Genomic DNA, 55,245 nt, shown 5'->3' with positions numbered 1-55,245 from the left:
GATCACCGACTGACGGATCTTCCGCAGCCCCAGGGTCCGCAGGCTCTCACGCTGCTTCCAGCGGGCACCGATGACGCCGCGCACCTGGGTGATCTTCAGTTCTGCCATGGCTTAAGCGCTTCCTTCACGCGCGGCCGCGACGGCCAGCGCTTCGCTCTCACGGCGCGCCTTGAGCATGCCCGCCGGCGCGACGTCCTCGATCGGCAGACCGCGACGGGCCGCCACCTCCTCGGGGCGCTGCAGCAGCTTGAGGGCGGCCACCGTGGCATGGACCACGTTGATCGCATTGTCGCTGCCCAGCGACTTGGCCAGGATGTCGTGCACGCCCGCGCACTCCAGCACGGCGCGGGCGGCACCGCCGGCGATCACACCGGTACCCGGGCTGGCCGGGCGCAGCAGCACCACACCCGCGGCGGCCTCACCCTGCACCGGATGGGTGATCGTCGAGCCGATCAGCGGAACCCGGAAGAAGCCCTTGCGCGCTTCCTCGACGCCCTTGGCGATGGCGGCGGGTACTTCCTTGGCCTTGCCGTAGCCGACGCCGACCATGCCGTTGCCGTCGCCAACGATGACCAATGCGGTGAAGCTGAACCGCCGGCCACCCTTGACCACCTTGGACACGCGGTTGATCGCGACAACCCGCTCCAGGTAATTGCTCTTGTCACCACCACCGTCGCGGCCCCTGCCGCCACGGTCTCCGCGGTCGTCACGACGGCCGCGGCCCTCGCGGCGACCGTCATTCGACGTCGCAGCTGCCTGCTCGGCCATCATGCAGTCCTTTCAGTCTTCGTCACGTCGTTCATCATCAGAACTTGAGCCCACCCTCGCGGGCGGCGTCGGCCAGCGCGGCGATGCGCCCGCCGTAGGTGTACCCACCGCGGTCGAACACGATGGTCTCCACACCCGCCGCCTTGGCGCGCTCGGCGATCAGCTGTCCCACGCGTACGCTGTGGGCCTTCTTGTCCCCATCGACCGCGCGCACATCGGCCTCGATCGAGGATGCGGCCGCCAGCGTGGTGCCGGTCAGGTCGTCGACCAGCTGCACATGGATGTGGCGCGACGACCGATTGACCACCAGACGCGGAATCGTGGCGGTGCCGGCCACCTTCTTGCGCAGCCGGGCGTGCCTGCGCAACCGGGAGCGACGACGGGTCTCGGAGATGTTCTGCCCCACCGGCTTACGTTCGGTGGCGGCGTCTGTCTTTGCGGCCATTACTACTTACCTGTCTTTCCGACCTTGCGGCGGATCTGCTCACCCTCGTAGCGGATGCCCTTGCCCTTGTACGGGTCGTTCTTCCGCAGCCGACGGATGATCGCCGAGATCTGACCGACCTTCTGCTTGTCGATTCCGGTGACGGAGAACTTGGTGGGCGTCTCCACCGCGAACGAGATGCCCTCGGGGGGCTCGATCAGCACGGGGTGGCTGTAGCCGAGCGCGAACTCCAGGTTGGAACCCTTGAGCTGGACGCGGTAGCCCACTCCGTAGATCTCCATCTTCGTGGTGTAGCCCTGCGTGACACCGGTGACCAGGTTGGCCACCAGCGTGCGGGACAGTCCGTGCAGCGAGCGGTTGCGACGCTCGTCGTCCGGGCGGGTGACCACGATGGCGCCGTCGTCGTTGCGCGCCACGCTGATCGGCTCGGCGATCGCCAGCGCCAGGCTGCCCTTGGGCCCCTTGACGGACACGTTCTGTCCGTCGATCGTGACGTCGACCCCGGCGGGCACCAGGACCGGCTGCTTACCAATACGCGACATAGTCTTTCAGGCTCCTATCCCGCTACCACACGTACGCGAGGACTTCGCCGCCCACGCCCTGACGTGCCGCCTGACGGTCGGTGAGCAGACCCGACGACGTGGAGATGATCGCCACGCCGAGGCCGCCCAGCACCCGCGGCAGGTTGGTCGATTTCGCGTACACCCGCAGACCGGGCTTGGACACCCGGCGCAGGCCCGCGATGCTGCGCTCACGGCTGGGGCCGTACTTCAGTTGCACCACAAGCGACTTGCCCACCCGGGCATCCTCGGTGCGGTAGTCGAAGATGTAGCCCTCGCTCTTGAGGATCTGGGCGATGTTCGCCTTGATCTTCGAGTGCGGCAGAACCACCTCGTCGTGATATGCCGAATTGGCATTGCGCAGACGTGTCAAGAAGTCTGCGATCGGGTCCGTCATGGTCATGACAGCCGGCTCACCTTCCTCGCGCCGGTTCCTCGCTGATCGTCAGCGGGGCCTACCGCGGTACCTGTTTCTGGGATTGATGTGTTGTCTGGGTCGTGCGCCGCTGTTACCAGCTGGACTTCTGCACACCGGGCAGTTCGCCGGCGTGAGCCATCTCGCGCAGGCAGATGCGGCACAGCCCGAACTTGCGGTAAACCGCATGCGGGCGACCGCACTTGCTGCACCGGGTGTAGCCGCGCACCTTGAACTTGGGCTTCTTGTTGGCCTTGTTGACCAGTGCCTTCTTTGCCATCTGTTCAGTTCTCCTTGAACGGGAAGCCGAGGGCCCGCAACAGCGCCCGTCCTTCGTCGTCGGTCGTCGCCGAGGTGACGACGGTGATGTCCATGCCGCGGGGCCGGTCGATGGAGTCCACGTCGATCTCGTGGAACATCGACTGCTCGTTCAGCCCGAACGTGTAGTTGCCGGTGCCGTCGAACTGCTTGGGGCTCAGGCCGCGGAAGTCGCGGATACGCGGCAGCGCGATGGAGATGAGCCGGTCGAGGAACTCCCACATCCGGTCGCCGCGCAGCGTCACGCGCGCACCGATGGGCATCCCCTCACGGAGCTTGAACTGCGCGATCGACTTGCGGGCCTTGCGGATCTCGGGCTTCTGACCGGTGATCAGCGCCAGGTCGTTGACCGCACCGTTGATCAGCTTGGCGTCACGGGCGGCGTCGCCGACACCCATATTCACGACGACCTTCACCACGCCGGGGATCTGCATCACGTTGGCGTAGTTGAATTCGCTGTTCAGCGCGCCCTTGATTTCCTCGCGGTAGCGCTGCTTCAGCCTGGGCTGCACCTTCGCAGCGTTTTCGGTGCCTTCCACAGTGGTCATCAGATGTCCTTGCCGTTGCGCTTGGAGATGCGCACCTTCTTGCCGGTTTCCTCATCGACGCGGTAACCGATGCGGGTGGGGTTGCCGTCGGAGTCGACCACCATCACGTTGGAGACGTCGATCGGCGCCTCCTGGGTGACGATGCCGCCGGACTGAGCGCCGCGCTCGTTGCGCGAGATCGCGGTGTGCTTCTTGATCCGGTTGACGCCCTCGACGAGCACCTTGTTACGCGCGGGGAAGGCCTGGATCACCTTGCCCTTGGCACCCTTGTCCTTACCGGAGATCACGAGCACCGTGTCGCCCTTGTGGACCTTCATCTACAACACCTCCGGGGCGAGCGAGACGATCTTCATGAACTTCTTCTCACGCAGTTCACGACCGACGGGCCCGAAGATGCGGGTGCCGCGGGGGTCGTTGTCGTTCTTGATGATCACTGCGGCGTTCTCGTCGAACTTGATGTAGCTGCCGTCGGCGCGGCGGCGCTCCTTGACGGTGCGCACCACAACGGCCTTGACCACATCGCCACGCTTGACATTGCCACCGGGGATGGCGTCCTTGACGGTCGCCACGATGATGTCGCCGATGCCGGCGTAGCGTCGCGACGAGCCGCCGAGCACCCGGATGCACAAGATCTCCTTGGCACCCGTGTTGTCGGCGACCTTCAACCGCGATTCCTGCTGAATCACTAGATCTCCTGACCTGGTTTGGTATGCACGGCAGATACCGACCTGACGTGCGCGGTCTTGTTGCTAATTCCAGTCACCCAAAGGCACGCAGGGTCTTCGTCCGATGACACAACGCGACGAGGACCGAGGTCTGCCCAAGGCAACCGTTGAATTCTAGGCGACGGCTTGCACAGAACCAAATCGCCGCTGGTCACTCGCGATTTGTGCGCGCGTTGTCGCGGCGCGTTGTCGTGGCGCGCGCAACTCGATGTGCACAGATCGCGCCATGTCAGGAATTCACGCAGCGGAAGCCGATGTGGGTGGTGGCGCTGTCCTGCGACTGCGGCGACCGTGCCGCCGGACGATAGCGATGGCAGTACTCCGGCGCACACAGGTGCGAGCCGCCCTTGAGGGTCTGGTTGACGGCCGGGTCGGGCTGTGCGGGCACCGGGGCGCAACACGATGCACCCCCGGAATCGGGGCGGTGATGGGCCGAGTACCGGGTCGTCGTCCACTCCCACACGTTGCCGATCATGTCGAGCAGCCCGAAGCCGTTCGGGGGGAAGGTGCCCACCGGCGACGTGCCCACCCAGCCCAGCGCACCGTCATTGCGGTAGGGAAACCGACCCTGCCAGGTGTTGGCCATCAGCAGCCCGCCGGGCGACGGTTCATCCCCCCAGGCGTAGGTGGTCGTGGCGCCGGCTCGCGCGGCGTACTCCCATTCGGCTTCGGTCGGTAACCTTCGCCCCGCCCAGTGCGCGTAGGCGGCGGCGTCGGGATAGGCGACCTGCACCACCGGGTGATCGGCGCGGTCGGTCCACGACGACCGCGGGCCGAACGGGTGGCGCCAGCATGCGCCGGGTATCCAGTCCCACCACTGCCGCCAGTCGCGCAGATTGACCGGGCCGCCGGTCGGCCGGAACACCAGCGCGCCCGGCAGCAGGTCAGCCTCGGCGACCCCGGGATACAGCGCGGGGTCCAGCGGGCGTTCGGCGACGGTGACGTACCCGGTGTCGTCGACGAAGTCGGCGAACTGGGCGTTGGTCACCGGGTGCCTCTCGACCGCGAAGGCCGCGACGGACACCGTGTGTACCGGCGCCTCTTCGGGATAGAACGCCGTAGCGCCCATGCGGAACCGCCCGCCGGGCAGTTCGATGAGTTCGGTCGGCATGCGCTTCAGGGTAGGCGGTGGTCAATCCTTCGAGAAGGCAAGGGCCAGACCGGATTCGAGATCAGGGTAGGGGGCTCCGGACAGATCGACGGTGACCTGCGTGATGGTGCCGCCGGTGAATGCGAACGGCGCCTTGTACGCCCTGGACACCGCCGACCCGCTGTTGCGTCCGACGGCGATGGTGGCGCCTGCCAGCCCGAACGTTCCCGGATGGGCCTTGACATCGGCGCGGGACGCGACGACCTCGTCGTCGACGTACAGCGTCACCTCTCCCAGCGGTGTATGGCTGTTGGCCACGGTTCCGGTCCTGGTGTAGCCGGCTCCGAGAATGTGCCGGCCGAGGGGAACCGCCGCAGGCGAGGACAGCCACTGCTCCTCCTCGCCCAGGAAGTTGTACACATAGTGCAACCGGCCGTCCTGGATGAACAGCACGTGGCCGCCGTGCGCACCACCCTGCTTGAACAGCACCCCTTCGGCGCCGCCGGTGTCGACGGTGACCTCGGCGAGCACGGCGAAGGACTGCCCGCGCAGTTCGGCGGCGGCGCCGATGCCGACCTCGGCACTGTTCGGGTAGTAGGTGTAGGTGCTTCGCTGCCCCGACAGATACGGTCGCCAGCGCATCAACGTCTCCAGGATGTTCAGGTCGGCCAGCGGCAACCCGTTGTACTTCGCGGCCTCGGCGAACCAGAGCGCTTTGAGCTCCTCGAGTTTGTCGGGGTGCTCAGCGGCCAGATCTCGGCACTGGCTGCGGTCGGACTCGATGTGGAACAGTTCCCAGCGGTCGGCCTCGAAATGCGACCAGCCCGCGGGTGTCGCGGCGTGGATGGTGTTGGCGAACCAGCCCCTGTGCCAGATCCCGCGGGTGCCCAGCATCGCGTAGAACTGGGTCTCCTTGCCGGTCGGGGCGCCCGGATCGCTCAGGGCCACCTTGAAACTCACACCGTCGAGCGGCTTCTGCGGAATTCCGCGGACGGTCGCGGGCGGGGTGATGTCGAGCAGGTCGTACACGGTCGGCGTGATGTCACACACGTTGACGTAGTTGTCGCGCACCTCGCCGTGCGCGGCAATGCCGTTGGGCCAGGAGATGATTGCGGTGTCCGCGATCCCACCCTCGTGGGAGGCGTAGCGCTTGAACAGCTTGTAGGGGGTGTTGAACGCCATCGCCCACCCTATCGGGTAGTGCGGGTAGGTCTCCGGACCGCCGAGCCGATCGAAGAACTTGAGACTTTCCTGCGGGGTGTCCAGATAGCCGTTGAAGAACTTGGTCTCGTTCACCGAGCCGTTCGGACCGCCCTCACCGCTGGCGCCGTTGTCGGAGATCACCACGATGACGGTGTTGTCGAGCTGTCCGGTCTCGGCCAGATAGTCCAGGATGCGCCCGATCTGGGCGTCGGTGTAGGACAGGAAGCCGGCGAACACCTCGGCCATCCGGCAGAACAACCGCTTCTCGTCATCGCCGAGTGAGTCCCACGGCCGCACGGTGTCCTGCACCGGCCACGGCTCACCGTCGGGCCCCGTCACGTCGAGGTAGGGGTTGACGGGCGACAATTCGGTGTCGGGCGGCACGATGCCCAGCCGCTTCTGGTTCTCCAGCACGATTTCGCGGTAACGCTCGTAGCCCATGTCGAAACGGCCCGAATACTTCTCGACCCATTCGGAGAACACGTGGTGGGGCGCATGTCCCGCGCCTGGACACAGGTAGCTGAACCAGGGCTTGTCCGGTGCGATCACCTTGGCGTCGCGGATGAACTCGATCGTCTTGTCCGCCAGGTCTTTCGACAGGTGATACCCGTCCTCCGGTGCCGCGGGCGGAGAGACGGGGTGATTGTCGTACACCAGATCCGGGTACCACTGGTCGGTTTCACCACCCATGAATCCGTAGAACCGCTCGAACCCGCGCGACAGCGGCCAATGCCGTTTGGAGGCGGCCAGGTTGGACTCCTCGAGGGGGGTCAGATGCCACTTGCCGATGCAGTACGTGTTGTAGCCCTGCTCGACGAGAACCTCGGAAAGCAATGCGGTGTCGAACGGTATCCGCCCGTTGCAGTTGGGGAATCCGTCGGTGAACTCCTCGATGGTGGCCATGCCGACCGTCGTGGCGTTGCGACCGGTGAGCAGCGAGGCGCGGGTGGGCGAGCACAGCGCGGTGGTGTGGAACTGCGACAGGCGCACACCCCGCTCGGCGATCCGGCTCATCGCAGGCATTTCGACCAGACCGCCGAAGCAGTCCCAGGTAGCGATCCCAGTGTCGTCCCACACCAGGTACAGCACGTTGGGCGCATCCTCGACGGCCGTCGGCGCCGCGTACGGAACCCAATCCGGCTCGGAATCGCGGATGTCCAGCTCGATCTTTCCCCTGAATTCCGTTGCCATAGCCAGCCTCTCCGGGATGATCGTCGCGATCCCCTGACCGCCCGGACAATACACCGGCCACCTAACCGGCAGCCGCGAAATAGACGGTGCTGGGCCCATCTCGCAGGCAATCAGGTGGTCCCATCACCCTGGCAAACGACAGCAACCGGGCCCACTCATCGGGGGCTTGACTGCGCTGCACATGCGCCCCACGTTGGCGAGGTGTGCCGGGGGTTCATCGAGTCTTACCGGACTGGCGTCCACCGCTGTCGTCAGCGGCCTTTCAGAGAGTTGTCTGGTCGGGCAATGCGTCGAGCTGGATCAGGACACCGAGGAGGTTGGCGACGCCCCAATGGTCGGTGAGCTGTCCGTTGTGGACGCGGAATACGTCGACCGTGTCGAAGGAGACGGGTCGGCCGGTAGGGGCGATGCCGAGGAATTCTCCTTCGTGGGTTCCGTGGTAGGTCTTGAAGGTGGTGACTTTGTCGTCATCGACTGTCTGCCAGTGGATCTCAGCTCCAAGGTCCGGGAACGCCGCGCGCAGTCCGGTGTAGAGAATACGAACTCCGTCCTTGTCGGGGGTGATGCCGGGTTGGGGCGTGTGGTCGGTGAAGTCGTCGGCGAACAGTTCGTCGAAGACGGTGAAGTCGCCCCCGGCTTGCACTTGTTCGGTGTTGCGCCGGACAAGTTCTTTGAGTGCGTTCGGAGTGGCGGTCATCGTGGTCGACGTCCTCTACGCGGTAGGGATGTACTCGACGAAGGTTCGCGCCGGCAGTGGGCCGCCGGGGAATTCATGGAGTGCTCCGCCGCCGGCGAGGGTGCCGAGGTTGATCGGTGTGTAGTCGAGGGATTCGATGAGTGCGGCGATGACGATGTGGGCGTCGGGGTGGTCACTGGAGTGAAAGAGCAGTTTGCGGCCTCCGGAGACGATAGGGCCTTCGGCATAGCTCTCGGGCGTCATGTGGTTGAACGCCTTGATCACCTGCGCGGCGGGGGCGAGGTTGGCGATGACTTCGCTGGAGGTCAGCCCGCCGAGATCCGCCTTGGTGAAGGTGGGGGCTTCCAGGGGGTTGGTGGTGTCGACGAGGATGCGGTCGGTGAGATCACCTGCCGCGTTCAGAGCGGCGGGCACTTTGCTCCACGGCACGGCGAGGAAAACCACCTCGTGGTCGGCAGCTTCGGCCACGGTCCCGGCGGTTAGGCCGAGCGGTGTGGCGAGTGCGGCCAGGGTGTCGGTGCCGCGACGGTTGCTGATGGTGACGTCGTGGCCGATAGCGGCCAGTTGTGTTCCGACGGCTTGGGCGATGTTGCCGGCGCCGATGAATCCGATCTTCATGTGTGAGGTCTACTTTCCGGTGATGTTGTGAGAGGCCAACCAGGCCAGGGTGGTGTCGGCGACGTCGCGCCAGCCGCGGTCGATGGTCAGGGAATGGCCGCGGCCGTCGAACTCGTGAAATTCGGTGACGGCCGTCGATTTCGCGTACTGCTTGAAGGAAGCTTTGGCGCTGACGTAGGGCACCGTGTGGTCGGAGGTGCCTGCGGTGATCAGCAGTGGACCCCGGGTGGCGTTGGCGGTGTCGACCTTCGCCGGTGAGTGAGGGGTGAAGTTGGCCAGTCCGGCCTCGAACAGGGGCTTACCTGGTGAGGGGATGGCCCACTGCTCCCACAGTTGATCGGATTCGGCTGCGGTGAGGGCGTTTCCGAAGCCGTAGCGGAACTGGCTTGCGCTGAGCGCTTTGGCGCGCCCACGATTGAGCGGGTTGCCCAAGACGGGAAACGCCGAGCGCAGCTGCGCGAGCGGGAGGGGTTTGACTCCTTTGATGGGGGCGGGATCGATCGCCACCGCGGCGGCCACCAGGTTCTGTCCGAGCAGCTTCTGGGCGATCAGGCCGCCGAAGGAATGTCCGATGACCACTGGTGGGGCGTCGAATTGCTTGACGATTCCGGCGAAGTGCTCGGTGAGCGCATCGATGCCGAATCCTGCCTGCGCCGCGGGGTTTTCCCGGGTCGCGGCGACGGTGTCGGCTTCGCCCGGCCATGCGGGTGCGACGGCGTTGTGGCCGTGTTCGGCGAAGTGGTCGATCCAGGGTTGCCAGGCGGTGTGGGCAATCCACAGGCCGTGGATGAATACGGTGTCGGTCATGACGAGCCGGAGTCCTCTCGGGGCTGGTGCGTGAGGCGGTGGGTTTTGGATCGGTCAGAGCGTGTAGCCGCCGTCGATGTTCCAGGTGACGCCGGTGACGAATGCAGCTTCGGGGAGCGCGAGATAGGCCACGGCACTGGCGATATCGGCGGGCTGGCCGTAGCGTCCGAGCGCGGTCAGGCTGCGCATATGGTCGGCGAACTCGCCTTCGTCGGGGTTCATGTCGGTGGCGGTCGGGCCAGGCTGGATGTTGTTGACGGTGATGCCGCGTGGTCCGAGTTCGCGGGCCAGGCCGCGGGTCAGGCCCGCAACCGCGGCTTTCGTCGTGGAGTAGATGGAGATGCCGGGCACCGGAACGCGGTCGGCGTTGACGCTGCCGATGGTGATGATGCGCCCGCCCGAACCCAGGTGCGGCACGGTGGCGCGGACAGCGGCGAACACACCCCGCACGTTGACGGCGATGAGGCGGTCGAACTCCGCAAGCGGGAACTCCTCAATCGGCGCGCCGTGCGCCACACCGGCGTTGTTGACCAGGATGTCGACCCCACCGAGCGCGGTCACGGTCTGCTCCACCGCGGAGGTGATCGCCTCCACGTTGCCGCTGTCGGCGCGGATCGCCGCTACCTGCGACCCGGAGGCCGAGGCTTCAGCGACGAGTTTGTCGGCCTGCTCGGGTGAGGAGTGGTAGGTGAATGCGACGGCCGCGCCGTCGGCGGCGAGGCGACGTACGATAGCCGCGCCGATCCCGCGGGATCCGCCGGTGACTAGGGCTCGTCGCCCTGCCAGCGGCCGCTCGGTGTCGGTAGTGGCGGTGGTTGTGGTGGTCATCGATGGCTCTCTTTCATCCGGATCAGCACTTTCGAACCGATCGGTTACTAAGTATGATCAGGTAAAGCCGCTGATGCACCGTCACATTCCAGAGTGTGGCGCGGATCATAGGAGGTGATCGGATGGCGATGGGAAGGCCGCGCGAGTTCGATCCCGAAGAGGTTCTCGTCAAGGCGATGACGCTGTTCTGGGAGCACGGCTATGACGGGGTGTCGATCAGCGATCTGACGTCAGTCACCGGGGTGAATCGGCGCAGTCTGTATGCGGAGTTCGGTTCCAAGGAGCGACTGTTCTACAAGGTGGTGGACCGCTATCTGGCCGGGCCGGGTGGGTTCGTCGGGGCAGCGATGTCCGAGCCGACAGCGTGGGAGATCGCCAACGCCATGGCACACGGCGCTGCCGACGCCTACACCGATCCCTCCAGTCCCCGTGGTTGCCTACTGGTGCAGGGGGCACTTGCCGCCGGCGAGGACGCGGCACCCATCCAGGCCGACCTAGCCGACCGCCGCGCCGCCGGAGTGAAGCTACTCGCCGAACGCTTCGCCATGGCTCAGCAGGACGGCGAGCTCCCGGGTGTCGATCCGATGATCCTCGCTCGATGGATCCACGCTGTCTGCCAAGGCATTTCGATCCAGGCCTGCAGTGGCGCCACCCGAGAAGAACTGCACGCAGTGGCCGACCAGGCCTTGAAGGCCTGGCCGGCAGCATCACCACGGGGATAGGCGAGCGGATCGAAGTCCCAAGGCTCGCGCAACGCGCTGGGCAGCATGGGTACCGTGCCGTGTGCGTGCCCAGATCGGCCTCTTTGGTGCGTGCTGGCCGGCATTGATTGCCTCGACGCCGGCGCTGTCGCCGGCAATGACCCGCACAGAGCCAGAGCCCCCGTCCACGGGGACACCGTGACGGGGGCTCGGTCGGATCCGGGCGCGGTAGCGCTAGCTCAGCGAGCCTTCTCCAGGATCTCCAGCAGGCGCCAGCGCTTGGTCGCCGACAGCGGGCGGGTCTCCATCAAAGACACACGGTCGCCGATGCCGGCGATGCCGTCCTCGTCGTGAGCCTTGACCTTCTTGGTCGTCCGAATGATCTTGCCGTACAGGGCGTGCTTCACACGGTCCTCGAGCTCGACCACGATCGTCTTCTGCATCTTGTCGGACACGACGTAGCCGATCACCGTCTTGCGACGGCCGCGCGGCTTCTCGGTACGCGGGGTCCGCTTCGGGCCCTTCTCAGTTGTGTTCTCTGACATCACGATTCCTCACCGGTGGGTCCGGAGGCCAGACCCAGTTCACGTTCGCGCAGCACCGTGTAGATGCGTGCGATCTCCTGACGCACCGTGCGGAGCCGACGATTGTTGGCGAGCTGGCCGGTGGCCATCTGGAAGCGCAGGTTGAACAGCTCTTCCTTGGACTCGCGGAGCTTGTCCTTCAGCTCGTCGTCGGTCAGCTCGCGCAGCTCGCCAGGCGTAATTCCCACTGCCATCAGAACTGCTCCTCTCGGGTCACGATGCGTGCCTTGATGGGCAACTTGTGGATCGCGCGGGTCAGTGCCTCCCGTGCGATCTCTTCATTGGGGTAACTCAGCTCGAACAAAACACGTCCGGGCTTGACGTTGGACACCCACCACTCCGGGGAACCCTTACCGGATCCCATCCGGGTTTCGGCGGGCTTCTTGGTCAGCGGGCGGTCGGGGAAGATGTTGATCCACACCTTGCCACCGCGCTTGATATGCCGGTTGATGGCGATACGTGCGGATTCGATCTGCCGGTTGGTGATGTAGGCATGCTCGAGGGCCTGGATGCCGTAATCACCGAAGCTGACGGTGGTGCCGCCGCTCGAGACGCCGCGCTGCCTGGGGTGGTGCTGTTTGCGGTGCTTGACCTTACGCGGAATCAGCATGACTAACTCTCCGTATTCTCTGCGGGCGCAGCCGATTCCTGCGTCTCGGCCGCGGCCGTGTCCTCGGCCCTGCCTGCGTCGTCACCGGAGGCGGCGCGACCCGCTTCCGTGCTCGTGGCGGTGGTGCCCGCCGAGCCGCTGCGGCGCGGCCGGGTGCCCGACGACGGCCGCTCACGGCGCGGCCGGTCGGATCCGGCGGGCGCGGCGGCGGACAGCTCACGCTTGCCACCGACGATGTCGCCCTTGTAGATCCAGACCTTCACGCCGATCCGGCCAAAGGTGGTCTTGGCTTCATAGAGGCCGTAATCGATGTCGGCGCGCAGGGTGTGCAGCGGCACACGGCCCTCGCGGTAGAACTCCGAACGGCTCATCTCGGCCCCGCCGAGGCGACCCGAGCATTGCACCCGGATGCCCTTGACGTTGGGCTGGCGCATGGCCGACTGGATGGCCTTGCGCATCGCGCGGCGGAAAGCCACGCGGTTGCTCAGCTGCTCGGCGACACCCTGGGCCACCAACTGCGCCTGGCTCTCGGGGTTCTTCACCTCGAGGATGTTCAGCTGCACCTGCTTGCCGGTGAGCTTCTCCAGGTCGGCGCGAATGCGGTCGGCCTCGGTGCCGCGACGGCCGATGACGATGCCCGGGCGCGCGGTATGGATATCCACCCGCACCCGGTCACGGGTGCGCTCGATCTCCACGTCGGCGATGCCGGCGCGCTCGAGGCCGGTGGCCAGCAGCTTGCGGATCGCAACGTCTTCCTTGACGTAGTCCTTGTATTGCTTGTCGGCGTACCACCGGGACTTCCAGTCGGTGGTGATGCCGAGCCGGAAGCCGTGGGGGTTGATCTTCTGGCCCACTACTGCGAGCCTCCCTTCGCCTCAGTCGAAGCCTCGGTGGTCGTGGCTGCAGCCTTCTTAGCCGAGGCTGCCTTGCTGGCCGCAGCACGGCGCGACCGCGTGGCGCTGGCCGATGCACCGCCCCGGGAGCCGGCGTCCTTGCGGGGACGGCTCTCGACGATCACGGTGATATGGCTGGTGCGCTTGCGGATCCGGAATGCACGACCCTGGGCGCGCGGCCGGATGCGCTTGGCGGTCGGTCCCTCGTCGGCGTATACCGTGGCGACCACCAGGGTCGCCGGGTCAAGGCCCTCGTTGTTCTGCGCGTTGGCCGCGGCGCTGGCGATCACCTTGGCCACCGGCTCGCTGGCGGCCTGGGGCGCCCAGCGCAGGATGTCGAGCGCCTCGGACACGGACTTTCCACGCACCAGGTCGATCACCCGGCGCGCCTTGGTCGGCGAGACCCGCACGAAACGCGCTTTGGCCGTCGCCGAGGGGTACTCGGTCGTCACGCTCATCGTCTCTTGCTCTTCCGGTCGTCCTTGATGTGACCCTTGAAGGTCCGCGTCGGGGCGAACTCGCCGAGCTTGTGCCCGACCATCGCCTCGGTGACGAACACCGGGACATGCTTGCGACCGTCGTGGACGGCGAAGGTGTGCCCGATGAAGTCGGGGATGATGGTCGACCGACGGGACCAGGTCTTGATGACCTGCTTGGTGTTCTTCTCGTTCTGGACGTCGACCTTCTTGAGCAGATGGTCGTCGACGAACGGGCCCTTCTTCAGGCTGCGTGGCATCGCTGCTTACTCCTCGGCTTCTTACCGGTGCTTCTTGCCGGTGCGCCGGCGTCGGACGATGAGCTTGTCGCTCGGCTTGTTCGGCTTGCGGGTGCGGCCCTCGGGCTTACCCCACGGGCTGACCGGATGGCGGCCGCCGGAGGTCTTGCCCTCGCCACCGCCGTGCGGGTGGTCGACCGGGTTCATCACGACGCCGCGGACGGTGGGGCGCTTGCCCTTCCACCGCATGCGGCCTGCCTTGCCCCAGTTGATGTTGGCCTGTTCGGCGTTGCCGACCTCGCCTACGGTGGCGCGGCAGCGCACGTCGACGCGGCGGATCTCACCGGACGGCATGCGCAGCGAGGCGTAGGCGCCCTCCTTGCCGAGCAGCTGGATGCTGGCACCCGCCGAGCGGGCCAGCTTGGCGCCACCACCGGGCCGCAGTTCCACGGCATGGATCACGGTGCCCGCCGGGATGTTGCGCAGCGGCAGGTTGTTGCCGGGCTTGATGTCGGCGTTGGGCCCCGACTCGACCACGTCGCCCTGCGAAAGTCCCTGCGGCGCCACGATGTAACGCTTCTCGCCGTCGAGAAAGTGCAGCAGCGCGATGTTCGCGGTGCGGTTCGGGTCGTACTCGATGTGTGCGACCTTGGCGTTGACGCCGTCCTTGTCGTTGCGACGGAAGTCGATCACCCGGTAGGCGCGCTTGTGACCGCCGCCCTTGTGCCGAGTGGTGATGCGGCCGTGTGCGTTACGACCGCCGGTGCCGTGCAGCGGACGAACCAGCGACTTCTCCGGAGTCGAGCGAGTGATCTCGGCGAAATCGGAGACGCTGGCACCGCGACGACCGGGGGTCGTCGGCTTGTACTTGCGAATTCCCATGTTTGTCTAGGTCCCTCTAATGCTGTGCCTGCTCGGGCCGCGGCCTAAGCAGGTGCTCCGAACAGGTCGATCGGCTTGCTACCGGGAGCCAGCGTGACGATGGCCCGCTTAGTGTCCTTGCGCTTTCCATAGCCGGCGCGGGTGCGCTTGCGCTTACCCTGCCGGTTGGCCGTGTTCACCGACGCGACCTTGACCTTGAAGATCTTCTCGATCGCGATCTTGATCTGGGTCTTGTTCGAGCCGGGGTGAACGACGAAGGTGTACACGTTGTCCTCGATCAGCCCGTAGGACTTCTCCGAGATGACCGGGGACAGGATGATGTCGCGGGGGTCTGTGACAGTCGCCATCAGGCCTGAACCTCCTGCGTGTCTTTCGTGTTGGCGCTGATGTAGGCATCGAGGGCCTCCACGCTGAACACCACGTCGTCGGCCTTGAGGACGTCGTAGGTGTTGAGCTGGTCGGGCGAGAGCACGTGCACACCGGGCAGGTTGCGCACGCTCTTGGCGCCCGTTTCGTCGGCACGGCCGACGACGATGAGCACCTGCTTGCGCTCGGTCAGACTGGCCAGGAACGACTTCGCATTCTTGGTCGACGGCGTCTGACCCTCGATCAGTTCGGTGACCGCGTGGATGCGTCCGTTGCGGGCCCGATCGGAGAGCGCGCCGCGCAGCGCGGCGGCGATCATCTTCTTCGGGGTCCGCTGGCTGTAGTCACGCGGCTTCGGGCCGTGCACGACGCCGCCGCCGGTGAACTGCGGTGCGCGGGTCGATCCCTGGCGGGCGCGGCCGGTCCCCTTCTGACGGTACGGCTTCTTGCCGCCGCCGGACACCTCGCCACGGGTTTTGGTCGAGTGGGTGCCCTGACGGGCGGCCGCGAGCTGCGCTGTCACCACCTGATGCATCAGGGCGGTGTTGGCCTCGACGTCGAACAGCTCCGCAGGAAGCTCGACCGATCCCTCGGTCGCGCCGCCGGGCGTCTTCACATCAATTGTCAAAGAAGTCATTACTTCTCACCTCGTTTGATGGCGCTGCGAACCACGACCAGCCCGCCGTTGCGGCCCGGGATGGCGCCCTTGATCAACAGCACACCGTTCTCGGCGTCGACCTTGTGCACCAGCAGATTCTGGGTGGTGACGCGATCGTTGCCCATTCGGCCGGACATCCGGGTGCCCTTGAACACCCGGCCCGGGGTGGCGCAGCCGCCGATCGACCCGGGGCGCCGGTGCACTGCCTGGGCGCCGTGGGCCGCACCCTGGCCACGGAAGCCGTGGCGCTTCATGGTGCCTGCGAAACCCTTGCCCTTGCTGGTGCCCGTCACGTCCACGTAGCTGCCGTCCGAGAAGATCTCGGCGGTCAGCTCCTGGCCCACCTCGTACTGCGCCGCCGTCTCGTCGTCGAGCCGCAGCTCGGCCAGGTGCCTGCGCGGGTTGACCCCGGCGGCGGCGTACTGACCGGCGAGCGGCTTGGTGACCTTGCGCGGGCTGATCTCGCCGTAGGCGAGCTGGACGGCGCTGTAGCCATCACGCTCCGCGGTGCGGATGCGGGTGACGACGTTGGGCCCGGCCTTGACGACCGTCACCGGAACGACCTTGTTGTTCTCGTCGAACACCTGTGTCATGCCCAGCTTGGTGCCCAGAATGCCACGGCGCGGAGCGCCGGAATTGCTTGAGCTTGCCATGGTTTCTGGATCTCCTACTGGATGTTCACGTCGACACTGGCCGGCAGATCGATGCGCATCAGGGCGTCAACGGTCTTCGGCGTGGGGTCGAGGATGTCGATCAGGCGCTTGTGAGTGCGCATCTCGAAGTGCTCCCGCGAGTCTTTGTACTTGTGCGGGGACCTGATGACGCAATACACGTTCTTCTCAGTCGGCAGCGGCACTGGGCCAACTACGCTTGCGCCGGTACGGGTGACCGTCTCCACGATCTTGCGTGCCGAGGCGTCAATCGCCTCGTGGTCGTAGGCCTTGAGCCTGATGCGGATCTTCTGTCCCGCCACGCTTCTCCTACCTTCACTGTCATGTCCCACCCGGCGGGTTGCCGGGCGAACGTTGTGCTGGTGCCTCCGGCGCATCTGCGCTCGTCTGCTGCCGCTGTTTACCTGTCTGTGGTTCACCGGCCCCCGCGGTCGGGTGTGTCGCCCGACGCGCCCTGGCCGCGCTGAATAATCTCGTCGCGATCAAGGGGAGGACCGGACGCGCCCGTGCGGACGCCGGTCGTGTGCCGCCGTGCTGGATCCCACTGCGAGAGCGAACCCGGCTCAGGGCAACCCGACTAGTATGCCTTAGATCCGGTCGGGTGCCAAATCCCTGGTCAGCGCCCCGCACATCGCCGCAAGAGCCGTGCCGACGATGCGGCAACCTCGACGCTACCGGCGAGTTAGGGTCAGCGGCTTGTCCGGCCCCACCAAACACGTTCCGCATGTGGCAGCGGCTCGCAGGACGCCCCGGCGGCAGTCGGTTGTTCTCTGCGGCGGCGATGGCGCGCTATCTCGCTCCAGCCGGGATGACGCCCAGATCGCAGTGCCCCGACCCCCGGAGACACAGCTGGCACATATCCCGCTGACAGCATCCCGATAAGCCGTCCGGCAACGATGGCCTCGACACCGATACTGGGGCGCAGGAGGCTTTCATGGATACCCGCCGAGCGATGCCGGCACCGCACGACCACAACCGGGGGCTGGCGTTCGACATCGCGGTGATGTCGCGCCGGCGGGCGCTTGTCGCCCTCGGCGTCGCGGGCGTCTCCACGCTGGCCACGGGGTGTGCCCCACAGCAGTCCGGTTCAGGGTCCCTTGCCGCGACTGATCCAGGGGCCGATCCCGACACCGTTGCCGACACCGCGACGACGGTGGCCAAGGCGCCGCAGGAAACCCAGGGACCGTACCCCGGCGACGGTTCCAACGGGCCGAATGTGCTCATCGAATCCGGTGTGGTTCGCGGCGACATCACCAGTAGCTTCGGCTCCGCCACGGGCGCCGCAGAAGGTGTGCCGACGACGTTGACGATGACGCTGGTGGACCTGGCCGAAGATGGGGCAACAGGTGCGGGCCCGGGTGCAGGAATGGCCGTCTATGTCTGGCACTGCGACCGCGAGGGGCGCTACTCGCTCTACAGCGACGGGGTGACCGACCAGAACTACCTGCGGGGCGTCCAGGTCGCCGGTCCCGACGGCACCGTGACGTTCACGACGGTGTTCCCTGCGTGCTACCCGGGTCGCTGGCCGCACGTCCACTTCGAGGTGTTCGATTCGCTCGAGACCGCGGTGGCCGGTTCGGAGGCCCGGCTCACCTCGCAGATCGCCCTGCCGGAAGAGGCATGTTCGGCCGTCTACGGCGCCGACGACGGCTACTCCGCCAGTGTCTCCAACATGGCGAGGTTGTCGCTGGACACCGACGGCGTCTTCGGCGACGGCTGGACCGCTGAGATGGCCACCGCCACCGGATCGCCGCAGCGCGGGATGAACATCTCGATCACCATCGGCGTCGCGGACAAGGCGGAGAACGTCGCCGCCGATCCCGGTCCAGGCGGACCCCCGCCCGGACCACCGCCGCGCTGACCCCGACCGCGTTCTACCGGCCGCGGCTCAGCGATGCAGCCCGGCCCAGAACAGGCACTGGTGCACCTGTTCGAAGTCACGGGTCACGCGGCTGCCGCCCGGCCCGAACGACATCCGCTCGCCTGCGTCGCGGTCCCGCAGGGCCGGCCACGCAGGCTGCCCGCGGACGTCGGGCGCTCCGGTGCCGACGAACCGGGTCCAATAGGCGATCATCTGGTCGGAGAGGGCCCGTTGCGCCGGATTCAGCGGCGGAGCACCGCCGATGTCGAACAGGTAGCGCAGTTCCAGCGAGTGGCTGGCACCGACCGGGAACGGCAGCTGGCGAAGCGCTGCGGGGGCGGGGGCGTCGCGGTCGTTGAACTCGTAGGCGTAGACGGATTCGATAGAGGCCAGGTCGTCGGCCATCCGATCGGTCTGGCAGGCGAACACGCCGTCGGTGACCGCGGCCGAGTACGCAAGCGGCACGCCACCGAAGCGGTCGATCGGATAACGCTCGCCGACGGCAACCGCGTCGCCGCCGAACGCGTCGGCGAGCAGTTGCGGGTATTCCGAGGCGGGGAACCGGTCGCCGTCGCGTAGATAGCGCAGCGCGGCGAACAACGTGAACTCGTCGCGCGTGGTGCCGATCAGCACCGGCACCCGAGTCGCCTCCCCACCCGCGAACGCATCCACCGGGTTCACCGGCAGCACCGCCGACCCGGTGACCGGCCCGGTCAACTTGTTCGCACCGATGCCGGTGTACCACACCGGGTTTCGCAGCTTGTCCACCGGCAGCGCGCGCAGGCACTGCGCGGCTGCGGCCGGGTCCGCGCAACCGAGTTGGGCCGCATAGTCAAGGCTGCGCCGCTGCGCCGTCGGCAGATCGGCCTGGGCCTGGCAGGGTGCACTCTGGATGATGGCCGCCCGGAACAGACCCACCGAATCCGGCGCGACGAGATGATCACACACCGACATCCCGCCTGCCGATTCCCCGGCGATGGTGACCTTGGCGGGGTCGCCGCCGAAACCGGCGATGTTGTCCCTGACCCAGCGCAGGGCGGCCTGCTGGTCTTCCAGCCCGTAATTGCCGACCCGGCCCGCCGGGCCGAGCGCGGGGTGGGCGAGGAATCCGAGGGTGCCCAGCCGGTAGTTGATCGTCACGACGATGACGTCCCCCCGCGCAGCCAGCCACCGGGCGTCATAGATGCCGCCGCTGCCGTTGACGAATGCGCCGCCGTGGATCCACACCACCACGGGACGGCGTTCGTTCGACCGCGACGGCGTCCACACGTTGAGGGTCAGGCAGTCCTCCGAGGAGTGTCTGCCCCGCTCCATATCGCCGGCGGGGTCCTGAATGCAGCGGGGTCCCGCCCGGCTGGAGTCCCGAACACCCGGCCACACCGGGGCCGGAGCGGGCGGCTGCCACCGCAGCGGACCCACCGGCGGTGCGGCGTAGGGAATGCCTGCGAACATGCGGTGATCGGCCGCGACGACGCCGCGCAGCGATCCCGACGCCGTCTGCACCACCGCCGGATCGCCGGTCGGCACCGGTTCGGCCGCCTCCACGACCCGGTCGCCGCACCCGGCGACGGCCACACTGACCACCACGGCGGCGAGAGCCCCGGCTCGGACCCGCCGGCCGAGCCGTCGAAGCGATGTGGCCGGCACGGATACCGAGCGTACTGAAGGTCGCGGCGGCCCGGCGTCACGCGCAGCCCGCCGTCACGCGGGCAGGAGAATATATCGGCGCGGCAACCGCCCCGAAACCTGTCCCCATTAGGGTGAGGGAGTGACTCAGCGCCGCCATATCCAGGGATGCAAACCCCAGGAAACACCGGAAAACGTTGGCGCCCAATATGTTACCGCCGTCTGGTCGGCTCCGTGCGACTGCTGCTAGTCAACCCGAACACGACGGCCTCGATGACCGCCGCGATCGCGACGAGCGCGGCAGACGCGGCCCGGGCCGGCACGGTGGTCGAGGCGATCAATCCCGCATCGGGGCCGGCCAGCATCGAGAACGACGACGACGAACGCCGGTGTGTGCCCGCCCTGCTCGACGTGCTGCGCACCGCACGGCAGCGACCGCCCGAGACCCGTCCCGACGCGTATGTGATCGCCTGCTTCGGCGATCCCGGCCTGGACCAGGCCAGAGCGGTCCTCGACGCCCCCGTGCTCGGTATCGCGCAGGCCGCGATGCACGCGGCCGCACTAGGGGCCGGCAGTTTCTCCGTGGTCACCTCGATGTCGGCCACGGTGCCCCGGGGTTGGGAACTGGCCAAGACCTACACCCCGACGGCCTGCCGCGGCGTCTACGCCTGCGACATCCCGGTGCTGCGCATCGACTCCGACCCCGCCACGATCGAACCGATCGGCGACCTGTGTGCCGCTGCTCTGCAGCGTGACGGGAGCCGGGCGATCGTCCTGGGCTGCGCGGCGATGGCGCGCTTCGCGGTGCCGCTCAGCCTGCGCCTCGGGGTTCCGGTGATCGACGGCGTGGTGGCCGCGACCCGGCTGGCCGAGGCACTCACCGACCTGGTTGCGTCACGCGGCGATGAACTCGGCGGCGCGGTGGCCGATCATCGCGATGGTGGCGTGCGGACCCCGGCTGGTGGCCTTGGGTAGCACGGATCCGTCCACCACCCAGAGGCGCTCGACACCGCGCACCCGGCAGCGGGGGTCCAGCACGGCGTTCTCATCTCCCTCGGCGCCCATCGGTGCGGTACCGCCCAGATGCTGGGAGGTGGACCACGACGGTGCACCGACCTTCGCTGCCCCGACCTTCGCTGCCCCGCCGAGCAGTTCGCGGACCAGCTCGGCCCCGTCCTGCAGCGCCGCCACGTCGGCGGGCTCGCTGTCGTAACGGTGCTCGATGATCGGGGCGGCACCGGGGTCCGTGGACGCCAGCGTGACACGTCCGCGCGCCAGTGGCCGCATCAGCGTGACACCGATGTGGGGGCGGTCGGCGGGGTCAGGAACCGCACGGCCCGGGCCGTGTACCAGCGCGGCGAACCCGGCCGTGTAGGGCCTGATCTCGATACCGCCCGTCACCAACACGGCCTCCAGCGGCGGAAGGTCGTGGGTCGGCGTCGACGCCACGGGCAGGACCCACTCGGGATGGTCCACCGACAGCTGCCCCACCGGCAGCCCGGCCAGCACCGGTATGCCCAGCGGTTCGAGCACCGCAGCCGGACCAACACCGGACAGCATCAGTAGCTGTGCGGTTCCGATCGCCCCCGCACACAGCACAATCCTGTCGGCGCTCAGATACTCAGGTCCGGCGGGACCGCTGCACTCGACACCTGCCGCCCTTCCGTCGACGATCCGCAGCCGCAGCACGCGGGTGTCGGGAACGAGCGCCAGGTTGGGCCGGTTGCGTGCGGGCCGCAGGAAGGCACCGCCCGGCCCGAGCCGGGTGCCGCGATGGATGTTCAGGGGCACCGCGCCGATCCCGGGGGGCAGCGGGACGCCGGCGTCGCTCCCGTTGAGGTCCTCGATCCACCGATAGCCGGCCTTCAGCGCGGCGGTCACGAAATCGGCTGTGCAGCCGTCGAATTCCCTGACCCGGCGAACGACGATCGGGCCGTCAGAGCCGTGCAGCGGTCCGGCGAAGTCGAGATCGGACTCCATCGCCCGGAAGTGGGGAAGCACATCGGCCCACGTCCAGCCCGGAACACCCCAGCCGTCGAAGTCGGCGGGCAGTCCGCGGCAGAAATAACCACCGTTGACCGCCCCGGAACCGCCGACGACGGCGCCCCGGCTGATTTGGGTTTCCCGCCGCGGGGAATCGGTCAATGTCGTCCGGTAGTGCCGCACGACGGAGCTGGCGGTGCCGATCGGAAGTCGCAGGCCGTCTGTGATCTGCGCACGTACCCGCGGATCGGACGGTGCCGGTCCCGCCTCGACGACCGTGACGTGGCAGGCAGGATCCTCGGACAGCCGCGCTGCCAGGATCGATCCGGCACTTCCGGCGCCGACGATCAGCACATCGCTATGCAAGATGCCGCTTCAGGTGCGGATTTGCGGTTTGAGGGCACCCAGGTGACGCTCGCGCACCACACCGGTCCACAGACCGGTGCCGTACGCGATGTCGTCGAGACGCTTGAGCACCAGGTACGGCAACAACCCGACCGGCTTGGTGTCGTCGTCCACATTGCCGCGCCGGGTCAGCCAGTCCACCACCCCGTCGACCACCGCGGCCACCAGCACCGTTTGCCGACAGCGTTGGGACAACGTCGCGGCGATCAGCGCGACCGGCCAGTAGTGCCTGCAGATGGCAGACGCCAATTGCAACGCCGCCGACCAGAGTCCGAGGCCAGCCACCACAGCGACCTCCACGGGGGCGGTCTGCACGGGACGCAGGGTGTTCGCGATGCGCCGCCCGGTGATCGCCGCGACCCCCACCGAGGCCACGTATCCCAGGCCCGAACCCATCGCGAGCAGCACCCACACCACCAGGGTCCAGCCCGAGATCACCAGCGGGGCGGTCTTGCCGGGATGACGCGTGGCCAGGGGCGCGGCGGACTCCCCGTAGAACGCCTTGCGGGCGAACCAATCCCGCAGCCGGGTGCGATGATCGTGGGCGACAATGGCGATCGGCTCATAACGGAGTCTGGCCCCGACTTCCACGAAACGCCAGCACAGGTCGACATCCTCGCCGCAGTTCATGCTCTCGTCGAACCCGCCGACCCCCTCCAGGGCGCTGCGCCTGCAGATGATCGCGGCACTGGGCACGTAGGACACCGTGCCGTAGGGCACCACCGGCGCCTCGCGCAGTCCGAGGTCGAGCGAGGAGCGAACGGCCTCATAGCGTGCCACCAGGTTGTCGGCCGTCTGCAGACCCACGATCCGCGGCGCCACCAGGGCCACCGCAGGATCGCAGAAGTGCCCGAGCAATGCCTCCAACCAGCCCCGGCGCGGAACGACGTCGGAGTCGAGGAAAGCCACGAAATCGGTGGAACACGCGGCCAGACCGGCGTTTCGCGCCGCTGCCGGACCCTTGCTGATCGGATGTCGCAGCACCTGCACGTGGCCGATTGTCGTGTCGAAGTCGGCTTGGCGCACCGGAACGGCAGAGCCGTCGTCCACCACGATCACCTGCAGCCCGCGCAACGCCGCCACCAGGCGACGAAGTCCAGAAGCATTGTCACGCACCGGGATAACGACGGTGACATCGCGATGCGATGGCCCGCTGGGCGGCCGAGGGTGGGCCACCGTCGCATCGAGCAGGGTGCGCGCGAGCTGCGCGCTTGCGGTGTCGCGTACTTCGAGCCTACCGCCGTTGAGCATGTTCTGCGCCAACGGCGCCAGCCGCAACAACCGGGTCGGCGTGCCACCGAGCAGGGCGGAGCCGTCGCCGAGAACCCTGACCCTGCGATCGACCTGCACCACGAAGCCGTCGGGCAGTCGCGGCCCCGTCACGTCAGCATCCCGCTGCGGTCCGGCTCCCAGCGCAGTATGCGGTCGGCACACCCGTCGACCATATCGGCAAATATCTGCGCGCCGTCATCGGCTGTCGCTGTGGTCGGATCGCCCAGCACGCCCACCTCGCTCACCGCGGCGACTCCGCCGCGACGCAAACTGGGCAGCAGTTCGGAGAGGGGCGCGGTGTTTCCCGTCGCACATTCGTCGGAGCGAACATCGGCCGGTGAAATATGCAGCAGTACGGACGTTTCGGTATGCCCCGCGTGGGCATCCGCATTCCGGACGCCGCACGACGACCACGCGACGTCGCGCCCCTCATATCTAAGCAAAGCCGCTGCCGCCCCCAGTGCCTCCACGTTGCCACCATGCCCGTTAACGAAGACGAGCCGTGACGCCCAATTGGACGCGGACCTACCGTACTCGACCAGCAAAAGGCGCAAGGCGGCGGTGCCGATCGACACGGTGCCTGGGAATCCCTCGTGTTCGCCACTGGCGCCATACCCGATCGGCGGTGCGATGACCCAGTCCGAATCCCCCCGCTGCGCCAGCCGCCGGACCACGGCATCGGCAACGGCCGAGGCGATGCGGGTGTCGGTGTCGAGAGGCAGATGCGGCCCGTGCTGTTCGGTAGAACCGACCGGCACCACCAACCCGGGCGAGATGCCTTGCAGCTGTCTCGACGTCGAGTTCGCTAGCCCGTTGGGGAGAGCCACCCGGAAATGGTAGGCCGAATTCACCTGGTGTGCCGCGGTTGTTGGGGCATCGGTCACCGGAGTTGCTTCGGCGCCGGGAAATTGCCGCGGCACGCGATCACGTGTGCCTCCCCCGCCACCCCCGTCACAGGGATCGCCGGTAAAACTGCCTGGTTTCAAACATCCACCGCGGCCGGGCTGCCGAGCACACGGGCGAAGCCTGGTGGAATCACGACATCGTCCAGTGTCAGATTGTGGATCGACGATTTTCCGATGCCCATCAATGCGGAGTCGATACCGGCCCGCAGGATGTCGAGGACGTTTTCGACGCCGGCCTGGCCGTTGGCCGCCAGCCCCCACAGATATGCGCGTCCGATCATCACCGCCCGTGCCCCGAGCGCGACGGCCTTGACCACGTCGCTGCCGCGGCGAACCCCGCTGTCGAGCAAAACCTCCACCTGGTCACCCACCGCGTCGGCGATCGCGGGCAAACATCGGATCGCCGCAGGCGTGCCGTCCAAATTGTTCCCGCCGTGATTGGACACCGTGATCGCCGAAACACCCGCGTCCACAGCACGTTTCGCGTCGTCGACGCGGACCATACCTTTGAGCATGAACGGCCCGCCCCACTCCTGTCGCAGCCAGGCGATGTCCCGCCAGGTGGGCGGGGGCGTGGCCATCCATTCGCGATAGGCCTGAAAGAACCCGGGGCCGGGATCACCCCGGTTCCCTGCCTCGTTGGGCACCCGCAGATCCGGTGGCCGCAAGAGCCTGCCGAACCGGTAGAGCCAACCCGGCCGCACGAGCACCTCCGGCGACATCCGCACCATGGTGCGCAGATCCACCCGCTCAGGGATTCGCGGGCTACCCCAGTCCCGGCCCTCCGAGAAGCTCCAGTCGGTGGTGGCGATCATGCCGACCGCGCCTGCGTCCTTGGCGCGCTGCACCCGCTGAGCGATCGCATCGCGGTCGCCCGACCAGTAGATCTGGAAAAAGATCTTGTCGTTGACGGCCACCACCTCCTCGACCGGTTTGCTGGCGAAGGAGGACAGGCCCATCGCCGTGCCGCGCGCGGCGGCGGCACGGGCAACCGCCACCTCGCCGTCCGGATCGACCGCCTGCACACCGGTCGGCGAGATGATCACCGGAAGGGAAATTGCCTGACCCATCACGGTTGTCGACAGATCCCGCGTATCGTGCGCCCCGACAACGTGCGGGGCGAAGCCGAGTTCGTCGAACGCTTTGACGTTGTCGGTGACGCTCAGACCCTTCTCACTGGCTGCGATCAGCGACGAGTACACCGACCTGGGCAACCGTTTCTCCGCGCGCTTCTGGGCCGCCGCCACCGTCTCGAACCATCCGCCGCGCGCCACGGCTAGCCCGGCCCTTCCGGCGAGCGGCCATCGGACAAATGCACTGTCGAACAGTGCATTCGCCGCACAGAGCGGTTCGCGAACGGTGTCAGGTCCGTCATGCGTCGCGCACCTGAGGCGGCGCTGCGGGAACGATCATGTTCGAAGTGGCGAGCACGCCGAGCGCGTGCAGGTACGGGCCCTGCCGATCGTCGTCGATGCCCGCCGCCCGGCAGGCGGAACGCGCGTCGGGATGCGCGTCGAGCGACGTGACGACGTCGACGACCGTCCGGTCCTTCAGGAAGGACAGCTTGCGGGTGCCGAAGTGGTACAGCAGCGCGCCGAACGGCTCGGGCCGAACGGCCACCTGCGGATGCAGACGCCAGCTGCTGTCGGGATCGAAGGCGCCGGGCGGCGCGGGGGATGCGCCGGGCATCCGTCAGTAAACCCCGCACATCCCGTCGATCGATACCTCTTCCACCAGTGACTCGGTGACCAGCACGGTTTCGGCTGCCTCCGCGGTGGTGGACTGATCCGGTTCCATGGGCACATCCTCTCGGTTCGAACGCCCCAGACACCTCGACAAATGTGATCGAGATCGCAAGAATATGGCATTGAGTGCCAGAACGGAAGGGAGTGGGCGTCGGTGACCGCGGTGCGAGATGGTTCCGAGACCCGGGTGGGCCGTCGTCGCTCGACCACCCAGGACCGCATCGCAGACACCGCGCTCGACCTTTTCGCCGCTCGCGGGTTCGACGAGGTCAGCGTCGATGACGTGGCCGCGGCCGCGGGGATCGCCCGCCGCACCCTGTTCCGCTACTACCCGTCGAAGAACGCGATTCCGTGGGGCGATTTCGACGCCCATCTGGACCGTATGCGCGACCTGCTCGCCGACGTCGCGTCCGACGTTCCCGTCGACGACGCCCTGCGCAGCGCCCTGCTCGCGTTCAACAACTTCGGCGAGCTGGAGATGGAACGACACCGGCAGCGGATGCGGCTGATTCTGCAAACCGATGCGCTGCAGTCATATTCGATGACGATGTACGCGGGCTGGCGCGCCGTGGTGGCGGCGTTCGTCGCGCGTCGGCTGCACACCGACAGCGCCGACCTGCTGCCCCAGACCGTGGCGTGGACGATGCTGGGCGCTTCGCTGGCGGCCTACGAACGCTGGCTGGCCGACGAATCGGTGTCGCTGACGCAATCCTTGGAGTCCGCATTTGCCGTGGTCAGCCAGGGTTTACAGGCGCTGGAGCGATCCGCGCCCTGAACCAGTTCGTGATCGGGCGTCGGAGTTCGGCCAGCAACGGCGACGATAGGAGCGTGAGCGCCGAAGGTGATCGCCGGGAGGCACCCCGGGCGCTGCTTCGGCTGTACGACGAGGCACTGCCGGTGGTGTACGGATACTTCGTCCGCCGCTGCGGCGATCGCGCGACCGCCGAGGACCTGACCTCGGAGACGTTCCTCGCCGCGATGGACGCCGCCAGAAAGGACGTGCCGCCTCCGATCACCGTGCCCTGGCTGGTCGGGGTGGCGCGCCACAAGCTCGCCGATCACTACCGCCGCAGGCACGACAGGTTCAGTGTGCCGGTCGCCGATCTTCCCGAAGTCGTGGACCCCGTCGACGACTGGGACGCCGCGGTGGACCGCATCGTGGCCGAAAGCGTGCTGGCCAGGCTGTCCGACCAGCACCGGACGGTCCTGGCGCTGCGCTACATGGACGACTGTTCGGTGCCCGAATGTGCCGAACTGATCGGCCGCACCGTGCACGCCACCGAGGCGCTGCTGGTGCGGGCCCGCCGCGCGTTCCGGCAGCAGTACCCCGAACCGGAGGGGGGAGCGTCGTGAACAACAGCAACGATCCGTTGACGGTGCTGCGCGGCAACGAACTTCCGGTCCAGCCCGATCCGGCGTTCGCGGCCCTGCTGCGGTCACGCCTGGAATCGGCGTTGTCCCTGCCAGATCGAACAGGAGAAGTTGTCATGAGTGGTACCGACACCGCCATCGCGGAACTCACCGCACAGTCGCAGGCGGCCTCCGCAAAGCCGGCACCCGCCCCAAGGCCGGCCGCGCTGCCCTACCTCACCGTGGCCGGCGCGCGCGCCGCGATCGCCTGGTACGTCGAGGCCTTGGGCGCCGCCGTGGTGGGCGAACCCATCGTGATGGACGACGGCCGCATCGGCCATGCCGAACTCGCACTCGCAGGCGGCGTTCTCTACCTGGCCGACGAATATCCCGAGATCGGATTGAAAGCCCCAGCGCCGCAGTCGACTTCGGTGAGCCTGATGCTTCACGTCCCGGACACCGACGCGGCGCTGAGTCGGGCATCCGATCTCGGCGCCACCGTCTCGCGCGAGCCCTACGAGAACTACGGCACCCGCAACGCGACGATCGTCGACCCGTTCGGGCACCGCTGGATGCTGTCGGGCCCTGTCACCGGGGCGGCCGTTCCCATTCAGCACGGCGACGTCGGCTACGTGTCGCTGTGGACACCCGACGCCGAGCGGGCGGCGCGCTTCTACGGCCGCGTTCTCGGGTGGAGCTACGACGCGGCCACCCACCGGGTGACCAACACCCGGCAGCGCATCGGAATCGTCAGCGCGCCGGGCCACAGCACGCTGGTCTGCTGCTACGCGGTCGCGGACCTGGCCGGCGCGCGGCAGTCCATCCTTGCCGGCGGCGGCTCGACCGGCGAACCGCAGGCCTTCGACTTCGGCATCGTGGTGGATGCCGTCGATTCACAGGGCACGGCGTTCGCGGTGTTCGAGCCTGCGCCGGGCACACCGCGGCCCGAACTCAACGGCGCCGGGCCCGGCGAGCTGTCCTACCTCACCTACCAGGTCGCCGACTCCGCCGCGGTCAAGGCCTTCTACAGCCGGGTGCTGTTCTGGACCTTCACCCCCGGGCGCATCGACGACGGCTGGGAGGTGGTCGGATCCCACCCGATGGCAGGCATCGCCGGCGGCAGCAGAACACCCGCGACGGTGCCGATGTGGACGGTCGCCGACATCGACGCCGCCGTCGAACAGGTGGTCGCGGCCGGCGGCACCGTCGTGCAGACTCCGGCTCGGCAGTCCTACGGAATGATGGCCGAATGCACCGACGACCAGGGCGGCGGGTTCTATCTGGGCCAGTTCTGAGGTAACGACTCAGCCCAGGGCGTCGCCGATCGGTGCGCCCGCGGCGATCTTCGCCCTGGTCTTCATCACCTTGCCCGGCATCCCGCCGCCGACCACGCCCACCACGATGCCGTCGCGTTCGTAGAACGCCAGGAACCGGCGGCCGTCGTCCTCGACGAGGTGTACGACATCATCGGCCTCGGGCTCGCCCAGGCATTGGATCTTGATGTCGTACTGATCGCTCCAGAAGTACGGCACGGTGACGGCGGCGGGCACCTGGATGCCCAACAACGCCGGGACCAGCACCCGGGCCTGCTCGGCGACGTTGCTCCAATGCTCGACACGCACCTGATCGCCCACGCTGTCGCGCCATGACGCGACATCCCCGATCGCCCAGACGTGTGGGGCGCTGGCGCGGCCGAATTCGTCGCAGACCACTCCGTCGTCCAGTGCGATACCGGAATCCGCCAGCCAATCGGTCGCCGGCGTGGACCCGATGCCGACCACGACCAGATCCGCGTCGATTTCGGTGCCATCGCTGAGCGTCACCGTCTCGACGTGGGTGTATCCGGAAACCTCCGCCACACCGACGCCGCACCGGACGTCGACCCCTTCGGCCCGGTGCAGCCTGGCCACCAGCTCGCCGATCTGCGGGCCGAGCACCGACGCCAGCGGCGTGGGCTGCGGTTCGACGAGCACCACCTCGACGCCGCGCAGCCGCAGGCTGGCGGCCACCTCGCAGCCGATGAAGCCGGCGCCGACGATGATCGCTCGCCCCACCGACGCAGCGTGCTCGCGCAGCGCCAGGCTGTCGTCGAACGACCGCAGCACCCGCACCCCATCCAGGTCTGGGAACGACGTGATTCGCTTGGGCACCAGGCCCGTAGCGATGATCAGCTCGTCGTAGTCCAGTTTCGTGCCGTCGGCGAGGGTCAGCCGGTTGGCGACGGTGTCGACAGTTCGCGCCGCTACACCGAGCAGCAGGGTGATGTCGTTGTCGCGGTAGAACTCCTCGGGTTTGAGCGTCACCACGTGGGTTTCGTCGCGCAGCACCTCCTTGGACAGCGGCGGCCGGTCGTACGGCAGGTGGTGCTCGTCGCTGACGATCGTGATCGCCCCGGTGAACTGCGAGCGCCGCAGCTGCTCGGCTGTGCGCGCCGCGGCCAGGCCGCCGCCGACGATCACAACGCCGTCGTCTGGTGTCACGTGGGTGGTTCTACACGATGCGGCCGACGAGGCGCACGCCACCTCCGGTGCGGCCGGGTCAGGGCAGGAGGTCAGGTCAGGTCAAGTCAGGTCAGGGCAGGTCAGGTCAGGGCAGGGCGCGCTCGATGATGTTCGACAGCACCACGATGCTCTCACTGCGCTCGATGTCGGCGCTGGACCTGATGCGCTCCAGCGCCTCCTCCAGGTGCCGCATGTCGCGCGCCAGCACATGCAGGATGGCGTCTGACGTCCCCGTCACCGTCGCGGCACTGACCACCTCGGGTATGACTACCCAGGCCGCCCGCAGCTGATCGGGAGCGATCGTGCCATGGCAGAACACCTGCACGTAGGCCTCGGTGTTCCAGCCCAGGGCGTTGCGGTCGATGACGGTGGTGAAGCCCCGGATGACGCCGTTGTCCAGCATGCGGTCGACGCGGCGTTTGACCGCGGGAGCAGACAGGTTCACCCGTTGCCCGATCTCGGCGAAGGTGGCCCTGGCGTGCTCGGCCAGCTCGGCCAGAATGCGCTCGTCGATTTCATCCAGACGGTCCATCGTCACCCCTCACGCAACAAACAACCGCCATGCTACGACTTACGCAAGCTATCGAGGGTGTACGCGCAATCTTCGGCGATTGATTGCGAAAACTATCCCCAATATCGTCATTTTCATGACGAGTTCCAATGTCGCCGCGGTCAGCCGTGCCGCCCGTACCCGCCATTACGCCATGACACCCCCGACGTTCTTCGCCGTCGAGTACGCCATCAACCCGTGGATGGACCCGTCGACCGTCGTCGACCCACATATCGCCATGAATCAGTGGGAGACACTGCGACAGACCTATAAAGCGTTGGGCCATAGCGTCGAACTGGTCGAGCCGCTGGCCGGGCTGCCCGACATGGTGTACGCCGCCAACGGCGGGCTGGTGGTCAACGGCAGGGCGGTGATCGCCCGATTCGCCTACCCGCAGCGCGCCGGGGAGGCCGCTGGCTACGCCGAGTGGGTGACCCGCCACGGCTACGAACCGCACCAGACCAGATACACCAACGAGGGTCAGGGCGATCTCCTGGTCGTCGGGTCGATCATCCTGGCCGGCCACGGCTTCCGCACCGATCTGCGCGCGCACGACGAAATCGCCGCGATCGTACGGATGCCCGTCGTCAGCCTGGAACTGGTCGACCCGCGCTTCTACCACCTCGACACCGCGCTGGCGGTTCTCGACGACACCACCGTCGCCTACTATCCGCCGGCGTTCAGCGAGGAGTCGCGGGCCACGCTGCTCCACCTGTTCCCCGACGCCATCGAGGTGGCTGACGCCGACGCCGATGTGCTCGGTCTCAATGTCGTCTCCGACGGGCTGAACGTCGTCCTGCCCGAATCCGCCACCGGCTTCGCCGAACAGCTTCGCGCCGCGGGCTTTCGCCCCATCGGTATCGACCTGTCCGAACTGCTGAAGGGCGGCGGATCCGTCAAATGCTGCACGCTGGAGGTGCATCCGTGACCATCCTTGACGCTGTGGACACCACCGGGGAAACCGCCACCAACGCGACGATCGCGCTCGACGCCAGCCACGTGGCCCACAACTACTCCCCGTTACCGGTGGTCGCGGTCAGCGCGGACGGCGCGTGGATCACCGACCTCGAGGGACGCCGCTATCTGGATTGCCTCGCGGCGTACTCGGCGGTCAACTTCGGGCACCGCAATCCCGAGATCATCGCCACTGCGCACCAGCAGCTGGACCGGGTGACACTGGTCAGCCGGGCTTTTCACTCCGATCAGCTCGCTCCGTTCTGCGCGGCGCTGGCCGAATTGTGTGGCAAGGACATGGTGCTGCCGATGAACAGTGGCGCCGAAGCCGTGGAGAGCGGCATCAAAGTGGCGCGCAAGTGGGGCACCGACGTCAAGGGCGTGCCCGCTGGGCAGGGGACTATCATCGTGGCGCACAACAACTTCCACGGCCGCACCACGACCATCATCAGCTTCTCCGACGACGAGTCGGCTCGGCGCGGCTTCGGCCCGTACACACCGGGATTCCGGTCGGTTCCGTTCGGGGACCTCGCCGCGATGGCCGACGCGATCGACGACGAAACCGTCGCCGTGCTGATCGAACCGATCCAGGGCGAGGCTGGCATCGTCGTCCCACCCGACGACTATCTGCAAGGCGTGCGCACGCTGTGCACCGAACGCCACGTCCTCATGATCGCCGACGAGATCCAGTCCGGGCTCGCCCGCACCGGCCGCACATTCGCCTGCGATCACTGGGGGGTGGTTCCCGACATCTATCTGCTTGGCAAGGCTCTCGGCGGCGGCGTGGTGCCGCTGTCGGCGGTGGTGGCCGATCGCGACATCCTCGGTGTGCTGCATCCCGGTGAACACGGCTCGACCTTCGGAGGCAATCCACTCGCCGCTGCCATCGGCCGCACCGTGGTTGCCATGTTGGGTCGAGGCGAATTCCAGTCCCGTTCAACTGAACTCGGTGCACGCCTGCACTCCGGGCTCCGCACCCTCATCGGTCACGGCGTGCTTGCCGTCCGCGGTAAAGGGCTGTGGGCCGGCGTCGACATCGATCCCCGCATCGGCACCGGAAAGCAGATCAGTTTGCGGTTGGCCGAGCGCGGTGTTCTCGTTAAGGACACCCACGGCTCAACGTTGCGCTTGGCACCACCCCTGATCATCACTGCAGATGAAATCGACTGGGCAGTCAGCCAGCTCGCAGACGTGCTGGCTGTCGCCACGTCATAGCTGTCCGTTCAGCGGACATTCAAGACAGGAAGCATCATGACTGCTCCTTCGTTGACCCTGCCTGCGCAAATGTTGCGCAGGCGCCCGATCGCCGGAGCGCCCGTCGCGCACGGAGCCGCCGATCACCTGCAACGCAGTATCGGCACCTTCCAGTTGACCCTGTTCGGTGTCGGGGCCACGGTCGGCACCGGCATCTTCTTCGTCCTCGCCGACGCGGTACCCGAAGCCGGTCCCGCAGTTCTGATTTCGTTCCTCATCGCCGGCATCGCCGCAGGCCTTTCGGCGATCTGTTACGCCGAACTCGCCTCGTCGGTACCGGTGTCGGGTTCGACGTACTCGTATGCGTACACCACACTCGGCGAGTTCGTCGCCATGGGTGTGGCAGCATGTCTGCTGCTCGAGTATGGCGTGTCCATCTCGGCTGTCGCGGTGGGCTGGAGCGGTTATCTGAACAAGCTGCTGGACAATCTGTTCGGCATCCAGATACCGCAGGCCCTAACGGCGGCGCCGTGGGACGATCCATCGGGCATCGTGAACCTGCCTGCCATCGTCCTGATCGCGATGTGCGCGCTGCTGCTGATCCGCGGCGCCAGCGAGTCGGCGACGGTCAACACCATCATGGTGATCATCAAACTCGGCGTGCTGGCACTGTTTGTCGTCATCGCGCTCACCGCCTACAACGCCGACCATTTCGCCGGCTTCATGGACAAGGGCTGGCACGGTGTCACCGCGGCGGCGGCAACCATCTTCTTCTCATTCATCGGTCTGGACGCGGTGTCGACCGCGGGCGATGAAGTGAAGAACCCGCAAAAAGCCATGCCGCGCGCGATCATCGGCGCGCTGGTGATCGTGACCTCGGTGTACATCCTGGTGGCCTTCGCAGGCATCGGCTCACAGCCGGCCGAACAGTTCGGCTCCGAAGAACAGCAGAGCGCCGGCCTCTCGGTGATCCTGGAGAACATCACCGGCAGCACCTGGGCATCCACCGTGCTTGCTGCCGGCGCGGTCATCTCGATCTTCTCGGTGACGCTGGTGGTGATGTACGGCCAGACCCGGATCCTGTTCGCGATGGGCCGAGACGGGCTGCTGCCCAAGATGTTCGCTCAGGTCAACCCGCGAACCATGACCCCGGTCAACAACACGATCATCGTTGCGGTGGTGACCGGCATCCTGGCGGGCTTCGTCCCACTGGACTACCTGCTGGACATGGTGTCGATCGGCACGCTGGTCGCGTTCATCGTGGTGTCACTGGGCGTGATCATCCTGCGCAAGCGCGAACCGGATCTGCCTCGGGCGTTCAAGGTTCCGCTGTACCCGGTCACCCCGGTGCTCTCGGTCCTCGCGTGCTTGTGGGTGCTGTCGGGTCTGCACTGGACGACCTGGGTGTGGTTCGGCCTGTGGGTCAGCGCCGCGCTGGTGTTCTACCTGGTGTGGAGCCGTCACCACAGCGCACTCAACGACGGTGGTGACGGCGTCATCCCGACCGCCGCTCCCGGGGTCGAGGACGCCTCGTGACCGTAGTCGTGGGGTATCTGGCCGGTAAGGCCGGATGGTCGGCACTTCACCTGGGCGTCGAGGCGGCCAGAACGCTGAAGACCTCACTGACGGTCACCACGGTGGTACCGCGGCCATGGACCACGCCCTCGCCGGCACGCATCGACGCGGAGTACGCGCAGTGGGCCGAGAAACTCGCGGCAGATTCCAGAGCTGAGGCAACGCGATATCTGCCCCCGATCGCCGAAGGGCTGGATATCTCGTTCCACACGGTGGCGCATCGGTCGGTGTCGGGCGGCCTGATGGAGGCTATCGACGAGCTCAAACCCGAAGTGCTGGTGCTGGGTTCGGCGGCTAGCGGGCAATTGGGTCAGGTGGTGATCGGGTCGACGGCCGATCGTCTGCTGCACTCGTCGCCGGTTGCCGTGGCCATCAGCCCACGCGGATATCGGGGCAGCGATTCCGGTCGCCTCAGCCGGATCACCGTCGGATTCCCGGGCACCAAGGACGCGGTGCCCATCGTCCGGCGGGTGGCGGAACTGACCGACCACCTTGATGTTTCGTTGCGGGTGGTCACGTTCGCGGTGCGCGGGCGCACCATGTACCCGCCGGAGGTGGGCCTGCACGCCGAGGACTCCATCCTGGCGACATGGGCGGTCAGTGCACGAGAAGCCTTGGAGCAGCTGAAAATCGACGGCGTCGTCGCCGACGACGTCGAGGTCGAGGCCGTCACTGGCAATGGCTGGGACGAAGCATTGGACGCTGTCGAATGGCTCGACGGCGAGATCCTCACGCTGGGTACGTCGCCGGGCCGGGGGATCATCAGCGTCTTCCTGGGCTCGCGCGGCACCAAGATCATCCGGCACAGCCCGGTCCCGGTTCTGGTGCTCCCCGCCTGAGCTCTCCCGCCATTTCCTGTGCGAGCAGGCGCAAATGGCCCCGAGAACTCCCGGTCCCTCGCGAGCGTGCGAGTCTGCACGCGACACGCCGAGCCTATGTGTGCAACTGCGCACGCTCGCGAGGGTTTACCGCGACACCTCGCCGAGCCCTACAACTGGGCGATGATCTGCTGGCGCTTGACGGTGTACTCGGCCTCGGAGACCGAACCCATCGCTCGAAGTGTCTCCAGCTCCTGCAGGCGCTGCGCGGTCGACGGTGGCGGGGGCACGGCGGGTGGCGGTGGGGTCACCGTCGGCGCGGGCGGTGCCGGCGCGTCGACCGGACGCCGAACAGCACGCCGAACGATCGCCTGCACCTGTTGGCGCGCAGCGGGATTCGCCCGCAGATCGACCATACTGCTCATGGCGATCCCATTGGCCTTGAGTACCTGCAGGATCTCCATCAGCGGGCCCGCCTGGCCGGTGAGGTCGTAGGTGCTGTTGTCGTCGGCGAGAGTGAACGTGGCCGGCATCAATCCGCTCACCAAAGCGCTGCGCCCCCAGTCGATCTGGTACTCACCAGTGGCAGGATCCACCAGCGCCACAAGGCGACGGTTGGTGATCATCGGCAGGCGCGCAACGGACGCTATGACCTTGTCCTGACTGGCGAATGGCGCGATCCCAGGACCAGACAGGTGCAGATCGAGCTTGACGACCGGCTGATCGTTGATACGGGTACTGGTGTCGTGGACTCCGGTGATCTGGGCCAGCGCAAGCACACCCTGCTCTTCGAGCGCCTGAGAGCGCGCCGCCGACTTTGCGCCATAATTGGCAATCGCCAGGGCGATGAGTACGTCGATGGCGGTGACCAGCAGTCCCACCCAAAACAACCATTTGAGCAGATCACTCTGGCCGATCGCGAAGAAGGCGATGAGGAAGACCGGGCCGACGAGCCCGCCGCACAGCAGAACCCAGGCCTGAGCCTTCACGTATCGCCACAACATAACTCAGCTCCTGGATCAGTGCCATTCGCGTGTCAGATTAACCCCGGTCCGGAGGTTGTGGCGGCCCTGTTGTGGGTGCAAAGCCAAAGCGGCGCCCAACCGTTAGGATGGGCGCCGCTTCTCGGTGCGTCTAGATCACTTGAGGATCTTGGTGACCCGGCCGGCGCCGACGGTGCGGCCACCCTCGCGGATCGCGAAGCGCAGGCCCTCGTCCATGGCGACGGGCTGGATCAGCTTGACGGAGATGTCGGTGTTGTCACCGGGCATCACCATCTCGGTGCCCTCGGGCAGGGTCACAACGCCGGTCACGTCCGTGGTGCGGAAGTAGAACTGCGGACGGTAGTTGTTGAAGAACGGCGTGTGGCGGCCACCCTCGTCCTTGGACAGGATGTAGACCTGACCCTCGAACTCGGTGTGCGGGGTGGTGGTGCCGGGCTTGATCACAACCTGGCCACGCTCGACGTCTTCACGCTTGATGCCGCGCAACAGCAGACCGACGTTGTCCCCGGCCTGGCCCTGGTCGAGCAGCTTGCGGAACATCTCGACACCGGTGACGGTGGTCTTGGTGGTGGTGGGACGGATGCCCACGATCTCGACTTCCTCGTTCACGTTGACCACGCCGCGCTCCACACGACCGGTGACCACGGTGCCGCGGCCGGTGATGGTGAAGACGTCCTCGACGGGCATCAGGAACGGCTTGTCGGTCTCGCGAACCGGATCCGGGATCGACTCGTCGACCGCGTCCATCAGATCCTCGACGGACTTGACCCACTCCGGGTCACCCTCGAGCGCCTTGAGCGCCGAGACGCGAACCACGGGGGCGTCCTCGTCGAAGTCCTGGGCGGCCAGCAGCTCGCGAACCTCCAGCTCGACGAGCTCGAGGAGCTCCTCGTCGTCCACGGCGTCGGCCTTGTTCAGGGCGACCAGGATGTAGGGCACACCGACCTGACGGGCCAGCAGCACGTGCTCGCGGGTCTGCGGCATCGGGCCGTCGGTGGCGGCGACCACCAGGATCGCGCCGTCCATCTGGGCGGCACCGGTGATCATGTTCTTGATGTAGTCAGCGTGACCGGGGGCGTCGACGTGCGCGTAGTGACGCTTCTCGGTCTGGTACTCCACGTGGGAGATGTTGATGGTGATGCCGCGCTGACGCTCCTCAGGCGCATTGTCGATCTGGTCGAATGCGCGCGACTCGTTCAGCGTCGGGTACTTGTCATGCAGAACCTTGGTGATAGCCGCGGTCAGCGTGGTCTTGCCGTGGTCAACGTGACCGATGGTCCCGATGTTGACGTGCGGCTTCGTCCGCTCGAACTTCGCCTTCGCCACTTGTGTGTCCTCCTGGACTTGTTGGTGCTTTGTCTTAAAGCAGGTTGTTCTGTTGAGTTGTGGTTACGCCAAGCCGGCGAGCCAGAGGATTACTGACCCGTCGCCTTCGCTGCGCTCGCGGCTCGGCTCCGGATCAGCTCCGCGCCTCGGGCGCCCCGGGGGGCACCCTCGATGCTCACTGACCCGTCGCCTTCGCGATGATCTCCTTCGACACGTTCGCCGGAACCTCGGCGTACGAGTCGAACACCATGGAGTAGTTCGCCCGGCCCTGGGTCTTCGACCGGAGGTCGCCGACGTAGCCGAACATCTCCGAAAGCGGCACATGCGCCTTGACGACGCGGGCACCGCTCCGCTCCTCCATGGCCTGGATCTGGCCACGGCGGGAGTTCAGGTCGCCGATCACATCACCCATGTAGTCCTCGGGTGTGGTGACCTCGACGGCCATGATCGGCTCCAGGATCACCGGCTGCGCCTGTCCGGCCGCCTTCTTCAGCACCTGAGAACCGGCGATCTTGAACGCCATTTCCGACGAGTCGACCTCGTGGTAAGCACCGTCGAGCAGCGTCACCTTCAGATTCACCAGCGGATAGCCGGCCAGCACGCCGTACTGCATGGCGTCCTGCGCACCGGCGTCCACCGACGGGATGTACTCGCGCGGGATGCGGCCGCCGGTGACCTTGTTCTCGAACTCGTAGGTCGCCCCGTCCTCGCCGGCGAACGGCTCGATGTCGATGAGCACCTTCGCGAACTGGCCCGAGCCACCCGTCTGCTTCTTGTGGGTGAACTCGACCTTCTCGACCTTGCGGCGGATGGTCTCTTTGTAGGCGACCTGTGGCTTGCCGACGTTGGCCTCGACCTTGAACTCGCGGCGCATGCGGTCGACCAGGATGTCGAGGTGAAGCTCGCCCATCCCGCCGATCACGGTCTGACCGGTCTCCTGATCCAGGTGCACCTTGAAGGTCGGATCCTCTTCGGCGAGCTTCTGGATCGACAGCGACAGCTTCTCCTGGTCGCTCTTCGTCTTGGGCTCGATGGCCACCTCGATCACCGGGTCGGGGAAGGTCATCGACTCCAGCACGACCTGGTTGTTCGGGTCGCTCAGGGTGTCACCGGTGGTGGTGTCCTTGAGCCCGATCACCGCGTAGATATGACCCGCGGATGCCGTGTCGACCGGGTTCTCCTTGTTGGAGTGCATCTGGAACAGCTTGCCCAGCCGCTCCTTCTTACCCTTGGTGGCGTTGATGACCTGCGCACCGGAGTCCACCTTGCCCGAGTACACCCGGATATAGGTCAGCTTGCCGAAGAACGGATGCGTGGCGACCTTGAACGCCAGCGCCGAGAACGGTTCGGCGGTCGACGGCTTGCGGACGATCTCGTCGTCCTCCTTGCCCGGCGCATGGCCGACGGCAGCCGGCACGTCCAACGGGGACGGCAGGTAGTCGATGACGGCATCGAGCATGGGCTGGACGCCCTTGTTCTTGAACGCGCTACCGCACAGCACCAGGTAGGCCTGCGAGTTGATCGTCAGCTTGCGCAGCGCGCCCTTGATCTCTTCGACGGACAGTTCCTCGCCACCGAAATACTTCTCCAGCAGCGCCTCGTCGGTTTCTGCCACGGCCTCGAGCAGCTTGGTGCGGTACTCGTCGGCCTTCTGCTGCAGATCGTCGGGAAGGCTCGACAACTCCAAGACGTCGTACTTTTCCCCGAGCTTGGTCTCGCCGCGCCAGACCTTGGCCTTCATCTCGACCAGGTCGACGACGCCCTCGAAGCCCCCCTCGGAGCCGATCGGCAGCTGGATCGGAATGACGTTGGCGCCGAGGCGGTCCTCCATCGTCTTGACCGAGAAGTAGAAGTCGGCGCCGATCTTGTCCATCTTGTTGACGAAGCAGATGCGCGGCACGTCGTACTTGTCCGCCTGGCGCCAGACCTGCTCGGACTGCGGCTCCACGCCCTCCTTGCCGTCGAACACGGCCACGGCACCGTCGAGCACCCGAAGGCTGCGCTCCACCTCGACGGTGAAGTCGACGTGCCCGGGGGTATCGATGATGTTGATCTGGTTGCCGTTCCAGAAGCAGGTGGTGGCAGCGGAGGTGATGGTGATCCCCCGCTCCTGCTCCTGCTCCATCCAGTCCATGGTGGCGGCCCCGTCGTGCACCTCACCGATCTTGTAGCTGATACCGGTGTAGTAGAGGATGCGCTCGGTGGTGGTCGTCTTGCCGGCATCGATGTGCGCCATGATGCCGATGTTGCGGACCTTGTTCAGGTCGGTCAGCACGTCCTGTGCCACGGCTGTCTTCCCACTCTTTCGCTTGCTAGTTAGGTGTATTCGTTACGCCCGGCCACCGCATTGATGCCGCCCGGCGGGAAATCACCAGCGGTAGTGCGCGAAGGCCCGGTTCGCCTCGGCCATCTTGTGGGTGTCCTCACGTCGCTTGACGGAGGCGCCCAGGCCGTTGCTGGCGTCGAGGATCTCGTTGGCCAGGCGCTCGACCATCGTTTTCTCCCGGCGCTGCCGCGAGAAGCCGACGAGCCAGCGAAGCGCCAGCGTGGTCGACCTGTCGGGCCGGACCTCGACGGGGACCTGGTAGGTGGCGCCACCGACGCGGCGGCTGCGGACCTCCAGGGCGGGCTTGACGTTGTCCAGGGCCCGCTTGAGAGTGACGACCGGATCGGTGCCGGTCTTGTCGCGGGCCTGCTCGAGCGCACCATAGACAATGCGCTCGGCCAGGGATTTCTTCCCCTGCAGAAGTACTTTGTTCACCAGCTGGGTGACCAGCTGGGACCCGTAGACCGGGTCATTCACCAACGGACGCTTGGGCGCCGGCCCCTTGCGCGGCATCAGCTCTTCTCCTTCTTCGCGCCATAGCGGCTGCGCGCTTGCTTGCGGTTCTTCACGCCCTGGGTGTCGAGCGAGCCGCGAATGATCTTGTAGCGCACACCGGGCAGGTCCTTCACACGACCACCGCGCACCAGCACCATCGAGTGCTCCTGCAGGTTGTGTCCCTCACCCGGGATGTAGGCGGTGACCTCAACCTGGCTGGTCAGCTTGACGCGGGCGACCTTGCGAAGCGCCGAGTTCGGCTTCTTCGGGGTGGTGGTGTACACGCGGGTGCACACGCCGCGACGCTGGGGGCTGCCCTTGAGGGCCGCGGTCTTCACCTTGGCGATCTTGTCGCGGCGACCCTTACGGACCAGCTGCTGGATGGTTGGCATTTACCGGCTTCCTGTGTTGCTTCTTTGTTCGTTGGCGGCTGATAGGTCTGCTGTACTGCGGTTATACCCCGGCCGCTTACCCCGCGATCGGGCGTGTCGCATGGGCCCGCACCGGTGGGTTTCCGATACGCGATAGACATGCAAATTGGCCCGGCGTGCGGGCATGCTTACATAACGACTGCCGCATGCGCCTCATCGGCCAGGCACGAGCAACCACAATACCAGGGCGGCCCGCGCCACTCCAAAACCCGCCGAGGTCGCTTGAGTGCGCACCATCAGCGCAGGTCAGCGGCACTCTTCAGCGCGAGCGCCAGCCACCCTTCATCGCCGCTCCATGCCGGGCGCCAGCCGCACACCATATCGGTGAACACCGCATCGGTGTCGACACCGATCATCACCCCGGTCATCTCCAGCTGTCCACGTGGTCGTAGAGCGACGAGCCCTTGGTGCCCAGTTGCGCGGCAAGGGCATTGATCGTCAGTGCATCCCAGCCCTCACGGACCGGGAAGGTCAGGGCGGCGTTGACGATCGAATCACGGCTCAGCCGCGCCGCCCCGCGGGGCCGGCCCGGCGGTCAGTTCACGCGATCCTGACTGAGCGCGGCGAGTTGCTCCACGACGGTGCACAGATCCGGCAGCATCGCCGGGTTCATGGTCTGGATGGACCAGGTGATCACGTCGCCGCCCTTGGCCACATAGATACTGCACGCGTTGCCGTCGAAGGCCTTGAATCCCTTGTTTCCATCGATGGACAATTCTGTCAGCGTGCGACCGGCCTGCTGTTCGAGTGTCCGCTCGGTATCCATGTCGCTGCCCCGGTACCACCAGGTGGAGATCCCCATCCCGGCGCCGACGGTGCCGAACACCGTGTTCTCCTGCCAGAAACAACCCGCGTCGTTGACCAACACCTTGGTGAACATCACCGACCCGACGGCCTTGTCCACGTCGGCGTCGGTCACTCCGTTGCAGTCGGCACTGTGGAAGCCTTCGGCCGCGGGCTCGGGTGCGGCGGGTGCACTCCTGGAATCGGGCGCGGCACATCCCGTCATCACGGCCATGATCGCCAGACCCGCGATCAGCGCGGGCCGGGGTGCGCCGGCGGAAATGCCTGCCACCGTCACATGTCCGACGACAACGTGGCCGACAACAGCTTCTCCGCATCCGGGCACGCGTCACCGGCGTTCTGTCCGCGGAACTGCACCCACCAGCTCAGCACACCCTGGCCGGCCATCGCGGTCGCCGCGCAGGACGACCCCGTCGGTGCGCGCCGCGCCAGGAATGCCTGGTGCCGTTCGACGACGGTGTCGGTGATCTGCGCCCCCCGCTCCTGCGCCACCGCGCGCTCGCGGTCAAGGCTGCCGGACTCGAACCACGAGAACGTCACATCAAGCAAGGTGGACTGTCGGGACACGACGTACTGACACACCGCGCCGCTGTACGGGCGAACGATGTTGTCGGCGCCGAGAGCCTCCTGGATGGTCTCGTCGAGCAGCAGTCCACAACGGTTGTCGACGTAGCCGTAGCTGCGGTCCGGGTCCGGGACGTCGGGCACCGCCCGCTCCGCAGACCCACTGACGGTGTGCGAGCATCCAGCGGCGGTCGTCGCCGCTACGACCGCCAGAACACCGAGCACCGTGCCACACCAACGCATCGCTCAACACGCTACTCAGCGCGCGATACAAATTCGACTCGTTGACGGCGTCCGATCAGGGAGCGAGCGTGACGAAGCTACCCCGGGTGCGGCAACCGGCAACGTAGTCTGCGAACAGCGGATGGACGATGCGAGCCCTATCTCTGGGACCATGGGCGGGACTTGGGAATGACGAACCGGCTGGATCGGGTACCCGCCTAGCCGACCGGTCCAGCGCCAATGTCGAAAGCGAGGAAAACATGCCCGTGCACCTCCCCCGGCTCATCGGATCCCTCGCCGCCCTGGTGGTGGCGGGCGCGCTGGCCGGTTGCGGGTCGGACAGCCAGGGCGGCAGTTCCCCGACCGTGACGGCGGGCACGTCGGGAGCGAAGGTCGAGATCGGCAACACCATCAACTACGGATCATTCGGGACCACCGCCGAAATCGACTGCGCCGATGGCAAATCCCTCAACGTGGGCGGTTCGAACAACACCCTGACGGTGGTCGGCAACTGCTCCAGTGTCAATATCACCGGCGCAGACAACAAGGTCACCTTCGACCGGGTAGACCAGGGCATCACCGTCATCGGCCTCAACAACACCGTGACCTACCGGGACGGCGACCCCAAGATCGACGATCTCGGATCCGGCAACCGCATATCCAAGAGTTAGCCGCAACACGCGGCGTCAGGCAATCCTTGACGCCGGACCACTGCGTCAGGTAAATCTTGACGCATGGCAGTTCAGTCGATCTCCCTGCACGCGTTTCGAGAAGATCTGCCCGGCCCGCGGTGGCGCGCACTGTACCGCGCGACGTGGCCCGGCTACCGGTCCTGGTACGTGCGTCCAGGAACCGGCCGGCGGCCGACGGTCGACGAAGCAGAGGCCGCCCTGGTCCGGCACATGCCCGAGCTGCATGTCGCCTGGCGGCGCCTGGTGAAGCTCGCGGACGGCGACGACACCACCGCCGCGATGCTCACCCACTGGAACATGCCGGCATTCGCACCCGCCTGCTCCCAGGCCGTCGTCACCACCGGAACTCGCGCACTGATTCGCAACTACGACTACGACCCCGCACTGTTCGAGCAGGTCGTGATGTCCACCCGGCTGACGGGCCGTCGGGTGATAGGTACGAGCGACTGCCTGTGGGGACTGCTCGACGGTATGAACTCCGACGGCCTCGCCGCGTCACTGACCTTCGGCGGCGCGCGGGGTTCGGGCCCGGGGTTCGGTATCCCGCTGGTTGTCCGGTATCTGTTGGAGGTCGCGGAGAACGTCGACGAGGCGTTGGCCGCGCTGCGCCGGTTACCCGTCTCGATGTCCTACAACATCACCCTCACCGACCGGACCGGGCAGTCCGCCACCGCATATGTGGCACCCGGCCGCCCGATGGAGGTCCGCCCGGTCGCGCTGGCCACCAATCACCACTTCGACGGTCCCGACGATGCCGAACACGCCAGGCGCTACCGCAGCGTCGAGCGCCACGACCATCTCACCGGCCTGTTGAGGGACGAGCCCCACCCAGACGAACTCGCCCGGGAGTTCGTCCGGCAACCGCTGCGCAGCGACGACTACACCGCCGGCTTCGGCACGCTCTACACCGCCGACTATCGCCCGGATGCGGGCGAGGTTCACTACCGCTGGCCGGGTACGACCTGGACCCGGACCTTCGAGTCCACCGACGCGGAGATCCGCATCGACGTTCCCGCCGGGCAGTCACCGTAAGATCCCCGCCATGGGCGCGGATTCCGGTGACACGCTCGCCGATCTGAGCGAGCGACAGCTGGCCGAGTTGATCCGTCGGGCGACCTCAGAGCTGAGCGCGCGAGGCACCCGGGAAGCGTTCGCGGAGATGCTCGGGGTGGTCGGATATGTCGGTGAACGCGTCGGTGACGCGGCTCGGCTGATGGCGGCCACATATTCGTGGAGCCAGGTCGCCGAGGTGTCCGGGACCTCGAAACAGGCCGCATGGGAGCGCTGGCGCACCGTCTGAGCGCACCGTCACGCGGGAGCGCCGTGCCTGCCTGCGCCTGCGGAGAAGCGCCCCGCACCCTCGACGGCCTCGTGCCTGACCAGGGAAATGCTGCCGAACTCGAAGGCCATCGCCTCGGTCTCGGTGACGCCCCACTGATGCAGCGCAGACAGACGGTCGGCACGCAGGCACTGCTGCGGGAGCTTGGCCAGCTCCGCGGCCAGGTCCTCGGCGTGACGACGGGCCTGCCCCGGCGGCACGACACGGTCCGCCAGCCCGATCGCGAGCGCCTCCTCGGCCTCGACGGGGCGCCCGGTGAGGATCATGTCCATCGCGCGGCCGTGGCCGATCAGCCGCGGCAACCGGACGGTGCCGCCGTCGATCAGCGGCACTCCCCAGCGGCGGCAGAACACGCCCATGACGGCGCCCTGCTCGACCACCCGGAGATCGCACCACAGCGCAAGCTCCAGCCCACCCGCGACGGCATAGCCGCTCACCGCGGCGATCACCGGCTTGGACAGCACCATCCTGGTCGGCCCCATCGGGCCCGGGCCGTCGCGATGGACGGGGTTGGCCTCCGGCGACCCGAAGGCCTTGAGATCCGCTCCGGCGCAAAAGGTTCCGTTGTCCCCCCAGAGCACCGCAACGGCCGCCGACTCGTCGCGGTCGAACTCTTCGAAGGCGTCACACAGCCCATGCGCCGTCGGACCGTTGACCGCGTTTCGCGCCTCCGGCCGATCGATGATCACCGTCGTCACCGGACCGCGGCGCTCGACCCGAACCGGGGCGGCGTCCTTCTCTGTCATGTCGCCTCCATGAGTTGCACATCATCGCGCCGCGCGACCAGTTCCGCGGCGAAGTCCGTGTAGGCCCTGCGCAGCGCATCGCCCGGCCAGCCCTCGGACAGCAGTTCGTCGGGAAGGACCGGGTCGGTGAGCAGATGGCGCACGATCGCCGCGGCGGTGGCGAACCGATCGGGAATGCCTGTCGCCGAAGACATGTCGTCGAGCAGTCGGCGGCCCGCGCTGGCCCAGTCGTTCAGATCCCACAGCGTGCCTGCCAACCCGTGCGGGTCTCCGTCGCGGGCGTGCAGAATCCGAACCCGCGGGGCCACCTCGCCGGGCACATCGGCGTCGATGTTGTCCGGCCTCAGCCAGACACCTTCCCGTAGTTCACCGAATCGCTTGTGCTGGAGGGTGGTTCGCAGCACAGCACGGTCCCGCGCGTCGACCCCGACGGCGGTGACGACCACGACGATCCATTCGCCGGCCCATGGCCGCATCCGCGGGTTGACGGCGTCGTCCTGACGACGCTGGCGGGCGAGCAGCCGGTCGCTGAGGCGGTATCCGTCCTGCGAGCGCACCAGGTCCCCCGCGCCGACCATCCGGGTGAGCGCTACCCGCACCGTCGACTCCCGCAGGCCGAAATCCGCTGTGAGCCTGATGAGTTCCGCTGCCGTTGCCCACGCGGGGTGCGCGCCGAGCAACACGCTCAACACCACCGAGCGCGCCGTCATCCGGGTGATCCCGGCCATCAGGGCACTCCGGATGCGCGGCGGCCGTGGTCGCCGAAGGGTTCGTCACGGTGCCGCACCGCCTCGCGGAATCCGTGCCGGGCCGCATCCGCGACGAAGGCGTGGCCCTCGGGCGTGTGCCGGGCGACGCCGTCGAACACGGTGCTGACCATTCGGCTCGTGGCGACGCCCTGCTGCAGCAACGCGGCGTTGCACGCCAGCTTGGCCATGATGAGCTGATTGACCGGCATCGCCGCGATGCGTTCGACGAGACGTTCGGCGCGATCGTCGAGGTCGGCAGCGTCGGGTGCCTCGACCGCGAGTCCCCACTCCGCCGCTTGCGCGCCGGTGATGCAATCGCCGGTGAACAAAAGGCGTTTGGCGCGTTGGTCACCGAGCCGATGGGCCCACAAACCTGCCGCCGGCACCCCCCACACCCGCATCGGCGGGTAGCCGATCTTGGCGTCCGACGCCGCAATCACCTGGTCGGCATGCAACGCGATGTCGGTTCCCCCCGCCACGCAGTAGCCGTGGATCTTGACCACCGTCGGCTTGTCGGCGTGCATGAGGCTGGCGAAGCCGCGAACGAACCTGCTCATCATCTGGTAGTCGATCATCGGATCCCACGGCTGGTCGGAACGATGGTTGACGGCCTGGGTCCGGCCGTCCAGCACGGTGCCGCGGTACCGGGCGTTGCCGCCCGCGGACGAGGATCCCTCGGCATACGCGGACAGATCGAAGCCGGCGCAGAAGCCCTCACCGCGCCCGGAGACCAGGATGACGTGCACACCCGGATCGAGGTCGGCCAGCTCGACCAGGGCCGACAGCTCCAGCGGGGTGTCGGCGACGATCGCGTTGCCCTTCTCCGGTCTGTTGAAGGTGATGCGAGCGACCCGACCGGTGACCTCGTAGGTCATCGTCTTGAGGTTGTCGAAATCGACGCCGCCGGACGGCGCGCCACGGGCGGGGCCGGGGTCGGCGCTCATCCCTTGACCATCGCCCGTTCGAGGATCGGCGCCAGGTCAAGGCCGGTGGGCAGCGTGCCGAACGCACCGCCCCATTCGCTGCCCAGCCTGGAAGCCAGGAACGCCTCGGCGACCGCGGGATGACCGTGCCGGACCAGCAGCGACCCCTGCAGCGCCAGGCAGATGTGTTCGGCGACGAGGCGGGCGCGGTACTGGATGGTGTCGAGGTCACCGAGCTGTGGCCGTAGGCGCTGCACGTGGCGATCCAGCCTGCGATCGGCACCGGCGGTCGTCTCAAGTTCGTCGAACAACACGTCGATGCATTCGGGACGTGTTGCCATGGCGCGCAACGTATCCAGAGCGCTGACGTTGCCGGAGCCTTCCCAGATGCCCATCAGTGGCGCTTCCCGGTACAGCCGCGGCATGCCGGAATCCTCGACGTAGCCGTTGCCACCGAGGCACTCCATCGCCTCGGCAGCGTGGGGTGTGGCGCGTTTACACACCCAGTACTTGCTGGCCGCGAGGCCGATGCGGCGCAGCAACTCCTCGGTCCGGTCGCCGCGGACGGCATTGTCGGTGGCACCCGCCATGCGCATCGCGACCATCGTCGCGGCCTCGGCCTCCACCGCGAGGTCGGCGAGGACGTTGCGCATCAGCGGCTGGTCGATCAGGTAGGCGCCGAACGCTTTCCGGTGCTGGGCGTGGTGAATGGCGCGGGTCAGGCCGCTGCGCATACTGGTCGCGCTGCCGAGGGTGCAGTCCAGCCGGGTGAGGTTGACCATCTCGATGATGGTCGGCACGCCCCTGCCTTCCTCGCCGACCAGCCAGGCCGTCGCGCCGTCGTACTCCACCTCGCTGGACGCGTTGGCGCGGTTCCCGAGCTTGTCCTTGAGGCGCTGCAGGAACATCCGGTTGCGGCTGCCGTCGGGCAGGACACGCGGCAGCATAAAGCAGGACAGGCCTCCCGACGATCTCCCGTCGCTTCGCTCGCCCCCGCGTACCTGCGCCAGCACCAGGAAGATGTCGCACATCGGCGCGGAGGTGAACCACTTGTGGCCCGTCAGGCGGTAACTGCCGTCGGCATCGGGGACGGCCCGGGTGGTCCCGGCCCGCACGTCGGATCCGCCCTGCTTCTCGGTCATGGACATCCCGGCGGTGATGCCCGCCTTCTCCGCCGGAACGCCAACCCCGGGGTCGTACGTGCGGCTGGTCAGCAGGGGCTCGTAGACCCTGGCCAGATCGGCGTTGAAGCGCAGTGCCGGAACCACCGCGTACGTCATCGAGATCGGGCAGATGTGCCCGGGTTCCGGAGTCCACACCGAGGTCTTGGCGGCGCGCACCACGTGCGTCCCGGTCCGGTCGTCGGCCCACGGCGCCGCATGCAGCCCGTGACCGACAGCCACCCGCATCAGCTCGTGATAGGCGGGGTCGTACTCGACCTCGTCGACGCGGTGTCCGTAGCGGTCGTGGGTGTGCAGGACCGGCCGGTTGCGGTCGGCGAGTTCGCCCCACCGCTGCGCCTGCGCGCCGCCGGACAGCGCACCGAGTTCGGTGACCTCATCCAGCCCCCACTGACCGCCCTCGCGGATCAGTGCCTCGATGAGCACCGGCGAACTCGCCGGGTTGTGGTTCTCCAGTGGGGGGACCTGATTGGTGACGACGTGCGTGTCCGGCATGCCTCCAGTGTTACACTTTTACGACAGTCGCTCAATGACTGTAACGACTGGGCATCAGACGTCGATCGTCGGATCCGACGGCGCGATGCGCCACAGGGTTCCTTCGTACGTCAACTGGTAGATGCTCCCGTCGGGGCCTTGAAGGAGGCGGGAGGTCCGCCCGGCCTGGGGCAGGAACGTCGTCGCGGCGCCGCACGACGTGTAGCTGTCGTTGCAGTTCACGACCTTGATCCAGCCCTTGTTGAAGTCCGCGAAGAACACCGCGTTCTCGTAGCGGGGCCCGAACGCGTCACCTTCGTAGACCATCACCGACGTGATCGACGACGAGGTGCCGTCGTGGGTGTAGGCATAGATCGGGTTGGTCTTGCCCGCCGAGCCCGGTTGGCAAATCCCCGGGCTGGGGCAGGGTCCCTCGGCGTACGGCCAGCCATAGTTGGCACCGGGCGTCACCAGGTTGATCTCCTCCCATGTGCCCTGCCCGACATCGCCGAGCACCAGCTGCCCGTCGGGAGTGACACCTCCGCGGAACGGGTTGCGGAAGCCCATCGCGTAGATCTCCTGCCGCGCGCCGGGCGTGTTGTAGAACGGATTGTCCGTCGGCACGGAACCGTCCGGATTGATGCGCAGAACCTTGCCGTAGATGGTGGACAGATCCTGCGAGTTGCTGCCGTCGATCGTGCTGCAGCAGACGTTGTCGCCGATGGCCCAGTAGAGCTTTCCGTCGATATAGCGAACCTCGCCGCCGTGGTGGTCGTCCCCTGCGGGCTCGTCACCCATGAGAAGGACCTTCTCGGACGCGGGATTGATGCTCAGCACATCGGCCTTCGGGTCGGTGACGGTGAATCGCGACAGGCGCTCGCGGTTGTCCGTCCCGATATAGGACACGTAGACATAGCCGTTGTCGTAGAACTCCGGATCCACTTCGATCCCGTTGACGCCGCGGGCCCAACGGGTATCGGTCCCCAGCGTGATGGCAGGTTCACTCTGCATTGCGCTGCCGTTGTAGACCTTGATCGCTCCGCCCTTCTCCGCGATGATGATGCGGCCTTCGGGGTCGGTGGGGTCGTCGGGATCATCGGGCAGGAATCGGAAATCGGTCGGCTGTGTCAGGCCGGTGATCACAGGGGTGCGGTTTACATCGGGAGGTGGCACGGCGCCGCTGACGGTGACGGTCTCCGTGTGGGTGTGACCGCTTTCGCCGACCAAGCCGAAGGTCACGAGATTGAGCAGGCCCGAGAGCCCGTGGATGTGGAAGCCGCTGTCGGCGTCGCTGACCGTCACGGTGAACGAGTCCTCGCCGTCGTAATCCGCGTTCGGCGTATAGATGAACCTTCCGTCCTCCGATATCACCACGTCGCCCTCGGCCGGCTTGGTGGCGGTGTAGGTGACGGTGGAGTCGTCGGGGTCGACGCCGACCACTCGACCCGTGATGGCGCCGTTGGCGTTCACGTTGTTGCCCGCGTTGTAGGTGAAGCTGGGACTCTTGTTGTCGAAGAACCGCTCGAGTTCGCGACCGATCAACTCCAGGGCCCCCGCCAGCGGGTCAGGCGACGCCGGGGCCGTCGGGGTGTCGCTGGCGGCCAGCGGACTGTCACCGACGGATGCCAACGCGCGGGTGACCACGGTCGGCGCGGAATCGGCGGGCGGCGTCGCCTGGGCAACCGGAGTGGATTCCGGCACCACCCGGGCCTGCACGACGTCGGGCTTCACATCGGAAGCGGCCGGCTGCATCTGGCCGCTCGACGCGAAAGCCCTTGGGGCGTCTGCGATCTCAGAGACAACCTGGGTGACGGCGTCGGCAAGCTGACCCAGCACCCGCGGCCGCGGCGTGTGTATCGCCAATCGCTGAGGATCCACCGCGGGGACGTCGACATTGCCGAACGGTTCCCAACCCCGAGACGATGACGAACGGGCGGGGTTCGGCGTCGCCGATGCCGGGTCGGATTTGGTGTCATTCCCGGCGGCCGACGTCTGCACCTCGGCACCGGAAACGGCGGTTGGTTCGTCTCGAGTCACCTTCGACCCCGACCCCCACCGCGGACCTTCGGATCGCACCCCGCTGGCGCGCGACCCGTTACCGAAGCGCACCACGGGGCCGTCGGCCCGCGGCCCGCCGAATACGCGCTTGCGGGCGGTGGCCCCGGCGTCCTTCACTCCGGCGTCCTTCACCCCGGCATCCGGCGTCGGATCCGAGGTTTGCGGCGATTGCTGCGAATCCGCGGCCGACCCCTTGGAATCCGCGGCCGACCCGGCGGATTCGGATGCCGACCCGGGCTCGTCCGCCCAGGCGACCCCCTGACCCGTCGCGATCGCTGCGCCGATGCCCAGAGCGACCGCCAGCCCGCCGATCCGCCCCACATACGCTGCCGAGTTCGCCATCATGCTCCCCGAGTTGTGACTTGTCGCAAACTTGATCTGTGACAGAGACCATACACACAAAATTTGCCTTGATTGCACTTTTCGGATAGCAGCGATGCGGAAAATCGTCGGTGTGATCCGACATGATGCCGATATACTGTCACTTTGACAGCACCGTGTGATGTTGCGAGCCAACGCGCAAACCACAACCGCTCTGATAACTATTCGCCAGATCAAACAATCACTGCACAGATGCTTGACTAAGCAAATGACGTTTCCTGGGTGATTGCCGTGCGGCACAGCAGCGGGGGTCGGCGCAATACGCGCAGGCCGGACGGACCAGCCCGTCAAGCCGTGGCGGTGCCCTCGACGACTGTCCGGGCTTTTCCGGCGCGACTCGCGGCCAGCACCGCCGTCGCCAGCGCCCAGCCGAGCAGGACGTCGATCACGTAGTGCTCGGCCGTGTAAACCAACGTGAACGCCATGATGAGCACGTACGCGACCAGCAACGGATGCCACCGGCGCCGGACCCGACTCCACAGGAACGCCGCGACGGCCAGCGACAGGCCAGAATGCAGCGACGGGATCGCCGCCACCAGGTTGACGCTCGCCTGGCCCTGATCGATCAGGGCGCCCGCGGAATGCAGGTTGAGCCTGCCCCAGCCCCTGGTGACAATCCGCTCGATCCAGTCGTTGGCTCCGTCCTGCGTCGACTGCATCGCTCCGAGCAGTCCGCCGTCCGGCACTCCGCGCGCAGGACGGAACATGCAGCGCGGACCCGAGGGCCCTCCGGCAACGTCATCGGCGGTGCATCTGGCGGCGGCCCATGGCGGCGCCGCGGGCAGTACCGCGTAGATGACCAACGCCGCAAAGGACAGACCTACGAACAGCCGGACGAACGCCTTCCACTCCTGGCGGTTGCGCAGCCAAAGCACCGCGGCCACCACATAGGGCAGGATGAAGAACGACATGTAGACCGTGCTGATCACGATTTCCCACCAGGGCGGGCTGGGCAGCTTGAGGCGTTCCTGAAGCCACACCGTGGGCACCGTTCCGAAGAACAGCCATCGGTCGGCGTCGATCTGCCAGTGCCACAGGGTGGGCCTGCCGATCAGGGTGGCCGCTCCCCTGCTGAGGTCGTAGGCGATGAGGACCAGAGCGAATGGCAGCCAGTCCCGGATGACATACAGGACGCGCCTGCCCTGACCGATGCTCGCGGCGGCGAGCCCGGTGCAGATGTAGATGAGCAGCAACTCGCGGTTGAAGGCGAATCCATCGGTGGCGGTGAGGTACACGACGACGGCGGCCCACACCGTGATCGCCGTCCAGCGCGCCATCTTCAGCCAACGCCCGCGCGTCGCCCGCGAATCGCGCGCGTCGACGGCCGCAAGCGACGATTCGTCAATGGCCGACACGGGAGCCTTTCGACATGTCGGCCACACTCGCCGAGCGGGACTTTCCGGACTCTCGGACGAGTTTAGTTCACCTCGGCGTCACCCGAGGTTTGAGCATTAGTCGCCTAGGTGATCTCGTAGGAAGGCGATGTCGTCCTTGCGGCCCTCGTCGGCGGTTTCGCAGATGACGGGGGCGTCGGCGGCCTTCACGACCGCCACCAGTAGCTGCGGATCGATCTGACCGCTACCGAAGTTGGCGTGCCGGTCGGCACCCGAGCCCGCCGCGTCGCGCGAGTCGTTGCAGTGCACCAGGTCGATGCGTCCCGTGATGGCCCTGACGCGGTCGACCGCGTCGATGAGCGTCTCGCCTGCGGCCCAGGCGTGGCAAGTGTCCAGGCAGAAACCGATGCCCTTGTCGCCGATGTGGTCCCACAGCCGGGCGATGACGTCGAAGTGGCGGGCCATGGCGTGGTCGCCGCCCGCGGTGTTCTCCAGGTAGACCGGCACGTCGGTGTTGAGGCTGTCGAGCGCCTTCACCCAGCGCACGAACCCGGCTTCCATATCGTTGTCGTCGGCGTGGCCGCCGTGGACGATGACCGCGGTTGCGCCGACGTCTGCAGCCGCATCGCAGGTGTCCTGCAGGATCTTGCGGGACGGGATACGCACCCGGTTGTTCGCCGAGGCGACGTTGATCAGATACGGCGCGTGGACGTAGATCGGAATGGATGCTGCCTTGAGCACGTCGGCGTCGTCGCGCGGTTTGGGCTTCTTCCAGCTTTGCGGGTTGCCGAGGAAGAACTGCAGCACGTCGGCGCCGTCGTTCTGTGCCGCGGCCAGCGGATCGTCACCGTGAACATGCGAACCAATGAGCACGTCGTCAGTCTAGTTCGGCGCTCCGACGCCATCCGAACCTTCGATCCACCCTTCGACGCGTTCTGTACCGCGCCGAAACCCACGAAATGCAGACACCTTCTCGCGCTTTCCCTGCAAAACGTTGATCTCGCGGCGCAGCGCGGCGAAGCGGATCTCGTGGTGAGCGGGGCGACCAGAATCAAGGGTGGTGCTGGGCGTACCGACAGGAGCCCCCGAGCGCAGGCTCGGGGGCTCCGTGTGGTCGGACTATCCGCACACCTACCGGTAGTCGCTGTAGCCGTAGTCGTCCAGCGGAACCGCGGCACCGGTGGCCTGGCCGAAGTCGGGGCTGTAGTACTGATCCTCGTAGGACGGGATCGTGTACGCGGCGGCCCTGGCCTCCTCGGTCGGCTGCACCTGGATGTTGCGGTACCGGTTGATGCCGGTGCCTGCCGGGATCAGCTTGCCGATGATCACGTTCTCCTTCAGACCCTGCAGCTTGTCGCTGCGGCAGTTGATCGCCGCATCGGTCAGCACGCGGGTGGTCTCCTGGAACGACGCCGCCGACAGCCACGAATCGGTGGCCAGCGACGCCTTCGTGATACCCATCAGCACCGGACGGCCTGCCGCGGGCTCGCCGCCCTCGGCCACCACGCGCCGGTTCTCCGACTCGAACTCACTGCGTTCGGTCAAGGAACCGGGCAGGAACTCCGTCGAGCCCGAATCGATGATCGTCACGCGGCGCAGCATCTGCCGGACGATGACCTCGATGTGCTTGTCGTGGATCGACACGCCCTGGGCCCGGTAGACCTCCTGGACCTCGTGGACCAAGTGGATCTGCACCTCGCGCGGGCCCTGCACACGCAGCACCTCGTGCGGATCGGCCGAACCCTCCATGAGCTGATCACCGACCTCGACGTGGTCGCCCTCCGACAGCACACCCTCGGAGCCATCGGCGTGGGTGATGACCCGCAGCCGCTGACGCTTGGAGAGCTTGTCGTAGACAACTTCCTCGCTGCCGTCGTCGGGCACGATGGTGATCTTGAAGAACTTGTCCGTCTCCTCCAGGCGCACCCGGCCCGCGACGTCGGCGATCGGAGCCCGGTTGCGCGGAACGCGGGCCTCGAACAGCTCCTGGACGCGGGGCAGACCGCCGACGATGTCGGCGCCGCCGGTGACACCACCCTGGTGGAAGGTGCGCATCGTCAGCTGCGTGCCGGGCTCACCGATCGACTGGGCGGCGACGATGCCGACGGCCTCGCCGATGTCGACCAGCTTGCCGGTGGCCATCGAGCGGCCGTAGCACATCGCGCACACGCCGGTGCCGCTGGTGCAGGTGAGCACCGAACGCACCTTGACCGTGGCGATACCGGCGGCCAGCAGCGCGTCGATCGCCGGATCGCCCAGATCGTGACCGCGTTCGACGACGACGTTGCCGTTCGCGTCCACCGCGTCGCTGGCCAGGGTCCGTGCGTACGCCGAGGTCTCGACGTGCGGGTGGCGGATCAGGCTGCCGTCGTGCTGACGCTCGGCCAGCGTGACGTTGATGCCGCGCTCGGTCTCGCAGTCGTGTTCGCGCACGATGACGTCCTGGCTGACGTCCACCAGACGACGGGTCAGGTAGCCCGAGTCGGCGGTGCGAAGTGCGGTGTCCGCCAGGCCCTTCCGGGCGCCGTGGGTGTTGATGAAGTACTCCAGCACCGTCAGGCCCTCGCGGAACGACGACTTGATCGGGCGCGGGATGAACTCACCCTTCGGGTTGGTCACCAGACCCTTCATGCCGGCCAGCGTCCGCGTCTGCGTGAAGTTACCCGTGGCCCCGGAGTCCACGATCGTGATGATCGGGTTGTCGGACGGGTAGTGATCACGCAGCGCCCTGCCGACCTCTTCGGTGGCGTCCTGCCAGATCTTGACCAGCGAATCGTTGCGCTCTTTGTGGTTGAGGGCGCCACGCTGGTACTTGCGCTCGATCCCGTCGGCTTCGTGCTCGTAGCGCTCCAGGATCTCCTGCTTCTCCGGCGGCACGATCACGTCGGCCATCGACACGGTGACACCCGAACGGGTGGCCCAGAAGAAGCCGGCATCCTTGAGCTTGTCGACGGTCTGCGCGACCACGATCATCGGGTAGCGCTCGGCCAGGTCGTTGATGATCCGCGCCTGCACCTTCTTGTGCATCTGCTCGTTGACGAACGGATACGCCTGCGGGAGCAGCTCGTTGAACATCACCCGGCCCAGGGTGGTCTGCGCGGTCCAGGCATCGCCCGGCTTCCAGCCACCGGCGCCGGGCGCCGCGGAGTCGCTGGAGCCGCCGA

At 67.0% G+C, this 55,245-nt stretch carries 64 protein-coding genes and 1 pseudogene (2 of these 65 running past the window's edge); 13 read left to right on the top strand and 52 right to left on the bottom strand.

Features of this window, described 5'->3' with window-relative positions; all coding sequences use genetic code 11:
* From rpmD to ADBZ6K_RS09475, 15 genes are all read right to left on the bottom strand, one after another.
* A protein-coding gene (gene rpmD / locus ADBZ6K_RS09545; RefSeq protein WP_526345825.1) for a 50S ribosomal protein L30 crosses the window boundary here: on the bottom strand, positions 1-108 show its 5' portion. Its footprint begins 84 nt before the window's first position; only the first 108 of its 192 coding nucleotides appear in the window; its start codon is at positions 106-108; its stop codon lies off the left edge, out of view.
* Positions 109-111: 3 nt separating this feature from the next.
* Positions 112-768: a 30S ribosomal protein S5 gene (gene rpsE, locus ADBZ6K_RS09540; RefSeq protein ID WP_526345823.1), complete on the bottom strand. Its 657-nt coding sequence runs from the start codon at positions 766-768 to the stop codon at positions 112-114.
* Positions 769-805: 37 nt separating this feature from the next.
* The gene (rplR, locus tag ADBZ6K_RS09535; RefSeq protein WP_526345821.1) at positions 806-1,213 is read right to left on the bottom strand and encodes a 50S ribosomal protein L18; all 408 of its coding nucleotides are present in this window, start codon (positions 1,211-1,213) and stop codon (positions 806-808) included.
* 2 nt (positions 1,214-1,215) lie between these two features.
* Positions 1,216-1,755 (bottom strand): 50S ribosomal protein L6, encoded by a 540-nt coding sequence (rplF, locus tag ADBZ6K_RS09530; RefSeq protein ID WP_526345819.1) that lies wholly within the window; start codon positions 1,753-1,755, stop codon positions 1,216-1,218.
* 22 nt (positions 1,756-1,777) lie between these two features.
* Entirely contained in the window at positions 1,778-2,176 is a 399-nt protein-coding gene (rpsH, locus tag ADBZ6K_RS09525) for a 30S ribosomal protein S8 (RefSeq protein WP_526345817.1), read from the bottom strand.
* 106 nt (positions 2,177-2,282) lie between these two features.
* Positions 2,283-2,468 carry a type Z 30S ribosomal protein S14 gene (locus ADBZ6K_RS09520; RefSeq protein WP_014209125.1) on the bottom strand — a complete coding sequence of 62 codons (186 nt, stop codon included), beginning with the start codon at positions 2,466-2,468 and terminating at the stop codon, positions 2,283-2,285.
* 4 nt (positions 2,469-2,472) lie between these two features.
* A complete protein-coding gene (rplE, locus tag ADBZ6K_RS09515; RefSeq protein ID WP_526345814.1) occupies positions 2,473-3,054 on the bottom strand; it encodes a 50S ribosomal protein L5 in 582 nt (193 codons plus the stop codon).
* On the bottom strand, positions 3,054-3,371 hold the full coding sequence (gene rplX / locus ADBZ6K_RS09510) for a 50S ribosomal protein L24 (protein ID WP_526345812.1): 318 nt from the start codon (positions 3,369-3,371) through the stop codon (positions 3,054-3,056). Before rplX ends, rplE begins: the two co-directional genes overlap by 1 nt.
* Complete coding sequence (rplN, locus tag ADBZ6K_RS09505; RefSeq protein ID WP_018601827.1) at positions 3,372-3,740, bottom strand: 50S ribosomal protein L14; 369 nt, start codon at positions 3,738-3,740, stop codon at positions 3,372-3,374. It lies immediately after the preceding gene.
* A 268-nt stretch (positions 3,741-4,008) separates the two neighbouring features.
* Entirely contained in the window at positions 4,009-4,890 is an 882-nt protein-coding gene (locus ADBZ6K_RS09500) for a formylglycine-generating enzyme family protein (protein ID WP_526345810.1), read from the bottom strand.
* A 21-nt stretch (positions 4,891-4,911) separates the two neighbouring features.
* Positions 4,912-7,263, bottom strand: a complete 2,352-nt coding sequence (locus tag ADBZ6K_RS09495) for an arylsulfatase (protein WP_526345808.1) — start codon at positions 7,261-7,263, stop codon at positions 4,912-4,914.
* Between the two features lie 262 nt (positions 7,264-7,525).
* The gene (locus ADBZ6K_RS09490; RefSeq protein ID WP_526345806.1) at positions 7,526-7,960 is read right to left on the bottom strand and encodes an ester cyclase; all 435 of its coding nucleotides are present in this window, start codon (positions 7,958-7,960) and stop codon (positions 7,526-7,528) included.
* A gap of 15 nt (positions 7,961-7,975) precedes the next feature.
* Positions 7,976-8,578 (bottom strand): NADPH-dependent F420 reductase, encoded by a 603-nt coding sequence (locus ADBZ6K_RS09485; protein ID WP_526345804.1) that lies wholly within the window; start codon positions 8,576-8,578, stop codon positions 7,976-7,978.
* Between the two features lie 9 nt (positions 8,579-8,587).
* Positions 8,588-9,385 carry an alpha/beta hydrolase gene (locus ADBZ6K_RS09480; RefSeq protein ID WP_526345802.1) on the bottom strand — a complete coding sequence of 266 codons (798 nt, stop codon included), beginning with the start codon at positions 9,383-9,385 and terminating at the stop codon, positions 8,588-8,590.
* A 54-nt stretch (positions 9,386-9,439) separates the two neighbouring features.
* The gene (locus ADBZ6K_RS09475; RefSeq protein ID WP_526345800.1) at positions 9,440-10,213 is read right to left on the bottom strand and encodes an SDR family NAD(P)-dependent oxidoreductase; all 774 of its coding nucleotides are present in this window, start codon (positions 10,211-10,213) and stop codon (positions 9,440-9,442) included.
* 122 nt (positions 10,214-10,335) lie between these two features.
* Between ADBZ6K_RS09475 and ADBZ6K_RS09470 the strand changes: the two genes are divergently transcribed.
* On the top strand, positions 10,336-10,935 hold the full coding sequence (locus tag ADBZ6K_RS09470) for a TetR/AcrR family transcriptional regulator (protein WP_526345798.1): 600 nt from the start codon (positions 10,336-10,338) through the stop codon (positions 10,933-10,935).
* A gap of 218 nt (positions 10,936-11,153) precedes the next feature.
* Here ADBZ6K_RS09470 and rpsQ read toward each other — a convergent pair whose 3' ends face one another.
* From rpsQ to rpsJ, 11 genes are read right to left on the bottom strand one after another with little or no spacing between them, the layout of a single operon-like run.
* Positions 11,154-11,459: a 30S ribosomal protein S17 gene (gene rpsQ / locus ADBZ6K_RS09465; protein WP_526345796.1), complete on the bottom strand. Its 306-nt coding sequence runs from the start codon at positions 11,457-11,459 to the stop codon at positions 11,154-11,156.
* Positions 11,459-11,692 (bottom strand): 50S ribosomal protein L29, encoded by a 234-nt coding sequence (rpmC, locus tag ADBZ6K_RS09460; RefSeq protein ID WP_526345794.1) that lies wholly within the window; start codon positions 11,690-11,692, stop codon positions 11,459-11,461. The genes rpsQ and rpmC overlap by 1 nt, the downstream gene beginning before the upstream one ends.
* Positions 11,692-12,108, bottom strand: coding sequence for a 50S ribosomal protein L16 (gene rplP, locus ADBZ6K_RS09455; protein WP_526345792.1), 417 nt, complete (start codon positions 12,106-12,108; stop codon positions 11,692-11,694). Before rplP ends, rpmC begins: the two co-directional genes overlap by 1 nt.
* Before the next feature lie 2 nt (positions 12,109-12,110).
* On the bottom strand, positions 12,111-12,962 hold the full coding sequence (gene rpsC / locus ADBZ6K_RS09450; RefSeq protein ID WP_526345790.1) for a 30S ribosomal protein S3: 852 nt from the start codon (positions 12,960-12,962) through the stop codon (positions 12,111-12,113).
* A complete protein-coding gene (gene rplV / locus ADBZ6K_RS09445; protein WP_526345788.1) occupies positions 12,962-13,459 on the bottom strand; it encodes a 50S ribosomal protein L22 in 498 nt (165 codons plus the stop codon). Before rplV ends, rpsC begins: the two co-directional genes overlap by 1 nt.
* On the bottom strand, positions 13,456-13,737 hold the full coding sequence (gene rpsS, locus ADBZ6K_RS09440) for a 30S ribosomal protein S19 (RefSeq protein ID WP_003892827.1): 282 nt from the start codon (positions 13,735-13,737) through the stop codon (positions 13,456-13,458). The genes rplV and rpsS overlap by 4 nt, the downstream gene beginning before the upstream one ends.
* Before the next feature lie 21 nt (positions 13,738-13,758).
* Complete coding sequence (gene rplB, locus ADBZ6K_RS09435) at positions 13,759-14,598, bottom strand: 50S ribosomal protein L2 (protein ID WP_526345786.1); 840 nt, start codon at positions 14,596-14,598, stop codon at positions 13,759-13,761.
* Between the two features lie 44 nt (positions 14,599-14,642).
* Positions 14,643-14,945 carry a 50S ribosomal protein L23 gene (gene rplW, locus ADBZ6K_RS09430; RefSeq protein WP_526345784.1) on the bottom strand — a complete coding sequence of 101 codons (303 nt, stop codon included), beginning with the start codon at positions 14,943-14,945 and terminating at the stop codon, positions 14,643-14,645.
* A complete protein-coding gene (gene rplD / locus ADBZ6K_RS09425; RefSeq protein ID WP_526345782.1) occupies positions 14,945-15,601 on the bottom strand; it encodes a 50S ribosomal protein L4 in 657 nt (218 codons plus the stop codon). The genes rplW and rplD overlap by 1 nt, the downstream gene beginning before the upstream one ends.
* On the bottom strand, positions 15,601-16,275 hold the full coding sequence (gene rplC, locus ADBZ6K_RS09420; protein ID WP_526345780.1) for a 50S ribosomal protein L3: 675 nt from the start codon (positions 16,273-16,275) through the stop codon (positions 15,601-15,603). The genes rplD and rplC overlap by 1 nt, the downstream gene beginning before the upstream one ends.
* A 14-nt stretch (positions 16,276-16,289) precedes the next feature.
* The gene (gene rpsJ, locus ADBZ6K_RS09415) at positions 16,290-16,595 is read right to left on the bottom strand and encodes a 30S ribosomal protein S10 (RefSeq protein WP_003883485.1); all 306 of its coding nucleotides are present in this window, start codon (positions 16,593-16,595) and stop codon (positions 16,290-16,292) included.
* A gap of 632 nt (positions 16,596-17,227) precedes the next feature.
* On the opposite strand from rpsJ, the gene ADBZ6K_RS09410 reads away from it, so the two are divergent.
* Complete coding sequence (locus tag ADBZ6K_RS09410) at positions 17,228-18,154, top strand: dioxygenase family protein (RefSeq protein ID WP_526345778.1); 927 nt, start codon at positions 17,228-17,230, stop codon at positions 18,152-18,154.
* Positions 18,155-18,181: 27 nt separating this feature from the next.
* Here ADBZ6K_RS09410 and ADBZ6K_RS09405 read toward each other — a convergent pair whose 3' ends face one another.
* The gene (locus ADBZ6K_RS09405; protein WP_526345776.1) at positions 18,182-19,801 is read right to left on the bottom strand and encodes a carboxylesterase/lipase family protein; all 1,620 of its coding nucleotides are present in this window, start codon (positions 19,799-19,801) and stop codon (positions 18,182-18,184) included.
* A gap of 213 nt (positions 19,802-20,014) precedes the next feature.
* On the opposite strand from ADBZ6K_RS09405, the gene ADBZ6K_RS09400 reads away from it, so the two are divergent.
* Complete coding sequence (locus ADBZ6K_RS09400; RefSeq protein ID WP_526345774.1) at positions 20,015-20,755, top strand: aspartate/glutamate racemase family protein; 741 nt, start codon at positions 20,015-20,017, stop codon at positions 20,753-20,755.
* Here the strand turns inward: ADBZ6K_RS09400 and mftG are convergent.
* From mftG to mftA, 6 genes are all read right to left on the bottom strand, one after another.
* Positions 20,675-22,129: a mycofactocin dehydrogenase MftG gene (mftG, locus tag ADBZ6K_RS09395; protein ID WP_526345772.1), complete on the bottom strand. Its 1,455-nt coding sequence runs from the start codon at positions 22,127-22,129 to the stop codon at positions 20,675-20,677. The genes ADBZ6K_RS09400 and mftG overlap by 81 nt on opposite strands.
* Before the next feature lie 9 nt (positions 22,130-22,138).
* Positions 22,139-23,551, bottom strand: coding sequence for a mycofactocin biosynthesis glycosyltransferase MftF (gene mftF / locus ADBZ6K_RS09390; RefSeq protein WP_526345770.1), 1,413 nt, complete (start codon positions 23,549-23,551; stop codon positions 22,139-22,141).
* Positions 23,548-24,291, bottom strand: coding sequence for a mycofactocin biosynthesis peptidyl-dipeptidase MftE (gene mftE, locus ADBZ6K_RS09385; RefSeq protein WP_526345881.1), 744 nt, complete (start codon positions 24,289-24,291; stop codon positions 23,548-23,550). The genes mftF and mftE overlap by 4 nt, the downstream gene beginning before the upstream one ends.
* A gap of 131 nt (positions 24,292-24,422) precedes the next feature.
* Entirely contained in the window at positions 24,423-25,619 is a 1,197-nt protein-coding gene (gene mftD / locus ADBZ6K_RS09380) for a pre-mycofactocin synthase MftD (RefSeq protein WP_526345768.1), read from the bottom strand.
* 97 nt (positions 25,620-25,716) lie between these two features.
* Positions 25,717-26,034: a mycofactocin biosynthesis chaperone MftB gene (gene mftB / locus ADBZ6K_RS09375; protein WP_526345766.1), complete on the bottom strand. Its 318-nt coding sequence runs from the start codon at positions 26,032-26,034 to the stop codon at positions 25,717-25,719.
* Positions 26,035-26,037: 3 nt separating this feature from the next.
* Complete coding sequence (gene mftA / locus ADBZ6K_RS09370; protein WP_526345764.1) at positions 26,038-26,142, bottom strand: mycofactocin precursor MftA; 105 nt, start codon at positions 26,140-26,142, stop codon at positions 26,038-26,040.
* A 111-nt stretch (positions 26,143-26,253) separates the two neighbouring features.
* Here mftA and mftR point away from each other — a divergent pair, with 111 nt between their 5' ends.
* From mftR to ADBZ6K_RS09355, 3 genes are read left to right on the top strand one after another with little or no spacing between them, the layout of a single operon-like run.
* Entirely contained in the window at positions 26,254-26,865 is a 612-nt protein-coding gene (mftR, locus tag ADBZ6K_RS09365; protein WP_526345879.1) for a mycofactocin system transcriptional regulator MftR, read from the top strand.
* Between the two features lie 53 nt (positions 26,866-26,918).
* Positions 26,919-27,443, top strand: a complete 525-nt coding sequence (locus tag ADBZ6K_RS09360) for an RNA polymerase sigma factor (RefSeq protein WP_526345762.1) — start codon at positions 26,919-26,921, stop codon at positions 27,441-27,443.
* Positions 27,440-28,735 (top strand): VOC family protein, encoded by a 1,296-nt coding sequence (locus ADBZ6K_RS09355; protein ID WP_526345760.1) that lies wholly within the window; start codon positions 27,440-27,442, stop codon positions 28,733-28,735. Before ADBZ6K_RS09360 ends, ADBZ6K_RS09355 begins: the two co-directional genes overlap by 4 nt.
* A gap of 9 nt (positions 28,736-28,744) precedes the next feature.
* Here the strand turns inward: ADBZ6K_RS09355 and ADBZ6K_RS09350 are convergent, their stop codons facing one another.
* A complete protein-coding gene (locus ADBZ6K_RS09350; RefSeq protein WP_526345758.1) occupies positions 28,745-29,920 on the bottom strand; it encodes an NAD(P)/FAD-dependent oxidoreductase in 1,176 nt (391 codons plus the stop codon).
* 106 nt (positions 29,921-30,026) lie between these two features.
* Positions 30,027-30,473: an Rv2324 family transcriptional regulator gene (locus ADBZ6K_RS09345; RefSeq protein WP_526345756.1), complete on the bottom strand. Its 447-nt coding sequence runs from the start codon at positions 30,471-30,473 to the stop codon at positions 30,027-30,029.
* Between the two features lie 115 nt (positions 30,474-30,588).
* On the opposite strand from ADBZ6K_RS09345, the gene ddaH reads away from it, so the two are divergent.
* From ddaH to ADBZ6K_RS09325, 4 genes are read left to right on the top strand one after another with little or no spacing between them, the layout of a single operon-like run.
* On the top strand, positions 30,589-31,419 hold the full coding sequence (gene ddaH, locus ADBZ6K_RS09340; RefSeq protein WP_526345754.1) for a dimethylargininase: 831 nt from the start codon (positions 30,589-30,591) through the stop codon (positions 31,417-31,419).
* The gene (gene rocD / locus ADBZ6K_RS09335) at positions 31,416-32,660 is read left to right on the top strand and encodes an ornithine--oxo-acid transaminase (protein WP_526345752.1); all 1,245 of its coding nucleotides are present in this window, start codon (positions 31,416-31,418) and stop codon (positions 32,658-32,660) included. The genes ddaH and rocD overlap by 4 nt, the downstream gene beginning before the upstream one ends.
* A gap of 36 nt (positions 32,661-32,696) precedes the next feature.
* Positions 32,697-34,175, top strand: a complete 1,479-nt coding sequence (locus tag ADBZ6K_RS09330) for an amino acid permease (protein ID WP_526345750.1) — start codon at positions 32,697-32,699, stop codon at positions 34,173-34,175.
* Positions 34,172-35,053 (top strand): universal stress protein, encoded by an 882-nt coding sequence (locus tag ADBZ6K_RS09325; RefSeq protein ID WP_526345748.1) that lies wholly within the window; start codon positions 34,172-34,174, stop codon positions 35,051-35,053. Before ADBZ6K_RS09330 ends, ADBZ6K_RS09325 begins: the two co-directional genes overlap by 4 nt.
* A 149-nt stretch (positions 35,054-35,202) precedes the next feature.
* Here the strand turns inward: ADBZ6K_RS09325 and ADBZ6K_RS09320 are convergent, their stop codons facing one another.
* The 9 genes and pseudogenes from ADBZ6K_RS09320 to ADBZ6K_RS09280 form a co-directional block, all read right to left on the bottom strand.
* A complete protein-coding gene (locus tag ADBZ6K_RS09320; protein WP_526345746.1) occupies positions 35,203-36,036 on the bottom strand; it encodes an SHOCT domain-containing protein in 834 nt (277 codons plus the stop codon).
* Positions 36,037-36,171: 135 nt separating this feature from the next.
* Positions 36,172-37,362 carry an elongation factor Tu gene (gene tuf, locus ADBZ6K_RS09315; protein WP_526345744.1) on the bottom strand — a complete coding sequence of 397 codons (1,191 nt, stop codon included), beginning with the start codon at positions 37,360-37,362 and terminating at the stop codon, positions 36,172-36,174.
* 175 nt (positions 37,363-37,537) lie between these two features.
* Positions 37,538-39,649, bottom strand: a complete 2,112-nt coding sequence (fusA, locus tag ADBZ6K_RS09310) for an elongation factor G (RefSeq protein ID WP_526345742.1) — start codon at positions 39,647-39,649, stop codon at positions 37,538-37,540.
* 81 nt (positions 39,650-39,730) lie between these two features.
* Positions 39,731-40,201, bottom strand: coding sequence for a 30S ribosomal protein S7 (gene rpsG / locus ADBZ6K_RS09305; RefSeq protein ID WP_526345740.1), 471 nt, complete (start codon positions 40,199-40,201; stop codon positions 39,731-39,733).
* Complete coding sequence (gene rpsL / locus ADBZ6K_RS09300; RefSeq protein WP_007167812.1) at positions 40,201-40,575, bottom strand: 30S ribosomal protein S12; 375 nt, start codon at positions 40,573-40,575, stop codon at positions 40,201-40,203. Before rpsL ends, rpsG begins: the two co-directional genes overlap by 1 nt.
* A gap of 275 nt (positions 40,576-40,850) precedes the next feature.
* On the bottom strand, positions 40,851-40,982 hold the full coding sequence (locus ADBZ6K_RS09295) for a hypothetical protein (protein ID WP_526345738.1): 132 nt from the start codon (positions 40,980-40,982) through the stop codon (positions 40,851-40,853).
* 5 nt (positions 40,983-40,987) lie between these two features.
* Positions 40,988-41,119 (bottom strand): annotated as a pseudogene (locus tag ADBZ6K_RS09290) (TetR/AcrR family transcriptional regulator); the annotation flags it as partial.
* Positions 41,120-41,149: 30 nt separating this feature from the next.
* Entirely contained in the window at positions 41,150-41,632 is a 483-nt protein-coding gene (locus ADBZ6K_RS09285; protein ID WP_526345877.1) for a DUF3558 family protein, read from the bottom strand.
* Positions 41,633-41,691: 59 nt separating this feature from the next.
* Positions 41,692-42,225 carry a DUF3558 family protein gene (locus ADBZ6K_RS09280; RefSeq protein WP_526345736.1) on the bottom strand — a complete coding sequence of 178 codons (534 nt, stop codon included), beginning with the start codon at positions 42,223-42,225 and terminating at the stop codon, positions 41,692-41,694.
* 239 nt (positions 42,226-42,464) lie between these two features.
* On the opposite strand from ADBZ6K_RS09280, the gene ADBZ6K_RS09275 reads away from it, so the two are divergent.
* From ADBZ6K_RS09275 to ADBZ6K_RS09265, 3 genes are all read left to right on the top strand, one after another.
* Positions 42,465-42,875 (top strand): DUF3060 domain-containing protein, encoded by a 411-nt coding sequence (locus tag ADBZ6K_RS09275; protein WP_526345734.1) that lies wholly within the window; start codon positions 42,465-42,467, stop codon positions 42,873-42,875.
* 63 nt (positions 42,876-42,938) lie between these two features.
* Positions 42,939-43,928 carry a C45 family autoproteolytic acyltransferase/hydrolase gene (locus tag ADBZ6K_RS09270; protein ID WP_526345732.1) on the top strand — a complete coding sequence of 330 codons (990 nt, stop codon included), beginning with the start codon at positions 42,939-42,941 and terminating at the stop codon, positions 43,926-43,928.
* A 10-nt stretch (positions 43,929-43,938) separates the two neighbouring features.
* Complete coding sequence (locus tag ADBZ6K_RS09265) at positions 43,939-44,196, top strand: hypothetical protein (RefSeq protein WP_526345730.1); 258 nt, start codon at positions 43,939-43,941, stop codon at positions 44,194-44,196.
* A gap of 8 nt (positions 44,197-44,204) precedes the next feature.
* On the opposite strand, the gene ADBZ6K_RS09260 is transcribed toward ADBZ6K_RS09265, so the two are convergent.
* The 8 genes from ADBZ6K_RS09260 to ADBZ6K_RS09225 form a co-directional block, all read right to left on the bottom strand.
* A complete protein-coding gene (locus tag ADBZ6K_RS09260; RefSeq protein WP_526345728.1) occupies positions 44,205-44,981 on the bottom strand; it encodes a crotonase/enoyl-CoA hydratase family protein in 777 nt (258 codons plus the stop codon).
* Positions 44,978-45,709: a PaaX family transcriptional regulator C-terminal domain-containing protein gene (locus ADBZ6K_RS09255; RefSeq protein WP_526345726.1), complete on the bottom strand. Its 732-nt coding sequence runs from the start codon at positions 45,707-45,709 to the stop codon at positions 44,978-44,980. The genes ADBZ6K_RS09260 and ADBZ6K_RS09255 overlap by 4 nt, the downstream gene beginning before the upstream one ends.
* Positions 45,709-46,674, bottom strand: a complete 966-nt coding sequence (locus ADBZ6K_RS09250) for an enoyl-CoA hydratase/isomerase family protein (protein WP_526345724.1) — start codon at positions 46,672-46,674, stop codon at positions 45,709-45,711. The genes ADBZ6K_RS09255 and ADBZ6K_RS09250 overlap by 1 nt, the downstream gene beginning before the upstream one ends.
* On the bottom strand, positions 46,671-48,329 hold the full coding sequence (locus ADBZ6K_RS09245; RefSeq protein WP_526345722.1) for an acyl-CoA dehydrogenase family protein: 1,659 nt from the start codon (positions 48,327-48,329) through the stop codon (positions 46,671-46,673). Before ADBZ6K_RS09245 ends, ADBZ6K_RS09250 begins: the two co-directional genes overlap by 4 nt.
* 54 nt (positions 48,330-48,383) lie before the next feature.
* Positions 48,384-50,708 (bottom strand): PQQ-dependent sugar dehydrogenase, encoded by a 2,325-nt coding sequence (locus ADBZ6K_RS09240; RefSeq protein ID WP_526345720.1) that lies wholly within the window; start codon positions 50,706-50,708, stop codon positions 48,384-48,386.
* Positions 50,709-51,034: 326 nt separating this feature from the next.
* Complete coding sequence (locus ADBZ6K_RS09235) at positions 51,035-52,102, bottom strand: phosphatase PAP2 family protein (protein ID WP_526345718.1); 1,068 nt, start codon at positions 52,100-52,102, stop codon at positions 51,035-51,037.
* A 96-nt stretch (positions 52,103-52,198) separates the two neighbouring features.
* Positions 52,199-52,954: a deoxyribonuclease IV gene (locus ADBZ6K_RS09230; RefSeq protein ID WP_526345716.1), complete on the bottom strand. Its 756-nt coding sequence runs from the start codon at positions 52,952-52,954 to the stop codon at positions 52,199-52,201.
* A 258-nt stretch (positions 52,955-53,212) separates the two neighbouring features.
* A protein-coding gene (locus ADBZ6K_RS09225) for a DNA-directed RNA polymerase subunit beta' (RefSeq protein ID WP_526345714.1) crosses the window boundary here: on the bottom strand, positions 53,213-55,245 show its 3' portion. 1,951 nt of this gene lie beyond the right edge of the window; 2,033 of the gene's 3,984 nt are visible here — the last part of the coding sequence; its start codon lies beyond the right edge, outside the window; its stop codon occupies positions 53,213-53,215.

Source organism: Mycobacterium sp. (assembly GCF_044223235.1).
Taxonomy (GTDB): Bacteria; Actinomycetota; Actinomycetes; order Mycobacteriales; family Mycobacteriaceae; genus Mycobacterium.
Note: the sequence above shows the minus strand (reverse complement) of the source record. Positions and strands in the feature narration are given on the sequence as shown.

Bases quoted from the DNA above. Each gene is read 5' to 3' on its own strand.
- ADBZ6K_RS09345 (WP_526345756.1), bottom strand. From the start codon at position 30,473: ATGGACCGTCTGGATGAAATCGACGAGCGCATTCTGGCCGAGCTGGCC.
- rplV (WP_526345788.1), bottom strand. From the start codon at position 13,459: ATGAGCGTGACGACCGAGTACCCCTCGGCGACGGCCAAAGCGCGTTTC.
- ADBZ6K_RS09475 (WP_526345800.1), bottom strand. From the start codon at position 10,213: ATGACCACCACAACCACCGCCACTACCGACACCGAGCGGCCGCTGGCA.
- rplP (WP_526345792.1), bottom strand. From the start codon at position 12,108: ATGCTGATTCCGCGTAAGGTCAAGCACCGCAAACAGCACCACCCCAGG.
- ADBZ6K_RS09520 (WP_014209125.1), bottom strand. From the start codon at position 2,468: ATGGCAAAGAAGGCACTGGTCAACAAGGCCAACAAGAAGCCCAAGTTC.
- ADBZ6K_RS09275 (WP_526345734.1), top strand. From the start codon at position 42,465: ATGCCCGTGCACCTCCCCCGGCTCATCGGATCCCTCGCCGCCCTGGTG.
- ADBZ6K_RS09490 (WP_526345806.1), bottom strand. From the start codon at position 7,960: ATGACCGCCACTCCGAACGCACTCAAAGAACTTGTCCGGCGCAACACC.
- rplR (WP_526345821.1), bottom strand. From the start codon at position 1,213: ATGGCCGCAAAGACAGACGCCGCCACCGAACGTAAGCCGGTGGGGCAG.
- ADBZ6K_RS09495 (WP_526345808.1), bottom strand. From the start codon at position 7,263: ATGGCAACGGAATTCAGGGGAAAGATCGAGCTGGACATCCGCGATTCC.
- ADBZ6K_RS09255 (WP_526345726.1), bottom strand. From the start codon at position 45,709: ATGGCCGGGATCACCCGGATGACGGCGCGCTCGGTGGTGTTGAGCGTG.
- rplE (WP_526345814.1), bottom strand. From the start codon at position 3,054: ATGACCACTGTGGAAGGCACCGAAAACGCTGCGAAGGTGCAGCCCAGG.
- ADBZ6K_RS09270 (WP_526345732.1), top strand. From the start codon at position 42,939: ATGGCAGTTCAGTCGATCTCCCTGCACGCGTTTCGAGAAGATCTGCCC.
- rplX (WP_526345812.1), bottom strand. From the start codon at position 3,371: ATGAAGGTCCACAAGGGCGACACGGTGCTCGTGATCTCCGGTAAGGAC.
- ADBZ6K_RS09250 (WP_526345724.1), bottom strand. From the start codon at position 46,674: ATGAGCGCCGACCCCGGCCCCGCCCGTGGCGCGCCGTCCGGCGGCGTC.
- mftB (WP_526345766.1), bottom strand. From the start codon at position 26,034: ATGCCCGGCGCATCCCCCGCGCCGCCCGGCGCCTTCGATCCCGACAGC.
- ADBZ6K_RS09410 (WP_526345778.1), top strand. From the start codon at position 17,228: ATGGATACCCGCCGAGCGATGCCGGCACCGCACGACCACAACCGGGGG.
- rplW (WP_526345784.1), bottom strand. From the start codon at position 14,945: ATGGCGACTGTCACAGACCCCCGCGACATCATCCTGTCCCCGGTCATC.
- ADBZ6K_RS09500 (WP_526345810.1), bottom strand. From the start codon at position 4,890: ATGCCGACCGAACTCATCGAACTGCCCGGCGGGCGGTTCCGCATGGGC.
- ADBZ6K_RS09295 (WP_526345738.1), bottom strand. From the start codon at position 40,982: ATGACCGGGGTGATGATCGGTGTCGACACCGATGCGGTGTTCACCGAT.
- ADBZ6K_RS09320 (WP_526345746.1), bottom strand. From the start codon at position 36,036: ATGTTGTGGCGATACGTGAAGGCTCAGGCCTGGGTTCTGCTGTGCGGC.
- rpsE (WP_526345823.1), bottom strand. From the start codon at position 768: ATGGCCGAGCAGGCAGCTGCGACGTCGAATGACGGTCGCCGCGAGGGC.
- rplB (WP_526345786.1), bottom strand. From the start codon at position 14,598: ATGGGAATTCGCAAGTACAAGCCGACGACCCCCGGTCGTCGCGGTGCC.
- ADBZ6K_RS09480 (WP_526345802.1), bottom strand. From the start codon at position 9,385: ATGACCGACACCGTATTCATCCACGGCCTGTGGATTGCCCACACCGCC.
- rpsQ (WP_526345796.1), bottom strand. From the start codon at position 11,459: ATGTCAGAGAACACAACTGAGAAGGGCCCGAAGCGGACCCCGCGTACC.
- rplF (WP_526345819.1), bottom strand. From the start codon at position 1,755: ATGTCGCGTATTGGTAAGCAGCCGGTCCTGGTGCCCGCCGGGGTCGAC.
- rpsL (WP_007167812.1), bottom strand. From the start codon at position 40,575: ATGCCAACCATCCAGCAGCTGGTCCGTAAGGGTCGCCGCGACAAGATC.
- ADBZ6K_RS09265 (WP_526345730.1), top strand. From the start codon at position 43,939: ATGGGCGCGGATTCCGGTGACACGCTCGCCGATCTGAGCGAGCGACAG.
- mftA (WP_526345764.1), bottom strand. From the start codon at position 26,142: ATGGAACCGGATCAGTCCACCACCGCGGAGGCAGCCGAAACCGTGCTG.
- rpsH (WP_526345817.1), bottom strand. From the start codon at position 2,176: ATGACCATGACGGACCCGATCGCAGACTTCTTGACACGTCTGCGCAAT.
- ddaH (WP_526345754.1), top strand. From the start codon at position 30,589: ATGACGAGTTCCAATGTCGCCGCGGTCAGCCGTGCCGCCCGTACCCGC.
- ADBZ6K_RS09485 (WP_526345804.1), bottom strand. From the start codon at position 8,578: ATGAAGATCGGATTCATCGGCGCCGGCAACATCGCCCAAGCCGTCGGA.
- rpsG (WP_526345740.1), bottom strand. From the start codon at position 40,201: ATGCCGCGCAAGGGGCCGGCGCCCAAGCGTCCGTTGGTGAATGACCCG.
- ADBZ6K_RS09330 (WP_526345750.1), top strand. From the start codon at position 32,697: ATGACTGCTCCTTCGTTGACCCTGCCTGCGCAAATGTTGCGCAGGCGC.
- rplD (WP_526345782.1), bottom strand. From the start codon at position 15,601: ATGACTTCTTTGACAATTGATGTGAAGACGCCCGGCGGCGCGACCGAG.
- ADBZ6K_RS09285 (WP_526345877.1), bottom strand. From the start codon at position 41,632: ATGGCCGTGATGACGGGATGTGCCGCGCCCGATTCCAGGAGTGCACCC.
- ADBZ6K_RS09470 (WP_526345798.1), top strand. From the start codon at position 10,336: ATGGCGATGGGAAGGCCGCGCGAGTTCGATCCCGAAGAGGTTCTCGTC.
- ADBZ6K_RS09280 (WP_526345736.1), bottom strand. From the start codon at position 42,225: ATGCGTTGGTGTGGCACGGTGCTCGGTGTTCTGGCGGTCGTAGCGGCG.
- ADBZ6K_RS09260 (WP_526345728.1), bottom strand. From the start codon at position 44,981: ATGACAGAGAAGGACGCCGCCCCGGTTCGGGTCGAGCGCCGCGGTCCG.
- rplC (WP_526345780.1), bottom strand. From the start codon at position 16,275: ATGGCAAGCTCAAGCAATTCCGGCGCTCCGCGCCGTGGCATTCTGGGC.
- ADBZ6K_RS09245 (WP_526345722.1), bottom strand. From the start codon at position 48,329: ATGCCGGACACGCACGTCGTCACCAATCAGGTCCCCCCACTGGAGAAC.
- rpmC (WP_526345794.1), bottom strand. From the start codon at position 11,692: ATGGCAGTGGGAATTACGCCTGGCGAGCTGCGCGAGCTGACCGACGAC.
- ADBZ6K_RS09240 (WP_526345720.1), bottom strand. From the start codon at position 50,708: ATGGCGAACTCGGCAGCGTATGTGGGGCGGATCGGCGGGCTGGCGGTC.
- rpsS (WP_003892827.1), bottom strand. From the start codon at position 13,737: ATGCCACGCAGCCTGAAGAAGGGCCCGTTCGTCGACGACCATCTGCTC.